General features: G+C 63.1%; 46 protein-coding genes and 2 pseudogenes (1 of these 48 cut by a window edge). 27 read left to right on the top strand and 21 right to left on the bottom strand.

Annotation, left to right across the window (positions count from 1 at the left end; all coding sequences use genetic code 11):
• From RA25_RS21080 to RA25_RS21060, 6 genes are all read left to right on the top strand, one after another.
• Positions 1-145, top strand: the 3' portion of a protein-coding gene (locus RA25_RS21080; RefSeq protein WP_039174832.1) for a hypothetical protein. It extends 728 nt beyond the left edge of the window; the window shows 145 of its 873 coding nt (coding positions 729-873); its start codon lies off the left edge, out of view; its stop codon occupies positions 143-145.
• 427 nt (positions 146-572) lie between these two features.
• Positions 573-947 (top strand): MerR family transcriptional regulator, encoded by a 375-nt coding sequence (locus RA25_RS22865; RefSeq protein ID WP_152610483.1) that lies wholly within the window; start codon positions 573-575, stop codon positions 945-947.
• Positions 948-1,079: 132 nt separating this feature from the next.
• Positions 1,080-2,816 carry a site-specific integrase gene (locus RA25_RS21075; protein WP_152610484.1) on the top strand — a complete coding sequence of 579 codons (1,737 nt, stop codon included), beginning with the start codon at positions 1,080-1,082 and terminating at the stop codon, positions 2,814-2,816.
• Positions 2,813-3,841, top strand: coding sequence for a hypothetical protein (locus RA25_RS21070; protein WP_039174830.1), 1,029 nt, complete (start codon positions 2,813-2,815; stop codon positions 3,839-3,841). Before RA25_RS21075 ends, RA25_RS21070 begins: the two co-directional genes overlap by 4 nt.
• A 214-nt stretch (positions 3,842-4,055) precedes the next feature.
• Complete coding sequence (locus RA25_RS21065; protein WP_039174829.1) at positions 4,056-4,742, top strand: sugar transferase; 687 nt, start codon at positions 4,056-4,058, stop codon at positions 4,740-4,742.
• A gap of 104 nt (positions 4,743-4,846) precedes the next feature.
• Positions 4,847-6,991, top strand: a complete 2,145-nt coding sequence (locus RA25_RS21060; protein ID WP_039174828.1) for a GumC family protein — start codon at positions 4,847-4,849, stop codon at positions 6,989-6,991.
• Positions 6,992-7,087: 96 nt separating this feature from the next.
• Here the strand turns inward: RA25_RS21060 and RA25_RS21055 are convergent, their stop codons facing one another.
• Positions 7,088-7,387 carry a hypothetical protein gene (locus RA25_RS21055; RefSeq protein ID WP_039174827.1) on the bottom strand — a complete coding sequence of 100 codons (300 nt, stop codon included), beginning with the start codon at positions 7,385-7,387 and terminating at the stop codon, positions 7,088-7,090.
• A 311-nt stretch (positions 7,388-7,698) separates the two neighbouring features.
• Between RA25_RS21055 and RA25_RS21050 the strand changes: the two genes are divergently transcribed.
• From RA25_RS21050 to RA25_RS21015, 8 genes are all read left to right on the top strand, one after another.
• Entirely contained in the window at positions 7,699-9,819 is a 2,121-nt protein-coding gene (locus RA25_RS21050; protein ID WP_082023126.1) for a YjbH domain-containing protein, read from the top strand.
• A complete protein-coding gene (locus tag RA25_RS21045; RefSeq protein ID WP_039174826.1) occupies positions 9,816-10,451 on the top strand; it encodes a YjbF family lipoprotein in 636 nt (211 codons plus the stop codon). Before RA25_RS21050 ends, RA25_RS21045 begins: the two co-directional genes overlap by 4 nt.
• Positions 10,452-10,476: 25 nt before the next feature.
• Positions 10,477-11,856 (top strand): polysaccharide biosynthesis/export family protein, encoded by a 1,380-nt coding sequence (locus tag RA25_RS21040; RefSeq protein WP_193747997.1) that lies wholly within the window; start codon positions 10,477-10,479, stop codon positions 11,854-11,856.
• A gap of 129 nt (positions 11,857-11,985) precedes the next feature.
• Entirely contained in the window at positions 11,986-13,119 is a 1,134-nt protein-coding gene (locus tag RA25_RS21035; protein ID WP_039174825.1) for a GumK N-terminal domain-containing glycosyltransferase, read from the top strand.
• A 55-nt stretch (positions 13,120-13,174) separates the two neighbouring features.
• Positions 13,175-14,434 carry an oligosaccharide repeat unit polymerase gene (locus RA25_RS21030; protein ID WP_039174824.1) on the top strand — a complete coding sequence of 420 codons (1,260 nt, stop codon included), beginning with the start codon at positions 13,175-13,177 and terminating at the stop codon, positions 14,432-14,434.
• Positions 14,435-14,591: 157 nt separating this feature from the next.
• Positions 14,592-15,767, top strand: a complete 1,176-nt coding sequence (locus RA25_RS21025; RefSeq protein ID WP_039174840.1) for a glycosyltransferase — start codon at positions 14,592-14,594, stop codon at positions 15,765-15,767.
• Positions 15,764-16,855 carry a glycosyltransferase family 4 protein gene (locus RA25_RS21020; RefSeq protein WP_039174823.1) on the top strand — a complete coding sequence of 364 codons (1,092 nt, stop codon included), beginning with the start codon at positions 15,764-15,766 and terminating at the stop codon, positions 16,853-16,855. Before RA25_RS21025 ends, RA25_RS21020 begins: the two co-directional genes overlap by 4 nt.
• A 58-nt stretch (positions 16,856-16,913) precedes the next feature.
• Complete coding sequence (locus tag RA25_RS21015; protein WP_039174822.1) at positions 16,914-17,906, top strand: sulfotransferase family protein; 993 nt, start codon at positions 16,914-16,916, stop codon at positions 17,904-17,906.
• A 12-nt stretch (positions 17,907-17,918) separates the two neighbouring features.
• On the opposite strand, the gene RA25_RS22255 is transcribed toward RA25_RS21015, so the two are convergent.
• From RA25_RS22255 to RA25_RS20980, 7 genes are all read right to left on the bottom strand, one after another.
• Positions 17,919-18,746, bottom strand: a complete 828-nt coding sequence (locus tag RA25_RS22255) for a sulfotransferase family protein (RefSeq protein WP_052254330.1) — start codon at positions 18,744-18,746, stop codon at positions 17,919-17,921.
• A gap of 21 nt (positions 18,747-18,767) precedes the next feature.
• On the bottom strand, positions 18,768-20,231 hold the full coding sequence (locus RA25_RS21005) for an oligosaccharide flippase family protein (RefSeq protein ID WP_039174821.1): 1,464 nt from the start codon (positions 20,229-20,231) through the stop codon (positions 18,768-18,770).
• 3 nt (positions 20,232-20,234) lie between these two features.
• Positions 20,235-21,299, bottom strand: a complete 1,065-nt coding sequence (locus tag RA25_RS21000; RefSeq protein WP_082023125.1) for an acyltransferase family protein — start codon at positions 21,297-21,299, stop codon at positions 20,235-20,237.
• 18 nt (positions 21,300-21,317) lie between these two features.
• Positions 21,318-22,055 carry a sulfotransferase family 2 domain-containing protein gene (locus tag RA25_RS20995; RefSeq protein ID WP_039174819.1) on the bottom strand — a complete coding sequence of 246 codons (738 nt, stop codon included), beginning with the start codon at positions 22,053-22,055 and terminating at the stop codon, positions 21,318-21,320.
• Entirely contained in the window at positions 22,052-23,101 is a 1,050-nt protein-coding gene (locus tag RA25_RS20990) for an SDR family NAD(P)-dependent oxidoreductase (RefSeq protein WP_039174818.1), read from the bottom strand. Before RA25_RS20990 ends, RA25_RS20995 begins: the two co-directional genes overlap by 4 nt.
• A 73-nt stretch (positions 23,102-23,174) precedes the next feature.
• Positions 23,175-24,359 carry a nucleotide sugar dehydrogenase gene (locus RA25_RS20985; protein WP_039174817.1) on the bottom strand — a complete coding sequence of 395 codons (1,185 nt, stop codon included), beginning with the start codon at positions 24,357-24,359 and terminating at the stop codon, positions 23,175-23,177.
• On the bottom strand, positions 24,346-25,791 hold the full coding sequence (locus RA25_RS20980) for a mannose-1-phosphate guanylyltransferase/mannose-6-phosphate isomerase (protein WP_039174816.1): 1,446 nt from the start codon (positions 25,789-25,791) through the stop codon (positions 24,346-24,348). The genes RA25_RS20985 and RA25_RS20980 overlap by 14 nt, the downstream gene beginning before the upstream one ends.
• A 383-nt stretch (positions 25,792-26,174) precedes the next feature.
• Here RA25_RS20980 and xrtE point away from each other — a divergent pair, with 383 nt between their 5' ends.
• Entirely contained in the window at positions 26,175-27,716 is a 1,542-nt protein-coding gene (xrtE, locus tag RA25_RS20975; protein WP_241477458.1) for an exosortase E/protease, VPEID-CTERM system, read from the top strand.
• Entirely contained in the window at positions 27,688-27,936 is a 249-nt protein-coding gene (locus tag RA25_RS23160) for a hypothetical protein (protein WP_206539715.1), read from the top strand. Before xrtE ends, RA25_RS23160 begins: the two co-directional genes overlap by 29 nt.
• Positions 27,937-28,316: 380 nt before the next feature.
• Here RA25_RS23160 and RA25_RS20970 read toward each other — a convergent pair whose 3' ends face one another.
• Positions 28,317-30,017, bottom strand: a complete 1,701-nt coding sequence (locus RA25_RS20970; protein ID WP_052254329.1) for a hypothetical protein — start codon at positions 30,015-30,017, stop codon at positions 28,317-28,319.
• A 615-nt stretch (positions 30,018-30,632) separates the two neighbouring features.
• Between RA25_RS20970 and RA25_RS22860 the strand changes: the two genes are divergently transcribed.
• From RA25_RS22860 to RA25_RS20960, 3 genes and pseudogenes are all read left to right on the top strand, one after another.
• The gene (locus RA25_RS22860) at positions 30,633-30,896 is read left to right on the top strand and encodes a hypothetical protein (protein WP_152612261.1); all 264 of its coding nucleotides are present in this window, start codon (positions 30,633-30,635) and stop codon (positions 30,894-30,896) included.
• Positions 30,897-31,026: 130 nt separating this feature from the next.
• A pseudogene (locus RA25_RS20965) lies at positions 31,027-31,556 on the top strand (IS5 family transposase); the annotation flags it as partial.
• A gap of 379 nt (positions 31,557-31,935) precedes the next feature.
• Positions 31,936-32,460 carry a hypothetical protein gene (locus RA25_RS20960; RefSeq protein ID WP_039174814.1) on the top strand — a complete coding sequence of 175 codons (525 nt, stop codon included), beginning with the start codon at positions 31,936-31,938 and terminating at the stop codon, positions 32,458-32,460.
• A gap of 203 nt (positions 32,461-32,663) precedes the next feature.
• On the opposite strand, the gene RA25_RS20955 is transcribed toward RA25_RS20960, so the two are convergent.
• From RA25_RS20955 to RA25_RS20930, 6 genes are all read right to left on the bottom strand, one after another.
• Entirely contained in the window at positions 32,664-32,891 is a 228-nt protein-coding gene (locus RA25_RS20955) for a hypothetical protein (RefSeq protein WP_039146712.1), read from the bottom strand.
• A gap of 174 nt (positions 32,892-33,065) precedes the next feature.
• Positions 33,066-33,752 (bottom strand): YjbF family lipoprotein, encoded by a 687-nt coding sequence (locus RA25_RS20950; protein ID WP_241477457.1) that lies wholly within the window; start codon positions 33,750-33,752, stop codon positions 33,066-33,068.
• Between the two features lie 2 nt (positions 33,753-33,754).
• Positions 33,755-35,968 carry a YjbH domain-containing protein gene (locus RA25_RS20945; protein ID WP_039146709.1) on the bottom strand — a complete coding sequence of 738 codons (2,214 nt, stop codon included), beginning with the start codon at positions 35,966-35,968 and terminating at the stop codon, positions 33,755-33,757.
• Positions 35,969-36,158: 190 nt separating this feature from the next.
• Positions 36,159-38,039: a polysaccharide biosynthesis protein gene (locus tag RA25_RS20940; RefSeq protein ID WP_039146707.1), complete on the bottom strand. Its 1,881-nt coding sequence runs from the start codon at positions 38,037-38,039 to the stop codon at positions 36,159-36,161.
• 279 nt (positions 38,040-38,318) lie between these two features.
• On the bottom strand, positions 38,319-38,930 hold the full coding sequence (locus RA25_RS20935; protein WP_039146704.1) for a sugar transferase: 612 nt from the start codon (positions 38,928-38,930) through the stop codon (positions 38,319-38,321).
• 18 nt (positions 38,931-38,948) lie between these two features.
• The gene (locus tag RA25_RS20930) at positions 38,949-39,803 is read right to left on the bottom strand and encodes an NAD-dependent epimerase/dehydratase family protein (protein ID WP_039146742.1); all 855 of its coding nucleotides are present in this window, start codon (positions 39,801-39,803) and stop codon (positions 38,949-38,951) included.
• A 147-nt stretch (positions 39,804-39,950) separates the two neighbouring features.
• Between RA25_RS20930 and RA25_RS20925 the strand changes: the two genes are divergently transcribed.
• Positions 39,951-41,069 (top strand): polysaccharide biosynthesis/export family protein, encoded by a 1,119-nt coding sequence (locus RA25_RS20925; protein WP_039146700.1) that lies wholly within the window; start codon positions 39,951-39,953, stop codon positions 41,067-41,069.
• 244 nt (positions 41,070-41,313) lie between these two features.
• On the opposite strand, the gene rfbA is transcribed toward RA25_RS20925, so the two are convergent.
• The 4 genes from rfbA to rfbC are packed head-to-tail and all read right to left on the bottom strand — an operon-like array spanning position 41,314 to position 44,721.
• Positions 41,314-42,186 (bottom strand): glucose-1-phosphate thymidylyltransferase RfbA, encoded by an 873-nt coding sequence (gene rfbA, locus RA25_RS20920; protein WP_039146697.1) that lies wholly within the window; start codon positions 42,184-42,186, stop codon positions 41,314-41,316.
• Positions 42,183-43,034, bottom strand: coding sequence for a dTDP-4-dehydrorhamnose reductase (gene rfbD, locus RA25_RS20915; protein ID WP_039146694.1), 852 nt, complete (start codon positions 43,032-43,034; stop codon positions 42,183-42,185). The genes rfbA and rfbD overlap by 4 nt, the downstream gene beginning before the upstream one ends.
• 47 nt (positions 43,035-43,081) lie before the next feature.
• Positions 43,082-44,134 (bottom strand): dTDP-glucose 4,6-dehydratase, encoded by a 1,053-nt coding sequence (rfbB, locus tag RA25_RS20910; RefSeq protein ID WP_039146692.1) that lies wholly within the window; start codon positions 44,132-44,134, stop codon positions 43,082-43,084.
• A 32-nt stretch (positions 44,135-44,166) separates the two neighbouring features.
• Positions 44,167-44,721, bottom strand: coding sequence for a dTDP-4-dehydrorhamnose 3,5-epimerase (rfbC, locus tag RA25_RS20905; protein WP_039146690.1), 555 nt, complete (start codon positions 44,719-44,721; stop codon positions 44,167-44,169).
• A 139-nt stretch (positions 44,722-44,860) separates the two neighbouring features.
• Between rfbC and RA25_RS20900 the strand changes: the two genes are divergently transcribed.
• Complete coding sequence (locus RA25_RS20900) at positions 44,861-46,102, top strand: glycosyltransferase family 4 protein (RefSeq protein WP_039146688.1); 1,242 nt, start codon at positions 44,861-44,863, stop codon at positions 46,100-46,102.
• A gap of 371 nt (positions 46,103-46,473) precedes the next feature.
• Here RA25_RS20900 and RA25_RS20895 read toward each other — a convergent pair whose 3' ends face one another.
• The gene (locus tag RA25_RS20895; protein WP_039146685.1) at positions 46,474-47,130 is read right to left on the bottom strand and encodes a helix-turn-helix transcriptional regulator; all 657 of its coding nucleotides are present in this window, start codon (positions 47,128-47,130) and stop codon (positions 46,474-46,476) included.
• A gap of 813 nt (positions 47,131-47,943) precedes the next feature.
• Between RA25_RS20895 and RA25_RS20890 the strand changes: the two genes are divergently transcribed.
• The 5 genes from RA25_RS20890 (at position 47,944) to RA25_RS20870 (ending at position 55,612) form a co-directional block, all read left to right on the top strand.
• Positions 47,944-48,912, top strand: coding sequence for a helix-turn-helix transcriptional regulator (locus tag RA25_RS20890; RefSeq protein ID WP_241477456.1), 969 nt, complete (start codon positions 47,944-47,946; stop codon positions 48,910-48,912).
• Positions 48,909-49,553, top strand: coding sequence for a hypothetical protein (locus tag RA25_RS20885; protein ID WP_039146683.1), 645 nt, complete (start codon positions 48,909-48,911; stop codon positions 49,551-49,553). Before RA25_RS20890 ends, RA25_RS20885 begins: the two co-directional genes overlap by 4 nt.
• 195 nt (positions 49,554-49,748) lie before the next feature.
• On the top strand, positions 49,749-52,268 hold the full coding sequence (locus RA25_RS20880; protein ID WP_039174813.1) for a calcium-binding protein: 2,520 nt from the start codon (positions 49,749-49,751) through the stop codon (positions 52,266-52,268).
• A 156-nt stretch (positions 52,269-52,424) separates the two neighbouring features.
• On the top strand, positions 52,425-54,194 hold the full coding sequence (locus RA25_RS20875) for a type I secretion system permease/ATPase (protein ID WP_052254328.1): 1,770 nt from the start codon (positions 52,425-52,427) through the stop codon (positions 54,192-54,194).
• On the top strand, positions 54,191-55,612 hold the full coding sequence (locus RA25_RS20870) for an HlyD family type I secretion periplasmic adaptor subunit (protein WP_039146674.1): 1,422 nt from the start codon (positions 54,191-54,193) through the stop codon (positions 55,610-55,612). The genes RA25_RS20875 and RA25_RS20870 overlap by 4 nt, the downstream gene beginning before the upstream one ends.
• Before the next feature lie 340 nt (positions 55,613-55,952).
• Here RA25_RS20870 and RA25_RS20865 read toward each other — a convergent pair whose 3' ends face one another.
• On the bottom strand, positions 55,953-56,975 hold the full coding sequence (locus RA25_RS20865; RefSeq protein ID WP_019294842.1) for a replication initiator protein A: 1,023 nt from the start codon (positions 56,973-56,975) through the stop codon (positions 55,953-55,955).
• A gap of 482 nt (positions 56,976-57,457) precedes the next feature.
• On the opposite strand from RA25_RS20865, the pseudogene RA25_RS23365 reads away from it, so the two are divergent.
• A pseudogene (locus tag RA25_RS23365) lies at positions 57,458-57,671 on the top strand (AAA family ATPase); the annotation flags it as partial.

Genomic DNA, 57,671 nt, shown 5'->3' with positions numbered 1-57,671 from the left:
CGCTTGGCGTAAAGGAACCAGGAAGCGCCCGGCCGGCATGGCGGTTGTGGAAACGATCCTGTTCAGATCAGGCGGTGAAGCTGAGAAATTTCTCTTCGCCGGAGGCACAGTTGCTGAGAAATTGCACCGCGTGATGGAAAGATAAACCGGTCCCTTTTCCGACCGGATACTTTGGCCTGACCAAGTATGCCTGCCATTCCTGCGTGAGCGGGACGCCCAGGCGCAGGGCAACCGTCTTGCTAAAGATGATGGCACACCGAAAAACTTGATTGTGCCTGTGGACAGCAGAATACCGCTTAGGTAGATTGTGCGGCGACACGGTGCTTAACTGCACCTCGGGCCCCGACGTATGAAAGAGCGGGTAGCCTTAAAGGTCATCGAAAAATGAGTATAAGCGGATCGAATTAGCCTCTTAGCAAATTCAAGGGTCCGGGCTTTGGGTCTCAGTCCTGAGTGGCCCTGCGAACTCAGCCTAGATGGCCTTTTCTGTCTGCTTTCAAGCCCAATTCAAGGCAGCATGGCACAAGCATCAGCTGGGTTTCGTACTCGAAACCAATCTATGCGGATGTCAAATGAGCTACGCTACCGTTTCCCAGATCGCGCGCCGCTGGCAGGTCGATCGCGCCACTGCGCGTGCTGCCTTGCAAGCTGCATCTATCACGCCGTCAGGCTTTCATGCTTCCCCCCGCTATTCTTGGGCAGAGGTTTTGCGAAAAATCGAAAAGCTGCCGACGGAGACCCTTACCGTAATCGATCCGGATGACCGCCTTCAGAGCGCCGGTGAACTGGCAGACCGTCTTGGTGTGACACCACAGACGGTTCGAAATTACGGCCGGATCGGAATTTTGCACAGCGTGAGGATCTCTCCCCGCACGATCCGGTACAGCTCCTTTCTTCTGCGAAAATCTGAAAGTGAGGAAAAAACCGGAGACCTCCGCCAAAAGTGAGGATCCCGCAAAAAGTGAGGCATACACTACATTAAGATGTTTTTCGAAATGTACTGTAGTGATCACCTCACTTTATTAATTTCATATAATATTCATTGACTTGATAAGTCGTGATAGAACAGGATGAATTCCATGGCATCTATGGCTGACGTGGCCCGCTGGGTCAAAACCGGCGCGTCCTTTTCCGAGAGCTTCAAGAAGAAGGTCTTGGGCTCCATCAACCGTGTTTCCAGGGTCCCGTATTACGGCGGCGCGCCTTTGGAACAGATCCCGGCTGACCCCGATGCGTTTGATGCCATCTGGGGGCGCGGCGCTATTCGCCAGCTGCCGTCCGGTTTCAAGAGCAAGGGGTCGTTCTCGACGTGGCGCTCCCAGACGCGCTCCGCGCTGTTGGCATTTGCCGGGGAGCCCTCCAGCGTATTGCCGGAACAGCAAGCCGACGCGTGGTCCCAGCTCCTGCTGGATCTCCAGCCGGCACATGCGGACGAACGGAAACTGATCGCCGTGAAGGTCTTGGCCGGCATCGCGCGCCAGGACGGGATCAGCCCTGCTGACATCACCCGTGAATGGGTGCAGGTGCAGGTGGACAACGCCACCACTTCCGGACGCTACCGGTCGATCCAGTCCGCCATGAAGCTGATCAAAGCGCACGAGGGTGCGGTGACGGTACCGCTGTCCTCCGCGTTCAGCGGCGCAGCGGTTCATAAATCCCGCGCCCAGTGCGTTCGCGCCGAACTGCCCGCGCTGCTGGCATCGGAGGTGGATGACTGGTGCCGCAACCGTCTGAAGGGAGAGCCCAAGGGCCACCGGCGCAAACGCCGGAGCGCCTGTTCTCCCTCGCGCGTGCAGCAGGCCGTTCGGGGTATGACCTATGTCTATACGGCCATGCTGACTGCTGGGCTAATCGACCCTGACAGGGATGTTTCGCTAGAGGACCTTTCGGACCCGGAACTGTTGGAAGAGGTGATCGAGCGCGAGCTGAACGGCGAGTTCTCTTGGAGAAAGCTGCAGCCAACCACCTTGTTCGAGTATGTGAACAACTGGAAGCTTTTCGTTCGCGGTTGCGGTTATGACGCTGAGGTTCTGACGGAGGTCATTGGTGACTTCGCCGAGTTCGAAAACGTCAAGGCCATGTCCAGCACCAGGCGCCAATGGTGCGAGGAATTTCTGCACAGCCGACAGAAGACGACTGCTTTTCTTGCATTGCCGAACACGCTGTTCCAGGCGGCCCAAAGGCAGATGCAGGAATATGAAACCGGCTCTCAATACCACAAGAACGCGGCCATCGCGCTGTCGATCGCGGCTTGTGCGGCGGCGATCTGGACCTCCCTGCCTTTGCGCATCTCGACGCTCCTGCGGCTGAGCTACGGGGATCAGGATGCTGATGTCCAGCTCCATGACGCCAAGCGTGGCCTTGTCATCACGACGCCCCCGGACATCGTGAAGAACGGCTACTCCCACCACTATATCACCCTCACCCGGAAGCAGGGAGGAGATCCCTGCGCGATCGTCGCCTGGTTTGTTTCAGAGGTCCGGCCCCGCCTGCTGGAAGCGCATGTCGGGGCCTCCCGCCGGATCCCCCGTTTGCTCTTTGGCGGGGTGTCCTATGCCCGCCTCAACACGATCTGGCAAAATGCTACTTTGGATGCCGGCGTGCCGATGACGCCGCACCAGGTTCGCCATGCTCTTGCAACCCTGCTCGCCAACCAGCCCGGCGCCGACTATGCGATCATCGCGGCGCTTCTCGGTGACACTGAAGCGACCGTCAGGAAGAACTACGTTTTCGTTGATCAGGCCCGGAAACACGAGGAAGGGCAAAAGCTGCTGGCGCAGCTGCAGGGCAATGTGCTGCGGCGGGGGAAAGCATGACCCATCGGCGCCGCACACTTCCTTTCGCCGAATTCCCGCGCCCTTTTCAGCTGGCGCTCCGGCGCATGGAGACGCCGCGCCGTGGCCGCAGGCGCTATTCGGCCAGCAGCCTTGCCGTGACGAGGAATGCGGCAGGGCAATATCTTGCCGTGGTGCAGCGTAAAGGGCTCGATCTCAGGCTCTCCCGCGAAGGGCTTTGCCTCTTTATCGAAGATCTGGATGCCCGGCCGCTCAAGAACACCACCCGCCTGACCTATGTCACCGGCATTCAGGCGATGGCGAAAGAGCTCAGGTACCCCGCCCTTGAACGGCGCCTCATCCTCGAAGACTGCGGGATCTACCGCGAAGACATGCAGCGAGAAGTGCCGGGAAAGGTACGGCAGCTTGCGGCGAAGCCGATCACCCTGCGGGATGTCGCGTTGGCGGCCGTCAAATGGCGCCGCATTGCCTATGAAACTCAATCTGTAAACAGGCGGCGGACCTACTTTCAGCGATCTGGCGTTCTGGCGTTGCTGTCAATGTTGCAAATGCGAATCAGCGACGTAAGCTGCCTTGTCGTTGGACGGCACGTCATCCGGGATGAATACGGTTGGTCGCTCCAGGTGGCGTCCGGCAAGACCGGCTACCGCCATCATGGCAAGCTCCACGATCATCTGACGCCCTATCTGGATGATCTCCTCATGTTCGGGGACAGCGATGCTGTTATGGCCAGCTATCTGGCACGCAGAGGCACCCCCCTGTTTTCGACAGAAACAAATGAGATTCTGTCTTCCCGGACGCTTGCATACGGCTTCAAGACCGCCACCGGCCATACTCCTCACATCGTTCGCACCCTTGTCCATGATGCCATGGCGCAACACGGCACTCATGGTGCAGAGCTGGCGCGTGTCCTGTGCGGGCAAACGAGCGCCCAGACCGCCAAGCACTACGAAGTGCATGCGGGCAGATATAGGGCGCAGAAGGCGCAGGAGCTTATCGCGGATATGCAGGCAGTGGCATTGAAAGGGGCCGACCGCGAGCACTAGCGGCGCAGTGCATGTTTTTTGGTCATAGGTAAGGCGCGCCTGGGGGCGGTCCAGCGCTGCAGATTATGGGTGGCTGTGGCATATATTAACCACGTCGCAGAAGTATGAAAAACGCTACTTAAATTTGTTGCAACTTGAGTGTATTGAACAGCTGCCCATCCCGTCTGACGGGTGGGTGTTGGTTTAGACGTTTAAAATTTACAGGTGTTTGACGATGCAGGATTTTGTAGTGGCAGCTTATGCCATCGAAGGCTCCGCCGACCGCCAGGCCCTAGATCAGGCCTCTGCGGGGTTTTATCCCAGCTTTGGCAAACGCGCTTTCGACATCGGCTTTGCCTTGCTGCTGCTGCCGGTTCTGGTGCCGGTCATCCTGGTCCTGTGGGCGATCGTGCGCTGCGACGGCAGCGCAGGCTTCTTTGGCCATACCCGGGTCGGCAGGGGCGGCAAGCCGTTCAAATGCTGGAAGCTGCGCAGCATGGTGGCGGATGCCGAATCCCGGCTGCAGGCGTATCTGGATGCCAATCCCGCCGCCGCTGCGGAATGGGCGCGTGACCACAAACTGACGAATGATCCGCGCATCAGCCGGCTGGGCCGCATCCTGCGCAAGACCAGCCTCGATGAGCTGCCGCAGCTCTGGAATGTGCTGAAGGGCGAGATGAGCTTTGTCGGCCCGCGCCCCATCGTCACTCAGGAACTGGAGAAATACGGCCGCAGTGTCCCGGCCTATCTGGCCCAGAAACCCGGCATCACCGGGCTGTGGCAGGTCTCCGGGCGCAATGAAATCAGCTATGACGAACGGGTGGTGCTGGATGTGGCCTATCTGGCCCGGCGCAGTTTCCGCACCGATCTGAAAATCATTGCCAGAACCGGTCTGGCGGTGCTTGGCACCACCGGCCGCTGAACCGCGGGGCCATGCCGCGGCCTTTCTTCCCGGCGCAGCTGCGTGTATGCGGGGGCTGAGGCGCGCCGCTGGCTCGCGCCTGTCATCACGGTATTCGGGTATTCATGAAACAATCGCCTTTGAACGAAGCTTCCTTTCCCGTGCAGCGCCCGGCGCCGCCGGGCACGCCGGACGACGATCTCCTCGATCTTGCCGCCCTGCTTGCCACCCTGTGGCGAGGTAAATGGATCATAGCTCTGGCCACGATGGCGGCCATCTTGATCGGCGGGGTCTATGCCTTTGTGGCTGCGGTGCCACTTTATACCTCCACTGCCGTGGTGATGCTGGAGACCAAGCAGGAAAGCGTGGTGGGTTTGCAAAGCGTCGTCAGCGGCTTGTCGGGTGACTATGCCGAGGTCAATTCCGAGCTGGAAGTGCTGCGGTCCCGGGGGCTGATGGGCAAGGTTGTCGATAAACTTGCTCTTGTGGAGGATCAGGAGTTCAACGGCACTTTGGTGGAGCCGTCCGGCCTGGGGGCCCTGGTCTGGACAGTGAAATCGGGAGTCAAATCGCTGTTGGGCCTGCAGCGTCCGGCTACGGAGGTGCCGCAGGAGCTTGTCGAACAGCTGATCCGGGACGGGGTGGTTTCCACCCTTTTGAGCAAGGTTTCGGTGCGTAATGTTCCCAATACTCTGGTGTTTCGGGTCACTGCGGAAACCGAATCCGCCCGCAAATCGGCGTTGATCGCTGATACTATCGTCGATCTCTATATCCTCAACCAGATTGAAGTGAAATTCGACGCCACCGAACAGGCGACAACCTGGCTGACCGCCCGGGTGGCGGAGCTGAAGGCGGAGCTGGAAACTGCCGAGGCCAAGGTCAATGAATTCGATGCTGGCACCACGCTGATCTCGCCGGAAGCGCTGCAGGCGCAGGAGGTACAGTTGAAGGACCTGCGCGAACGCATTTTCCTTGCCAAGGCTGCCGTGGACACCGCACAGGCGCGCTATGACGGGCTGCGCGGCGCAGAGACCCGCAAGGCGCAGGCGGAAGTCAGCCAGGACCGGCAATTGGAGCGCCTAATGGCGCAGGTCGGCAGTGACGCGGGAGATGCCGCGTTTGACACCGCCTTCCAACGCCTGCTGGCCCGCGCCGCGCTTGAAGCCCGCCGTGCAGGCCAGCAAGCTCAGGCGCTGGTGCAGTCGGAGGCCGAGCTGTCCGGCCAACTGGCCCGGCAGAGCGAGGATCTGATCACCCTGCAGCAGCTCAGCCGCGAAGCGGAAGCGGTGCGGCTGCTTTATGAGTATTTCCTGACCCGCCTCAAGGAGACCTCAGCCCAGGAGGGCATCCAGAAGGCAGACAGCCGCCTGCTGTCGCGAGCGGTGGTGCCGACCGGCGCTTCGGCTCCGAATAAGTCCCTGGTTATTGCGATGAGCGGAATTCTGGGGGTGCTTCTGGGGGTGAGCGCTATTTTAGTGCTGGAGGCGCGGCGCAACGGCTACCGCTCCGCTGGGGAACTGGAGCGCAAGACCGGCTATAGCGTGCTGGGGCAGATCCCGGTATTCCCGGCCAGCGAACGCCGCAAGGTGCTGGAGTATCTCGCCGAGAAACCCTCTTCCGCCACGGCGGAGGCGGTGCGCAACCTGCGCACCTCGCTGATGCTGTCCAATGTGGACCAGCCGCCGCAGGTGGTGGTGATGACCTCCTCGCTGCCCGGAGAAGGCAAGACCACCAATGCGCTGGCGCTGGCACAGAATTTTGTTGGCATCGGCAAGAAGGTGCTGCTGGTTGAAGGCGACATCCGGCGCCGGACCCTGACCGCGCAGCTGAAGGATGTGCCGCCGCAGGGCATTGTTTCGGTGCTGGCAGGCGATCTCCCGGCGGCACAGGCGATTTTCCAAGACCCGCTCCTGGGCTGTGATGTGCTGGCGGGGGAAAAGACCTCAGCCAATGCTGCTGACCTCTTTGCCTCGGAGCGGTTCAGGGATTTCCTGGCGGAGATGCGGCAGAGCTATGACGTGATCCTGATCGACACACCGCCGGTGCTGATCGTGTCTGACGCCCGGCTGATTGCGCGCAATGCGGATGCGGTGCTCTTGGCGGTGAAATGGGATGACACCGCGGAGCAGGATGTGGCGGAAACCCTGCGGCTGTTCCACACCGACAACCAGCGCCTGACCGGGATGGTGCTGGGCCAGATCAACACCCGCCGGATGAAGCAGTACGGTTACAGCTACGGTGACTACGGCTCGAAATACTACGTCAGCTGAGGCAGCACATCCGGGCCGGTACCCTGCAGAAACGGCGCGCCCCGGTGGGGACGCGCCGTTTTTTTGTTCCCAGCCGGGGCGCTGGCCCGGGCCGGATCAGTTGGTGCTGACGGTGCTGGTGGTGGAGGGGGTAGAGCTTCCGCCAGCAGCTGCTGCCAGCCCAGCCGCCGCGGCTGCGGCTCCTAGTGCCGGGGCAATCAGCGGTACAAAGCCGGTCACGCCTTCCGCTTCCGCCGCGGCGGCGGCATCACCGGCCTCTGCCAGTGCCACCAAGCATTCATCGCTGTTTGCGTTCTGGCTGTTTTCGCAATCGTCCTGCCCGGTTGCGGGGGCGGCTGTCTGGGCGCAGACGCCGGTTGCGGACAGGGCCAGCGCCAAGAGGGTGATCCTGATCATCGTTAATCTCCTAAACCTATTCGCGGCCAGCATATCATGCCGGTTGTGCCCTGAGAATGCTGCACTGCTGCAAAAGCTCCGTGAGCCTGCATTTTTCTGCTGGGCGCGCCCGAAAAACCCCGCCTGGCTCGCTATCCGTGCTGCTGGCGCCTGTACGGTGCCGGCAAGGGTTGCAGCAGGGTCCCGAACGCGCGAAGAGGCAGGCAGATTCGCCACAGAAGAGAGACAATTCGCGCCTTTTCACCCGGCGGCGGGACAGCCCGCCGGAAACCGGCTATGGGAGGGCGGGCAGAAGTGATTTTTAAAGCGTTATGAGACATCGGATACCCCAGGGACGGCATGTGCTTTCGGCAGCGCTGATGCTGGCGGCCCCTGCGCAGCTGGCAGCCCAGACCACCTCGAATTACGGCACGCCGGGGCTGATCGAGACGCCCACCGCTGAGATGTATCCCGATGGCACCCTAGCCTTTACCAGCGGCGTGCTGGACCGAACGCTGCGGGCCACCATGACTTTTCAGATGCTGCCCTGGGTGCATGGCAGCTTCCGCTATGCGGTAATCGAGGATTTTGACCGCGGTGGCGCCCTGAACCGTTACGACCGCAGTTTTGATCTCCACTTCCTGCTGCGAGAGGAGAGCCGCAGGTCCCCGGCCCTGGCTCTGGGCCTGCGCGACTTTGGCGGCACCGGGATTTATGCTTCGGAATATCTGGTCGCCACCAAGACCTTCCGGGAGCGGCTGAAGCTCTCCGGCGGCATTGGCTGGGGCCGGATGGCGGGGCGGGGCAGTTTCTCTAACCCGCTTGGGGTGCTGTCGGATCGATTTAAGACCCGCGAAGCTTCTGGAGCCGGCGGCATTGCAACCACCGGCCAGCTGGATTTCGGCAACTGGTTCCGCGGTGATGCGGCGCTGTTCGGCGGCGCCAGCTGGCGGTACAGTGACCGCCTGACCCTGCTCGCAGAATATTCGCCGGATCTGTACGCGCGAGAAAAGGCCAGCATCGGATTCGAGGTCAATTCGCCACTCAATTTCGGCGCCCAGTACCGGTTCAAGAACGGCGCGCAGCTGACTGCCTCCTATATGTACGGCACCACCTTGGGGCTCAACTACAGTTATTTCATCGACCCGCGCCAGAGCGTGGCACCGGGCGGGCAGGGGGCTGCACCGCCGCCCCTGCTGCCCGTTGACCAGGTGGCGCTGGCCAGCTGGAACCTGCCGGAAGAGCCCACCGCGTCCGCCCGCCGCCAGCAGGTGCTGGCACGCACTCTCGAACAGGAAGGGCTGCGGCTGGTCTATCTTGAGGAGGCAGGGGACAGCCTGCGCATCGGGGTGGAAAACAGCCGCTACGGCCAGTCCGCCCAGGCCATCGGCCGCACCGCCCGGGTGCTGGCCAACACCCAGCCGGCGCAGGTGCAGGGCTTTGACATTGCGTTGATGGCAGGCGGGGTGCCGCTCAGCTCCGTGCGGATTGCCCGCAATGATCTTTATGAGCTGGAGCATGACCCGGACGGGTCATGGCGGAGCTTTGCCCGGGCCGAGGTCTCCGACAGCATTTCCCTGATCAAGGGCGGCTTCACCGAGGCGGCCTATCCGCATTTCAGCTACCGCTTCGGCCCCTATCTGCAGGCGTCCTTCTTCGATCCAGATGCGCCGTTGCGCTATGAGATCGGCGCCCAGCTGGGGCTGGATTACACGGCTGCCCCGGGGCTGACCCTGTCAGCCGGGCTGCGCCAGCCCGCGGCCGGCAACCTGGACGACAGCCAGCGCCAGTCCAACTCGGTGATCCAGCGGGTGCGCTCTGACTGGGGGCTTTATGCGCAGCAGTCCGATCTGCGCATCGAGCATCTGACCGCGGAATATATCTGGCGGCCCGGCGAAAACCTCTATGCCCGCGCCACGCTGGGCTATCTGGAAAGCATGTATGGCGGCCTGTCGGGAGAGATCCTGTGGTTCCCGGCAAACAGCCGCCTGGCCCTGGGGGCGGAGCTGAACTATGTGCGCCAGCGCGATTTCGACGTGCTGTTCGGTTTCCAGGATTACTCAACTGCCACCGGCCATGTCTCCGCTTACTACGATCTGCCCGGGGAGTATCACGCCCAGGTGGACGCAGGCCGTTACCTGGCCGGCGATTACGGCGCCACGCTCACGCTGGACCGGGAATTTGCCAATGGCTTCAAGGTCGGCGCCTTTTTCACCCTGACCACGGTGAGCTTCGATGACTTCGGCGAGGGCTCCTTTGACAAGGGGATCCGGCTGGAGATCCCAGTGTCCTGGCTGACCGGCCGCCCGTCACGCGACCGGCTGGCCCAGGTGATCCGCCCGGTGCTGCGCGATGGCGGCGCCCGGCTCAACGTACGCAACCGGCTGTATGGCGTGACCCGCGAGGCGCGCGCGCAGCAGCTGGTCAAGGGCTGGGGGAGGTTCATGCGATGAAACGCCTGTGGCCCGTGCTGTCAGTCCTGCTGCTGTTCTCTTGCGGCGAGGCAAAAGACGACCTCGACCTGCTGCGCGGCGCGCTGCAGCCCGATGCGCCCCGGTTCCACCCGCGTGCCTCGGCGCTGGCTTCTGTCCGACCGATCCCGTCGCGGCTGGAGGTGGGTTTCCCGAGCCGCGACCTGAGCGGTGTCATGCTCTTGGAAACCGAGCGCGCGGGCGTGCAGACCTGGCTCACCGCCGATGGCGCCACCATCACGCTCCAGCAGGGGTTCCTGACCTCGGCCAAGGGATTTGGCTCCGGGCTGGCGGGGTCGGATGTGCGCCAGAGCGCGGATCTGGTGCTGGCGGCGCGGGATGGTACCGCTGAGCGGTTCCACAGCTTTCTCAACGGCAACGACCAGATCGAGCTGCACGCCTACAAATGCCAGGTGGCAAGCCTGGGCGGCGAGGATATCTTCCTGCGCGGCGAACCGGTTTCCACCCGGAAGATCGAAGAGCGCTGCCACGGGCTGGCGGAAGGCTTCATAAATACCTATTGGGTCCGGCAGGGGATGGTTGTGCAATCCTCGCAGTGGACCGGCAGCTTCCTTGGCAACCTTTTCATGAAACGGGTGCTGGATGAGAATTGAAGTTAAGTTGATTGGAGGACGCATCGTGCGCCGCATTTCCCTTGCCCTCAGCGCCCTGGCCCTGGCCGGACTGGCTTCCGGCTGCTCCACCATCTACCGCAGCCCCTCGGTGAAGGCAGGGGTGACAGATTCGGGCAAGGTGCGGGTGGTGGCGATGACGCCGGAAACCGTGCTGGTTGCCAACCGCGCCGCCTATGACCCCAAAACCCTGCCGACAGTGTTCCAGATATCCGCAGGCTCCGGCGCCGGCGCCAGCCCGCGCGGGCTGGGCCGGCTGCCCGATGCGCCCTCCACCCAGGACGGCAGCCGACAGGCGCTGCGGCTGGACCCGCCGCCCAGCATCGACCCCGGCCCCTATACGATCGGCACCGGCGACGTGCTGATGCTCTCCACCCCCTCGACCCAAGGCACGGTGGCAGAGCTGTCGGGGCTGCTGGCGGCGCAGAACAGCCGCAACGGCTACACGGTGCAGGATGACGGCTCGATCAATATCCCCGACGTGGGCCGGGTGCGCATTGCTGGCCTCACCGTGGACGAGGCCGAGGCGCTCTTGTTCCAGCGTCTGGTGGAAAGCCAGATCGACCCGACCTTCAGCTTGGAGGTCTCCGAATTCAACTCCCGCCGGGTTTCGATCGGCGGCGCCGTCGGCCAGCCGGGCGTCTACCCGATCACCTTGACACCGCTCACCTTGGGCGAGGCGCTGGCCGCCGCAGGCTCGGTCTCGGTGGGGGATATCGACACCAGCTCAGTGCGGATCTACCGCGATGGTGCCATGTACCAGATCCCGCTGGAGGATCTCTATGCCCGCTCCGAGCTGCAGCGCTTGAACCTCTTGGCGGATGACTCGGTGTTTGTGGACAGCGATTACGACCTGAGCCGCGCCGAGCGCTATTTCGCTCAGCAGATCCAGCTGCAGCAGACCACGCTGGCAGGCCGCAAGGCGGCCATCGACGAGCTGACCGCCGCCCTCACCCTGCGCCGCGCTGACCTCAATGAGCGGCGCGAGAACTTCGCCCAGGCGCTGGAGCTGGACGCGGTGGAACGGGATTATGTCTACCTCAGCGGCGAGGTCCGCACCCAGGGCCGCTACACGCTGCCGTTTGAGCGCAAGGCGACGCTGGCGGATGCGCTGTTCGACACCGGCGGCGGCATCGCCAAGGAGACCGGCGACGCCTCCGAGGTCTATGTGTTGCGCGCCTCCGACGATGTGCGCGAGTTCGGCGCGGTAACGGCCTGGCACCTGGACATCCGCAACGCCGCGCATCTGCCGCTGGCCGCCCGCTTCGAGCTGCGCCCGGATGACATCGTGTTCGTGGCCGAGAACCCAGTAACTCGCTGGGGCCGCACGATTGATCAGATCACGCCGTCGCTGATTAACGGATCGATTGGTGCGGTGGCCGATTAAGGACCGGCTATGAAGCCGGCCTAGGTGCCGCTTAAGACGCCTGGGCTTTTTGGGAATTTTCGAGTTAAGGGCGGTTTCTATAATGGCCGACAGACATTGCTTCTTCCATTCGGCACCGGAGACTGCTGCATGAGAAAACCGCGCGCAGTCATTTTGACAGGCCATTTTCCGGTTCAGAAGCGGCAGGGAAACATTCTATGGTTGAGCGACAACCTGCGGGCAAACGGCTGGCATGTCAGCATGATCACGGTTGGCTACAGCTGGGTGTCCAAGCTGCGCGGCGACCGCCGTTTTGAGCAGTTGGAGGGCGGCGCCCCGGTTGCGGGGGAAACGAGGCATGACGATAGTCTCACCTCATTTTTTGCCTTCTCGCCGCTGCATCCCTTCAGCGTCCGGAAGCCGCTTTTGGACGCGCTTCTGCACCCGCTGCATCAGAGTTTCCCGTGGTACTGGTCCGGCAAGCTGCCTCGCTATCTCGATGGAGCGGACCTTGTGGTTCTGGAAAGCGGTCCACCGGTGATGCTGGCACCGCAAGTGCGGCGCGCAGCACCTGACGCGGCTTTCGTGTACCGGGTGAGTGACGATATCCATGTGCATGGTGTGCCACGGTTTCTGGCCCGCGCGGAGATGGCTCATGCGCCTCTGTTTGACCGCATCAGCGTCGCCAGCCGGTTTCTGGCCCGACGCTTTGCGCATCTGGACAGCTTGCGCATTGATCCTATGGGGGTCGCCAAAAGCTTTCTGGACGGCGATCTGCCCGACCCGTTTGCAGCTGACCGGTCCGGCAGATACCAAGCGGTCTGCGCCGGAACCACGCAATTTGATGCGGACAGCATAAACATGATGGCGGCGCTGCGCCCGGATTGGACCTTCCATGTGCTTGGAAGGCTGAAGACTGTGCTGCCGGATGCTCCGCCCAACCTGATCCTGCACGGGGAGGTTCCATTCAGCACCGCTGCAGCCTATGTCAAGTACGCCGATGCCGGCCTGGCGCCCTATCTGGACAAGCCCGGCGCCGAATACCAAACAGAGCAGTCAAACCGAATGCTAATGTACCGCTATTTCGGTTTGCCTATGATCGGCCCGCACCGCATCTGCGATCCGGAGGTGCCGCGCTTAGTAGGCTATGCTCCCGGGTCCCGCGACAGTATGGCCGCCGCTCTGGGCCAGCTTGGCGGGATGCGGCGCGGCCCCTCCGATCCGGCCGTGCAGGACTGGTCTGTTCTGTATGAGCGTATCGTCTCGACGCCAAAGCCCGCCTGACGCCGTGCGGGGGCTGTGCAGTGGCAACTGCAAACGTAGGAGCAAGGTTTAGTACATGGCTCATTTCACGCTCCGCCTCATCTCGCCCGCGCCTCTGGTGGCCTGGATCTGGGCGGTTACCTTCATGGTCGGGATGCTGCCGGTGGCCTTTCCCGACAGCATGGAACTGGCACTATACTTCATCCGCCGTCAAAATACTGTTTCCGGAAATATCGCCGACGCTATCACTCCGCTTGGCTTGCTCTGGCTCCTGCTCATGATGATGGTTTTCATTATGGGCAGCACGCTGGCCGCACGTTCCCTGCCGCGCGCGCCCAAGGCCTTGGATCTGCGTAGAGACCTGGACCATGCGGCCCGGGTCACCTTCACCATTAACTTGGCAATCGTCGCCATTGTTCTGCTTTGGGTTCTGCTGACAGCGCGGCAGATGGGGGGCTTCCAGGCGCTGATCCTCATGGTGCAGCTCGATGTTCTGGAGGCCCGCGAGCAGCTTTTGGGCAACAAGTTGTTCTCAGGGATGCGGCTGCTTTACGGCGCCTTGCCTTGCACTGGAACCTTAGCTGCGGCGCTGATGGCCGCCAATTCCAAAAACGGCGGAATGTCGGGAAAGGCCAGAAGGCTCTGCCTGTTCACCTTGCTGCTGGACTTGGCCTTGCTGATGGTCCTGCCGATCGTGATGTCGCAGCGCTTGCTGCTGGTTCTGCTGATCATAGGAGCCTATATCTCGACCTGCATGGTACATCGGCGGCTGGTCGGCCTGCAGTATTTACCGATTGGGATTGGCCTGTTCCTCGCAACTTGGACGCTGCGCGAGTCGCTTTCCAACGCCACTATTAACGCAAGCGCCATCACCATTGGCCTGCAGAAACTGGTTTTCTACTTCACCAACGACCTGATGAACTCCTTCTTGCCGCTGAACCAAGGACCGGGTTCCGAGCATGCCTACGGATTCTTTTCCTTCCGCTTCCTGATATTTTTCACGCAGACTGAGGGGTTTTTTCAAACCCTGCTGGCCGAAAAGCTGCAGCAGATCAACATGGTACGAGGCGGCGGCACTTGGTCGATTTTCACAATGCCCTATGTGGATTTTGGAGCGATAGGCGCAGCCATTTATGTTGCCGCTCTGGGGGCGCTCAGCCGCTATGTATACCACAGAGGGATGGAAAGTTTGTTCTGGGCGGCCGCTTACAGTCATTTCGCCGCTGCTTTTGTCCTATCCACTCATACGAACTATTTTGCCCATGCTAATTTTACCGCCATACTTATTTTCACTTGGGTCATCGCTCATCAGACAAAGCGAAAGGCAACGCGGTAGCCTCGCGCGCCGGTTTACATCTGCAAGGTTCAGGTAATGCCTTGGCTGTTTCAATACACGGGCCACCACACGGGGCTTCAAGCTCATGAGATTTGCGCAGCGGCCGAAACATGTCTAGTGCATAACTTAATTTCATTCTCAGCTCGTCAGGGATGTCATGCATATTGTTCACATCTTAACCCGCCTGCTCCGCGCAGGCTCTGAGGAAAATACAATTTCAACCTGTCTTTGGCAGATCCGCAATGGGCACCAAGTCACAATTGTTCACGGCCCCCGACCTGACCCTTATTGGCAAAAAAAATACGGCAACTGTATTGAGTTTATCGAAATGCCGGAGTTGCTGCATCCGATCCGGCCTCTGCGGGATTTGCGCGCCGTGCGGCAGATGAAGGCGCTGCTGTGCCGCCTGCAGCCGGATGTTATCCACACCCATCAGAGCAAGGCCGGCATTATCGGCCGCTTGGCCACCTCAGCCACCCCCAACGCGCTGGTTGTGCATGGCATCCACATCATACCGTTCGACGGAGTGGGTCTTTTCAAGCGCGCAATTTATATTGCCAGCGAGAAGATGGCTGCGCGGCGCACGGATCTGTTCATTGCCGTCTCTCGAAGCGTGGGCCAGGCCTACGTGGAGGCAGGGATCTGTAACAGTGTCGAAGCCGTCTACTCGGGCATGGATCTGTCACCGTTCAGATGTCCGGACCTGCCGCAGGACTGGCCACAGCTACTCGGCACCGCACCGGATGCGCAGAGCCGCCCACCGGTGGTGCTGATGCTGGCCGCCTTCGAGCCGCGAAAGCGGCATCAGGAATTCCTGCGCGCCTTTGCCGAGGTGTGCTCGGAAATCCCGGGAACCAGGTTGCTCCTTGCCGGAAAGGGTCCGCATGAGGCCGCGGTGCGCGCCACGGCTGCGGAGCTGGGGATAAAAGAGCATGTGGTTTTCTGCGGGTTCCGCAGCGACCCCCAGGCGCTGGCCGCTCTGGCCGACCTCTGTATCCTGACCTCGAAACGCGAGGGGCTGCCACGGGTGGTTGTACAGTACATAGCGGCTGGCCGCCCGGTGATTGTTGCCGATCTGCCAGGGATCGGGGAAATTGTGAAGGACGGTGTCAACGGTCTGATCTCCGACCCCGAGGACATTTCGGACACCGCGGCCAAGATGCGCGATCTGCTTCTGCATCGGGCAGCCCTGCAGCGGCTGGCGCAAGGCGCCCGCGAAACTGATGTCTCGGACTGGGACTTGGACCGGTTGGGCGCCCGCACGACTGCGTTGTATGAGCAGGCGATCGCGGCAAAGGGCGTGACAGCGCCTGTAGCGGAGGCCGCCAGATGAGCCGCCGCAGCCTGCACGTGAACGGCCGCTTCCTGGCGCAGCCCCCCTCGGGCGTGCAGCGCTATGCCCGCGAGCTGCTGGGGGCGCTGGATCGGAAGCTGGCGCAGACCCCTGAACTCGCCGCCCGGCTTGGGCCGGTTCCGGTGTGGTATCCGGCCGGGGAGAAGCTGGTTGCGGCGCCGGACTGGAAGGTTTTGAAGCCAGCGCCACTGGCGGGCGGGACCGGCCATGCTTGGGAGCAGATCACCCTGGGCTGCCGCACCCGCAAAGGCACGCTCATCAGTCTCTGCGGCTCCGGCCCGCTGCTGTGCCGAGATCAGATCCTGGTGATCCATGACGCCAATATCTGGACCTTCCCCGAAGCTTTCACCAAAAGCTACCGGCTCTTTCACAAGACCATGCGACCGCTGCTGGCCCGGCGGGTGCGGCAGCTCGCCACCGTCAGCCGCTTTTCGGCTGGCGAGCTGGGCCGATGCGTAGGGGTGCCAGCCGATCGGTTTGATGTCATCTACAACAGCGCCGAACATATGCTGACGGCGGCCGACGACGCGGAAACGCTGTCGCGCCACGGGCTGGAGGCGGGAGGGTATCTGTTTGCCGCCGGCAACCAGAGCCCCAACAAGAACATCGCCCGGCTGATCGATGCCCTCGCGCTGCTGGAGAACATATCTCTGCCTCTGGTGGTGGCGGGCGGATTCACCGCCGGTGTCTCGCAGGCGGATATCGCCGCCTCGTCGCGGATCCGGCTGCTGGGCAGGGTTTCAGACGCTGAACTGCAGAGCCTTTACAGCAACGCCAAGGCTTTCCTATGGCCTTCTCTCTATGAAGGGTTCGGCATTCCACCGCTGGAGGCGATGACGCTGGGCACCGCGGTTCTGTCCTCCAACAGCACCGCCATGCCCGAGGTTCTAGGTGATGCGGTGGCTTACTTCGACCCCGAAGACCCCGAGGATATCGCCCGCAGCCTGCGCAGTTTCCTAGCCCGCAGCCCCGCAGAACAGAGGGCTTTGGCTGAGGCCGGAAAGACGCAGGCCGAGCGGTACTCCTGGGCCGCCAGCGCCGACCGGCTGTTGGAGCATATCCTTTGATCCAATCTGTTTCCATCTGACGGATTCGCGGCATCCGGACTTGTAACGAGAGAGCAAAATGACCGGCGATATTCCCAAGGGCACTTGCCAAGATCCGCTTCTGGTCGTGGGCTGCCAGCGCTCCGGCACCACGCTGCTGCGCACCATCCTGAACGCCCATTCCCGGCTGACTGTGGGGTATGAATGTGATTTCTTCCAGGTTCTGGCTGGGACCTATGGGCAGACCCGGGACATCCGCGCGCACCTGGATCAGTTCCTGGCGGATTTGATGGCGGTCAACCGGTTCGAGTTCTGGGAACTCAAACCGGCCGATATCCGCGCGGTGTTCGAAACCGCCGAAGGGCCCATTGGCTTCGCCGAAGCTATCCGGCTGATCTGTGCGGCTTACCGGTGCAAGCACAAGCCAGGCGCCAGCCTGACCGGGGTCAAGAACCCCAATTCAATCGAGCATTTGCCTTCCTATTGGACACTGTTCCCGCAAGGCCGGGTCGTGCATATCATCCGCGACCCGCGGGCAGTGCTGGCTTCGGAAAAGAAGAAATTTATCAAGCGGGACGGGGGCTTCAATAGCTTCCTCAACACGATCCGGGTGGCGCGGCGCTGGAACAAAGCAGTGCGCGCGCAGGCGCGGTTCGACGCGGACAGCCGCTTGCTGGCAGTCCGTTATCACGATCTGATCTCAGATACTGAAGACAGCCTGCGGGCGCTGTGCGAGGGGCTGGAACTGCCGTTTGATCCGCAGATGCTAGACTACTACAAAAGCGCCGCCACCCCGGACAAGGAGATGTGGCAGCACGCGCTGACTAAGGCTCCGCCAAGCCCAGAGCGGCTTTCGGCCTGGCAAAGCGAACTGACCGGCACCGAGATTTCCAGCATCAATTTCCTGTGCCGGGCACATCTGGTGCAGTATTCGGACGGGCAGCGCACCGGATACAAGCTGCTGGAAGTGCTGCCCGGCCTGGCAGCCGGCTGGGCGCAGTGGGGGCTGATAGGTATCCCCAGCAAAATTGCGCATCTGGCGCGGCAGGCGCTGCGCAGAAGGGCAGCCTGAGCGGCGAGCGGTTCAGAAGTCCAGACTGCGCATTCCCGGCCAGAGCTGTAAGACTGCCGGCTGCAGGGCGGCAATGCTGCGGTAGGTGCCTTCGTAAAACCGAGCGCAATCCCGCAGCGCATCGGCATCCATGTCGTAGGATTTCCGCGCCACATTGGATTTCTTTCCCAAGCGCTCAGCCTGGCAAGGCAAACCGAGGAATGCCGACAGCGGTTCTAGCGCGCCTCCGCTAAAGATCTCCTCATAGAGGAAGGAGGCAAAATCCTCTGCCCCGAATGCCGCCTGCGCGCGTTCAATAGTTACTTCGTACTGCGTGCGGTAGCGGCAACTCTCAGAAGTAAAGAAGGCGCGGAAGGCAGCGCCGGTCTCCTTGGCCTCATCAACGCCCATCCGGACTTCCCCCGGTCGGGCGCGGACCTTGTTGTGGCCGAAAGCCGACACACAGCGGGCCACCGGATCGCGCATCAGGAAGACGCATTTCACCGGCACGCCGCGTCGTGCGAACCCCTCCTGAATTTTTTCCAGGGTGGATTGGGACAGGCCGCTATAGGACGGCGTGATGTCCACCGCGGTGCCGCCGGTTTCCAGCAGCCGGGCGAAATAGTCGAAGTAGTATTCATCCGAACGCTCCATCCGCCACAGGTGGTAGCGGGACAGGTTGAGCACTTGGCTGAGCCGGCGTCTCCTGGGGAAAAACTCCGGGATTTCCTTGTGGTCCCAGACATGAAGCTCCTTGGGCTTGATGGCTCCCCGCTTGAACCGGCTGTCGGCGATGATGTAGTCATAAAGCCATGTTGTGCCGCACTTCTGGCCGCCTATGCCAAGGATGAATTGCTTCATGCCGGGTAACCTCTTTTTCGTTTAATCACGCCGCTTCCGGCGCAGGGCGCCCGCGGTTTCCTGCCAAGCCGCCGGCGCCACCAGCGGCAGCAGAGCGGCGTAGAGCATCCAGGTTCCAATGATTGCCGGCAGCACAAGCCATCCATCCGCCTCCGCCTGGATGACAAGCCAAGCCAGCGGCGAAACTGCCAAAAGACCAGCCAGGTAGGGTTGCGCTACGGCGGCAAACATCTGCCGCGGCGAAATGTCGAACACAGGGTGCAGCCGGATATAATAAAACAGCAGTGCGGAATAGGCTGCGGCCACCAGGCTGGCAGCCACCGCCCAGGTGCCAAGCAGCAGCGCAGGCCCAAGCAGCAGCCCGGCAGTGCCCAGGGTCCACAGCGCGCGCTGAAATGCAAGCTCGGCACGCCCGGCAGCAGTCGCCGCCTGGGTCAGGATGGTAACGCTAGAGATATTTATTCCCATCAGGCACAGGATCTGCAGCAGCGGAACGCTGGACGGCGCATTCTGGGTACCAACAACCAAAGTCAAAGCAGGGCCTGAAATGATCAGCGTGCCAAGGTAGAAAGGGGCAGAAATCACTCCGGTCATCCGCAGTCCGCGTAAAACCGGCTCGCCGGAAAGCGTGCCGGTTTCCCGCGCTTTGGCAAACAGAGGCAGCACCAAAAACCGGATGGGGGCCAAGCAGAGGGCATCGAGAATCTGATAGACCCTCTGTGCGATTTGGAACGCGCCGGAGGCCTCTAGCCCGATAACCAGGCCAATAGTGAATTGCATAAGGGGCAAAGTGGTGCCAGCCACCAGCATGCGGCCGGTAATGGCGCCTGCCTGCGGCAGTTGTCGCCGGATTTCCGACAGGTCCGGCCCGCCGGAGGGACGCCAGCCCGCCTTGATGATGGACACCGCGCTCGACAGAAGCGCGTTGACGATGGCAAATCCTGCGAGAGCCCAGGCACCAGCCCCCGCAAGTGCAAGCAGAACTGCTGCCGCCGCAGCCGTAAGCTGCACGAACAGCGTACGCAGGGCCAGCACCTTGATCTGCAGGTTCTTTTGCAGCAATCCCTCGGGGACGCTGGCCAGGCCGAAGGAGACCGGCACCAGCAGCAGGGCCAGCATCATCTGTGGCACCGGCTGGCTGCTGCCGTGCCATTGGGCCAACGCCGCTGCAATCAGCACAACCACTGCAATCACTCCGGCGCTGGCCATCAGAGCGATCCAGAACAATGCAGTGAAAGCGCGCTGTGCGACGGCGTTGCCTGCTGTCGAGGGCTGTCGAAGGCTCACGACAACAGCGTGGGCAATGCCGGTCTTGTAGATGCCTTGGGTCCAACGGATCGGTGCGTAGGCCATTCCGAAGGCGCCGATCTGCTCAATGGTCAGGAAGCGCGCCATGGCCAGAAAAACCACCGCATTGCCGCCAAAGCGGGAAAACTGCAGCAACACCGACCAGAGAGCCTGACCCTTCACCTTGCTACCAGACATGGCTCAGGCCGGTGCTGCCAGAGACCGGCGCGTGCTCCACCGCAGCATCGGTTTCTCGATCCAGAAGTAGACAAGGAACGAGGCTGCCAAGGCACTCGCAGAAGCGGCTGCAACGAAGATCCAGCCGCCCAGAACCCCTGCGGGCAGCAGCGGCAGGATAACAAATGTAAGGGCACGCAGAACAAAACGGTGGGACAGGTAGAGTGCGTAGGAAGCATCCCCCAGCAGCATACCGAGACGCGACAGTCTATTCTGCGTGGTGTCTTGCTTCCAGAGAAAGAGCATCGCGCCTGTCATCAGAGCGGCGGGCAGGCCGCTGGAAACGGTCCGGTGCAGCCCCTCAAATGTATTGAGTGCAGTCATCAGTCCAAGACCGAGCGCCAGCAGACAGAGCGCCAGTCCGTTGCGCCCGGATGCACCTTTCCAATGGTGGGCGTAGAAATGGCCCAGCAGCACCCCGAAGCAAAACTCCAGGATCAGCGGGTTGGTCCAGATTTTGAGGGGGGATGCAGAGAAGCCCGCCACCCGGCCAGCCAGCGTGAGAACGGCCATGGCAGCAATCAGCAGCAGCGGACCGCTCTTGCGCGGCAGCAGGAACACCAGCCCGAACAGTGCATAGAAATAGATCTCGTAATTCAACGTCCAGCCGAGCGAAAGCACCGGGGCGATCCGCCCGTCATAGCGCTCATAGGGGATGAAAAGATAGGAGGCTGCCACCTGTCCCCAGTCCAGCACCGTATCCTTGGCACCACCCGGCATCATCAGAAGCACCGCCAGCATCAGCGTGGTAAAGAACCAATAGAGCGGGACCACTCGCAGGAAGCGATTGCGCAGAAACTGCACCATACCGCCTGCGCGGCCGAAGTATTTCTGCCCCGAGATCATGATGATACAACCGGAAATCACAAAGAAGATGTCGACGCCCCGGGTCCATGGAATGAGATTGGCTGGCAAGTCGGTCTTGAAGTAGTGCTCCGCCTCGGCGATGACATGGCCGATCAGCACCATCCCCGATGCCAATGCACGCATGTATTGCACGCCAGCGAGTTTAGATCCGGAATGCGGCATGGGGCTTCCTTTACTGTCTTACACGCTGGACGGCAGCTTTTGGGCGAAGTTGTAAAGGGCGATATCCGGCGCGCAGATCTGTTCGATCCGCGCCCGCAGTTCAGCAGGGATCTCTTTGGCAGACGACGGCTTTCTGCCCGGCCGTTTATTGCGCTCCCAGCTGAGCAAAGGACGGCCGGTCAGCTTGCGCAAAGCCGTGCGGTAGGCACCGGCCCGATCGAGATTGCCGATCACACTGAAGCGGGACAGATTCTGGCGGGCCAGTTCCATGTCCGCCGCCAGATCTTGGGTAACATGCTGGTAGGTACTGGCAAAGTAGAGCAAGTAGGTCGAGCCATAACGCATAGCGGCTTCGGTCTCCAGAAACGCCTCAAGACTTTTGGCATGCCCGGGATCCGGATGGTTGCGCTTAACATAGGCGTAATGCGACAGGAACCGGGCTACCGGATCGCGCAGCATGGTGACCACCTTGCGCTCAGGATCAATTTCCTGATGCACCCTGGCGTTGTAATATACATGCGCCGAGACGCATTTCACCTTGCGGGCCATAAGGCCCGCAAGCATGATCTGACGTATTTCCTGGTTACGCAGGTCCCGCTCGGTTTCGCCAACAGCGGGATAAAGCGCGTTCCGGACCTGATTTGTTTGCCGCAGGCTGATGGTGGCCTGAGAATGAAAATAGGCCAGCCGTACAGCAGAACCCAAACTAGTGCCGCCGCATTTCGGCACATGGATATAGAGCAGCCGGGTGGTCATTCGGCGGTGCCCTTACCGGAGAGGTTGCCGTAGTAGGTGCGGTACCAGCTGACAAACTGCGCCACGCCCTCGGCCACTTCGGTCTCCGGGGTGTAACCGGTCAGTCGCTGCAGCAGCGAGGCGTTGGCCCAGGTGGCAGGCACGTCGCCTGCCTGAATCGGCATCAGGTTCTGCGCGGCCTTCAGGCCGGTGGCAGCCTCGATTGCCTCGATGAAGGCGGTCAGTTGGACGCTGCCGGAGTTACCGATATTGACCACCCGCCAGGGTGCCACAGGCGACAGGCTGTCGCCTTCGGGCACCACGCCGTCCTTGGGGCGCTCGGGCACCGCCTTCAGCAGCAGCCGGATCGCCTCGACTAGGTCCGTGACATAGGTGAAGTCCCGTTTCATGTCGCCGTAGTTGTAAACGTCAATGGGCCTTCCCTCGAGGATCGCCTTGGTGAACTTGAACAGCGCCATGTCGGGCCGCCCCCAGGGACCGTAGACGGTGAAGAAGCGAAACATGGTGGTCGGCAGGTTGTAAAGATGGGCATAGGAATGCGCCATCGATTCATTGGCCTTCTTGGTCGCCGCGTAGAAGGACATCTGGTGATCGGCCTTCTGGGTCTCCTGGTAGGGCATCTCGGTATTGGCACCATACGCCGAGGAGGTGGAGGCCAGCAGCATGTGCTGCGGCGGATGCGCGCGAGCGGCTTCCAGCAACTCAAAGGTGCCGCCGATGTTGCTTTCAAGGTAAGAGCGCGGGTTGTCGATTGAATAGCGAACCCCGGCCTGGGCAGCGAGGTGGATTACGTAGTCCGGACTATGCTCGGAAAACAGCTGCATGAGCCGCTCGCGGTCCTCAATGTTGCCATTAATGACAGTAAAGTCAGGATGCTGCATCAGCATGTCCTGGCGTGCCCGCTTGAGTTTCACATCATAGTAATCCGACAGGTTGTCGATGCCGACGACCCGCATGCCATCCTGCAGCAGGCGCTGGCAGAGGTGGAATCCAATGAACCCTGAAGAGCCGGTGACAAGTGCGGTTTGCTGATGTATTTCGCTCATAGTTTGCCCTTCAGGTCCTGAATAACTGCTCGGATTGCTTCGGTGTCGGGAAGCAAAGGCAAGTCCAGGTGCCTCAATCCGCCCCGAACAGATCGCGGGTGAAAATTTTCTCAGCCACATCACGGATCTCTTCGTTCACACGGTTGGCGACAATCAGATCCGCCTCCGCCTTGAAGGCCTCTAGGTCACGAACCACCCGGGAATGGAAGAAATGCTCTTCTTTCAGCACCGGTTCATAGACGATCACCTCGACCCCTTTGGCCTTCAGCCGCTTCATGATGCCTTGAATCGAGGACTGACGGAAATTGTCGCTGCCTGCCTTCATCACCAGCCGGTGGATCCCGACCACCCGCGGCCCCTTCATCAGGATCTGGTCAGCGAGGAAATCCTTGCGGGTGCGGTTAGCGTCCACGATGGCGCGGATCAGGTTCTGCGGCACGTGGTTGTAATTGGCCAGTAGCTGCTTGGTATCCTTGGGCAGGCAGTAGCCGCCATAGCCGAAGGAGGGGTTATTGTAATGACCGCCGACCCGCGGGTCCAGGCTGACACCTTCGATGATCTGCCGGGGGTCCATGCCGCCGGCCATGGCGTAGCTGTCCAGCTCATTGAAGAAAGCCACCCGCATCGCGAGATACGTGTTTGCAAACAGCTTGATCGCTTCCGCCTCATCCGGATCTGTGAACAGCATCGGCACATCGGCTTCCTCGGACCCCTCCAGCAGCAGGCCGGCAAACACATGCGCCCGCTCTGACTGCTCTCCGACGATGATCCGGCTGGGGTGCAGGTTATCATAAAGCGCCTGGCCTTCGCGCAGGAACTCGGGCGAGAAGATTACCTGATCCGTCTCCAGCTCTGCCCGGATACGGCGCACATAGCCCACCGGGATCGTTGATTTGATCACGATGGCAGCAGCCCGGTTCACCTTGATGACCTGGCGGATCACGGCCTCCACCGAGGAGGTATCGAAACAGTTCGACCTGGGGTCGTAATTCGTGGGTGTGGCCACAATCACGTAATCGGCATCGCGGTACGCTGAAGCCGCATCCAGGGTGGCCGTAAGATCCAGCTGGCGGCTGCCGAGAAAAGCCTCCAGTTCCGGGTCTGCGATGGGACTCTGGCGGACATTGACCATTCTGACCCGGTCTTCCGAAACATCAACAGCCGTGACTGCGTGGTTCTGCGCCAGAAGGACAGCATTGGAAAGACCGACATACCCGAGGCCTGCGACGGCTACTTTTTTTCTCTCACCCCCGCGCATAGACGTCCTCGTAGCGCACGATGTCATCCTCGCCCACATAAGCGCCGGTCTGCACCTCAATCAGCACCATCGGCACCTTGCCGGGGTTTTCCATCCGGTGGACGGCGCCCAGCGGCACATAGATGCTCTCGTTCTCGGTTACCAGTTTTTCCACCCCGTCCACAGTGACCTTGGCCGTGCCCTCGACCACGATCCAATGCTCGGAGCGGTGAACGTGGCTTTGCAAGCTGAGCGCGGCGCCGGGATGCACCAGGATCCGCTTCACCTGGAACCGCTCGCCCACCGCCAAGCTCTCGAACCAGCCCCAAGGGCGGTGGTCCTTGGGGAACTGGGTGGCTTGGGGCGCGTGTTTGGCCTTGAGTGCCGCCACCGCCAGTTTCACATCCTGGGCGCGGGATTTGTCGGCGACCAGCACCGCGTCATTCATCGCCACCGCCATGATGTTCTCAAGCCCGATGCCGACCAGTTCCAGCCGCTCGCTGTCCGCGCGCAACAGCGTGTCGCGGCAGCCGATCGCGGTGGCGCCGCCGCTGGTCACAACGCCCTGAGCATCCGGGGGGCTTTCGCGCCAGACCGCATCCCAGCCGCCCAGATCGGACCAAGCGGCATCAAACGGCACCACCGAAAGATTGTCCGCCTTTTCCATCACCGCATAGTCGATCGAGATATCATCGGCGCCGCTCCAGGGTTCCGGCGCCAGGCGCAGGAAGCCGAGGTCAGGTTTGGCCTGATCCAGCGCAGCCTGCACCGGTGCAATGAGGGCCGACGCATGAGCCTGGAAGGCGGCGATCATATCGGCGGCGCGGAACAGGAAGATGCCCGCGTTCCATTTGAAACTGCCCGCCGCCAGCATTTCGGCGGCGCGGGCGGCATCGGGTTTTTCGACGAACTGCTTGAGCGGCACCGCGGCGCCGTCCGGCGCGCGCCCGGTCTCTGGCGCGGCGGCAAGCTCGAGATAGCCATAGGCGGTTTCGGCGTGGGTTGGCGTGATGCCGAAAGTGACCAACTGACCCTCCGCCACCGCCTCAAGGCCCTTGGCCACGGCGGCGTGGAAGGCGGCGGTGTCCGGCACCACATGGTCCGAGGGGGCTACCAAGAGCACCGCATCGGGGTCCGCGGCCTGCGCGCGCAAGGCGGCGGCCAGCACCGCGGGCGCGGTGTTGCGGCCCTCCGGCTCGATCAGGATGGCACCAGGGTCGATGCCGATGGCCTGCAGCTGCTCAGTGACGATGAAGCGGAAATCGGCGTTGGTCAGCACCACCGGCGCGGCAAAGCGCAGGCTGCCCGTCTGCCCGGCCAGCCGTCGGGCCGAGGCTTGGAACAGGGTCTCCTCGCCCATCAGGGGCACGAACTGCTTGGGGTAGCTCTTGCGCGACAGCGGCCACAAACGGGTTCCGGAGCCTCCGCACAGGAGGACGGGGGTAATCAACATGATTAAATACTCAGTCAAAGTTCGCTTGCCTCCGGTCCTAGTGAATGCCTGCCGCACTGACAAGTCTCAGGGGCGAGGTGCAGTAAAAAATTCATCATACGGTTTAAAAAGTGTGCTGGGATGCAATCTCCAGAAGGGCGCGGGTTCAGGAGTTGCTGCAAGCTGATTTCTGCTAGGAGGGTGCGCTTAAAAATGGAAGCCAACGGTTCCTGAGATAGCAACGGACTATTCGGTAGGCCTCGGAAAATTAGGGCCAAGCCGCGTACTCTACACAAAAGGCTCCTGTTTAGCTTATGGTGCCGGGAAAAAGCAGGCAGAGGCGTTCGATGCGGGCTATTCTTTCAAGACCGCTCCTTCCCCGGCTGGCGGTCTTTGCGATCATCATGCTGGCGGAAGTTTATGCCATCCGGTCTGTCTTTCAGTACCGGGAGGTGTTCTCCTGCGCTGAAACCGCGGCGCCGGGCTTGTGTTTCTGGATGACCTCCCTGCCGGTGCGTGCGGTCTATGTTAGCCTGGCTCTGGTGTTTGCGGCGGCGCTGAAGCCATCCCTATGGCGGGCAGCCCTGTCCGGTGCCGCCGCCTCAGCTGTCCGCCCGCAAGCTGCCCTGCTGCATTTTGCAGGCCTGGCGCTGCTCTTTGCGCCGCTCTGGCGGGTGCCCTTTGCGGAGTTGGAGGCGCAGTTTCTATTGGTGGCACCTGTCTTTCTGCTCGGCGCTTTTTGTACCGCCCTGGGGGCGCTGCTGTGGCTGATGCCGCTCCGGGCCTGGCGGCAGGGGTTGTTCGCAAGCGGCCTGTTCCTACCGGCCACCCTGGCGGCCTTCTTTGCGCTGCCGGATATCGTTGATGCAACCGGGTTCCTCTGGGGCGACAATCATCTCCTGACCCGGCTCACCTTTACGGCTGTTGGCCATGTCCTGTCAGTTTTTCACGCAGATGTCAGAAGCCTGCCGGAAGATCGTATTTTTGCCCTGAATGATTTTGCTGTCCGGGTTGGCGATCCATGCTCCGGGATTGAGGGCTTGGCGCTGATTACGCTCTTCATGAGTGGCTATGCGCTTCTCTCCATCGGCAGCCTGCGCCTGAAACCCTATTGGCTGCTGCTGTTCCCCGCAGCCCTTCTGCTGAGCTGGCTCTTCAATGTCCTCCGCATCTCGGTGCTGGTCTGGCTCGGCGCCTTTGTCTCGCCGGAGCTGGCGGTGGAGGGCTTTCATTCCTACGCCGGCTGGCTGGTGTTTTCCCTTCTGGCGATTGCCATCCTGATTGCCGCCCACAACATGGCGCTGTTTCAAAAAACGGCCGCGGCGAAGGCCCCGGGGGCCGCCTCGTCCCTGGCCGCGGATCCGCTGTTTGCCCGCATCGTGCCCTTCATCCTCTTCATGATCAGCGGCACGCTGACACCTCTGTTCTGGGAGGTCCCCTCCGATGGCTACCCGCTGCGGGCGGCATTGATGCTGCTGGGGCTGACGCTGTTCTGGCCCGCGCTGAAGGTGTTCAACTGGCGCGCCGGGCCGCTGGACTGGCTGGCGGGTGCCGCGGTGGCAGTGCTGTGGCTGTGGACGGCGCCGGAGAGCGGCGGCAGCAGTACCGCCGCGGCGCCGGATCTGTTCTGGATTGCCTGCCGCCTGCTGGGCACGGTGCTCCTGGTGCCGGTGATCGAAGAACTGTTCTTCCGCGCCTATGTGCTGGAGCGCATCGCCGACGCACCCGGCGCGCCCGCCTGGCGGCGCCTGGCCGGGCTGGCGGTCAGCAGCCTGCTGTTTGCCGCGCTGCACGACCGCTGGCTGGCGGGGGCAGGGGCGGGGATCATCTTCGGGTTGCTGTATCTGCGGACCCGCCGCCCCGGCGGCGCGGTGCAGGCGCATATGCTGGCTAATGCCCTAATTGCCACCGCCGCCATTGCCGCCATGGATTTCGGCCTGCTCTGATCCCGCCTGGCCGGTGCCGGCAAAACTCGGCACGCAGCAAGCCGCCGAAGCGTGTTTTTATATGACCGGCCACATCACCATTTATACCTATGAAAACAAATATAAAATGTGGATGGCCGAGTGGCTGGCTTCTCCTGAAGTCGCTGACCTCAGTAAAATTTCTAGCGCAGACAGAGGTAATATGCCAGCCCGTACGGCGGTCCACACTTTCTCCAAATAGTCCCCGCTTGCTTAGCCTGCAGGGGTGATACAGAACATTGTTGTTTGGCTCTTTACCGCGCCGTGAAGGAACTCAGCGTGGCGTGTGCTCTGCTGCGCGCGCAAAGGTCTCAGGACAATTTCCCGAATAGCGGACACCTATGAATTTGAACCGGCCCTGGTTCATGCTGCGAGCGACGTTGGCGCAGCGGCCTGCAGATAGCGACCCTTGCAAAGTCACGGTTACATTATTGAGTAAACTGATGCTGTTGGTCCGGAGCTGCCCTGTGGAACTTCGAGGCTCAAGCCGGGTAAATGAGAACTGGAAGCAACATACAAACGTGACAGGACCAGGTTCTCTGCAAAGGCTGATTGAGAACCAGCAAAGCATTCGCTGGCTATTTAGAGCATGAGCATCAGTATCGGGACTATCGCGAGAGCCCCTAGGAGAGCTCCAAATCCCCCATCGTCACCGTCTTCTTCCGATTCTTCTGTAGGATCGGGTGCGTCATCTTCATCGACGTCTGGGATTATGGGATCATCGGAATCGTCTGGCGCATCATCCAGTCTGGCCCAATACTCCTCCATGGCAGGCGACCACTGTGGGCGATCGATAACCACTCTCATAATTTCAAATCCATCCAGGTCAGCGCGAAGGTGTCCTTCAACGTAGATCTCAGTTTCAACTTCGCTTTCTGACGGCGTGTCCAAGAAAGCATCTGCGTGTCTGCTACCAGGATTGTCACCATCTTCCACACCTAAGCAGGAGACAGAGATCTCATCACCGGACGTAAGCAATCCGTTCAAGTCCAAAATCGTGGAGGAAACCTCATCTGTTTTTGAAGCGACGAACAAAACAAGTTTCTCAGGTGAGGCAAATGCATGAAGGTCGACTTGTTCAAGCGACAATTCGTTCTGGTCACTTTCTGACCCAAATAGGTCAAGTGGACGAGTTCCAGGAAGTGCCTCCTCCATAAGCCGGAACATCTCACCAGCCGGTGTAAGTTCTTCATGCTCAAAGCCATGACTGAGAGTATTTCTTGTGTTCTGGAGAAGCGGCCAGACGTGAGCGGTATCCACATCGTGCTCGGAGAACTCCTCCATAATGTTTAGGATCTCATGCGCCTGTTTCAGACCGTAGTCGTTTTCTTCATCAAGACTGTCAGTAGATTTTTGGTTCCATTCTGTGACGTACTTTTTCAAATCTGGATCCCGCTCTTCCCAGCCCCGCTGAATTTTTTTCAGAGAGAAATCACGATGAACGGGGAGTTCGGGACCTCGGGAATAAATGTGGGCAACGACGCCATCTATCGACGCGAACTCTGTGTCGCTGAACTCGTTTCGAAGTAGCTCGTCATTTACCGCCGCCCAATTGACATCACCGGAACCGTTCAGGAACCTTTCACCGAGCTCCACTTCATAATCTTGGGCCAGTTGCTGCAGCATCTCTTGAGGTGTTTCCAGATCAGAATACTGGTCATCCAGCTTGGCGTGATTGAAGTTTGTTGCGGATTGCACAACAATTTCAATGTCCTGCGCCTGGGGGAATTCCCCCTCAATGGAGGCTAATGCTTCATCTACGACAACGCTCATCTCGCTTGCTAGTCTTCCGTACTCCACAGAGGACATCTGCCCCCCGTCCCAGTATTCATTGCCGATTTCGAATGCTTTGATTTCGGCAACGCCATGAACTCCGGTTGCAACGTCCTGAATAAACTTGGTGAGTTCACCGTGATCGAAATCAGGATATCTGTCCCCATTGACGTCTGTGCGCTCAGATAAAAAATTTCGCGTTGGAAGAACAATTGTAACTGAGTGGCCAGCCTTCCCGGAAAACGCCAAAAATTCGGATAAAGGTACGAGTTCTTCCATTTCATCTTCAGCGTCATCGTAGCCGATCACCCGGTTTGGATCGTTGATGTCAAATAGTCGCTCTGTGATAGCCCCGCCAGGATAACGCAGTGTTTCTACCCCCAACTCGGCAGAGAGTTCATCGAAGGTTCCATTTTCACCAAGGCGATCTCTCATAAAGAGGAAATTTCCGCCAAACTGATCTGGTCCGAATGCGTTCCAGTATTCTTGGTTAACCGACACACTGATCATAACAACACCTCTCAGCCACAGCTTTCATCTTGAGCAGGCCGAGATAACAAATTGGAAACAATAAATTTTTACAAATTACAAATTCACTAAAACTCAGCTTGAAATCAGGGCAGCTGGCTAGAAATTCCCCTCAGAAATGACGGATTCGGTTACTGTTGAAGGTTTTAGGGGCGCGGCGAATGGCCTGGCGTTTCTATTTTGAAAACAATGGTGCTTCTCTTTGTCTAGGCTTTATGGCGCGAATGCCGAGAGGGGTCCCCGTCACTGAGCCAGCATGACACGTCCGTCTGAGGGAGGGGAGCTGCGGGCGTCAACTCCTTTTGCAGAAGAAAGCCATGCTCAGGGGAAGCTTCCGCTGAAAACCCAAAAACTTTCGTAAAATGAATCGGAGGTTTACCAGTGCTTAAGGCTTTAGCAGAAATGCTTGTTGTGTGGTTGGGTTTGGTTAGCCAATAAGAAGTAGGCGCGAAAAATAAGAGGTCATCACTTCCTTCTCTGACCGAGCATCGGCAGTAACAATTTATTGCTGTGCCAAAAACACTGGAAGATTACAGGCGTTGTATGCTGCCACAAAATTGGCGCCAAATTTGGAAGTAGTCTTACTGGAGTAATCACATGCCAAAAGAGAATGATTGTAGCACAACAAATGTGTTCCAGATTATCGATGGGGCGCCAATGCCAAGGATGCAGCTCCCGAAGGCACCTTTGCAAAACGTTCCTACAGCACGCGAACTAGTTCAGCGGGAACATCTTTCAAGGCTCAATCCATCACCAAATGCCGATCTGTTTGAAGCGATTTTCGACCAAATGGACGACGACACGTTTTGGGAGATAATCAACTTGATAGAGGGATGTGGCTTCTGTTTCTATCACGATTAAAGCGGAAAGAGGCCTGTGCGAGAAGATCTCAAAGAAGCAAAACCTATTTCCGATCGCAGCTAATTTTTGAAGTTGCACAAAATTGGTACTGGGGATTCATGTCATGGATCCAGCATGATAGCTGAAAGGCATGAGCATTTGGGTCCCTACGAAGTACAAGACCACGAACTGGTCGTCCTGCAATGATGCGCTGAAGCGGCGCGGATCGCTGACAATCTGGTTCGATCCTGAGATGACCTGGACACCACCACCAAGCGGCAGAGCGGTCGACAACAGCGCTTTAGCGATGCGGCGATCCAGTCCTGTCTGGCCATGAAGGTGCTGTTTGGATTACCGCTGAGGCAAACGACCGGCTTCGTCGCGAGCCTATTGCGTCTGATCGGGTTGGATTTGGTCTGTTCCGGACTTCAGCACGCTGTGCCGTCGTCAGAAGGCGCGGAACGTGAACCTCCAGTATCGTGGTTCCCTCGGTCCATTGAACCTCCTGATCGATAGCACCGGCATCAAAGCCGAGGGCGAAGGTGAATGGAATGCCGGCAAGCATGGTGGTCCCAAACGCCGTATTTGCGCAAGATGCACTTTCGGATCGACGAGGGAACACTGGAAGTGCGGTCTGACGAGATCACCAGCAGCAACGTCGGAGATGCTCCCATGTTGCCGATCAAATCCCACCAGAACAGCAGAACAATGTAATCGCCGGACGTAATCTCCCAAAACCGTCGTTTGAAAACCCCCGCCGTTAGCGGCAGGGGCAATTCCGAACCTCAAATAGTCTGAATTGGCGCTGCCGCGGGACACAGACGGGCATTCGGCTCAGCCCTCTCGAAGGGATCGGCCAGAAAGGCCCAATTCGGCCCTTTAGGCCTCATAGGCAGGTCCACACTCCAGGCGGCCTGTGGGCGCAGATCCTTAAAATTTTCCTAACATGAGACCTAAAGTGTTGATAATGTACTAATTTTTGCCACATCTCCAGCCCGGTCAGTGCGCAACGCTTTCTTAATCAGTCTCCAACGCCCGTTAACGCTTTGGAGGCCTGACCATGCTGGCACAGAACATCGCATCTTCCGCCGCCGCCCTAATTGGCCGCCGCCGCTCCGTCCGCCGTACCCTGTTTCACTCCGGCGCAAAAGCCGCCGCCGTGCTGGGCCTGGCGCTGATGGCGCTGCAGCCCTCTGCCGCCGCCGCCCAGCAGACCTATGTGGTCGGCAGCGACCGCGGCGGTTATCTGCATGACCGGCTGATCGAGCTGAAGAACCTGCAGCAAAACGGCGTCCGGGTCGAGATCCGCGGCAAGGTCTGCTATTCCACCTGCACCATGTTCCTCGGGCTGCCGGGCGCCTGCGTCGACCCGGCCACCACTTTCGGCTTCCACGGCCCCTCGCGCGGCGGACGTCGCCTGACGCAGGAGAAATTCGACTACTTCAGCCGGGTGATGGCCGGGTATTATCCGGCACCGCTGAAGAGCTGGTTCATGGCAGAAGGCCGCAACCGGATTTCCGGGGTCCACAAAATCAGCGGCCGCGAGATCATCCGCATGGGCGTGCCCGCCTGCCGCAACGCCTGAGCAGGCCGCGCTTTTCCGCTGCCGGCAGGGCAGTGTTCCCTGCGCCGGCCGGGCAAGCGATTCCCACCTGCAACTATCGCCTGTAATCCGTATTATGAAAAATAACTGAATGCGGCCTGCGGGGCGGACAAAAAAACGGGCCTCGCTTGAGGCCCGTTTTCCAAAGATTGCGGCGCCGCCGGTGCCGGCGGCAGGCCGTCAGATCAGTTGGTGGTGGTGGTGGTGGTGGTGCTGACGGAATCGTCGTCGTTGGCAATGATGCCGACGACCAGCAGGGCACCAGCCACGGCTGCAGCGGTGCCAGCGGTCACGCCGGTGCCGAGCAGGCCGGTGTTTTCGCCGCCGGTCGGTGCCGGAGCGGTTTCCTGAGCGGAAACGGCAGTTGCCGACGCCAGGGCTGCCAGGGTCAGAGCGGACAGAAGATTTTTCATTTTCAAACTCCTTTGGAGAACTGTGATAGGTGCGTTGAGGCGACCTTATGGGAGGCGGATGGTTATTTCAACGTATGGAATAGCGGCAAAACTGTTGAAATCCCGTTTGCATTGAAGATTTTTTCCGCCCGTTGCCGCAATGCCGCGGGAACAGGGCAGAAAACCGGCGCAGCCTCACCGCTGCAGATGGCGGATTCGGATATATCCGATCTCCGGACCGGCCCATTGCCGCGATTGCCAGACCCGGATGCGCCCCGGGCGGGAATCAACCCAGTAGTCATTGACCACCGCCCCGCCGGCGCCTTCGCAGCGCTCCTGCAGGTGGCGGGCCGGATGGGTGATCTCGACAATTTCCACCGGTTCCGGGCCGAGGTCGTGCAGGCTGCAGGCCATGTTCAGCACCCGCTGGCTGTTGCCATCGGCGCGCACGGTATAGCGGCGCGCGCCGCCGCGCGCCGGGCCGCCCTTGCCGTCTGCGGCCGGCACCTGCGCCGACAGCAGCCCGCCGCCCAGGCCGCGGGTGGCAATCAGCATGCCCTGGCGCAGCGCAACGGAGGCATTGTCCCGGCTGCGCCAGACCTCGATTTCGCCGGCATGGCTGTCGCGGCGGCGCAGCCCCGGGGTCAGGTAGGCGGTGACCGCGCGATTCTCGATGGTGAGCTCGATATGGGGCAGGGTCTCGTTGTCCAGAAGCGCCCGGGTCAGCTTGGGCAGCGGCGGCGGGCTGCGGCGGCGTTTGAACTGCTCTGCCACCGCCTGCACAACTTCCAGCTCGGCCTGGGTCTTTTCCGGCCCCTGGCTGCAGCCCGCCAGCAGCAGCGCAGCGGCCAGGGCGGCGGCGGCCATCCGGATCATGCTCATGCTCATTCCCAGAACCTCGCGCGCTGGTCTTCCAGGCTCTTGCGGTGGGCCTCGCGCACCGGACCGTAGAGCCGGTCCGGCACCGCCACCCGCTGGCCGCCGTCGCGCTGGGTCGGGCGGATGGTCAGGCCGAATCCCGACCGCGACGGTTTGCCCAGCATCCAGTCGACCGGAATGCGGAAGCGGAAGCCCTTGTCAAAGGAGCCCTCGCCGAAATCCTCGGCGGAAACATTTGTCAGGGTAAAGAAGGCGCCGACCAGGAAGCCATTGTCGAACTCCCGGTTCAGGCTGAAGGTGCCGCCGTAGTCGCCGGCCAGGTAGCGGCCCGCATCCAGCTGCAGCAGATAGCCCTTGCCCAGCTCCGCATAGGCCGAGGCATGGCCGGTGAAGGTGCGGTAATCGCGGAACGAAAACCGCTGGTCGAAATCGCGCTGCACCACATAGTTGGCCTCCAGCCCGAAGCCGATGCGGCTGTTCACCGGTTTCCACAGCACCTCGCCCGAAATGCCGCCGTACATCGTCTCAAACAGGCCGGCGGTGGCGCGGGCATAAAGGTTGCGGCCCGGTTTCCACAGGCGGCTCACATAGAGGTTTTCCAGGGTGGTGCCGAACTGGGCGTATTCGCTCTGGTCGGTGCGCACATGCGGCAGCACCGAGTTGGAGGCGCGGCCGTTCTTCACATTGCCGGCCAGCCGCTGGCGGATGGTGCCGGCAATGCGCCAGCCGGGCGCGGGCGCATAAGAGGCGGTAAAATCGAGGCCTGCATCAATCCGGAACGGCTTTTCAGGATCGAAATAGGCGGGCTCGGTATAGGGGCTGATGGAGCTGGCAAACGCCGGGTACAGCTCGCTGGAGAACAGCGCATCCGCGGGCAGCGGCCCGGCGTCCTGCACCCCGGCGGCGGCAAACAGCGCGTCCGCGGCTTCCGGGTCGAACTCCAGCGCCTCCAGGTCGGAACGGCGGATCTCGATCACAGACAGGCCGAGGCCGCGGCGCACCGGCACCAGCCGGAAGCTCTCCACCGAGGGCGGCAGGGCCTGGGCCAGGGCGCGGGCGGCGCGGCCCGCTGCCTGGCTCTGCGAGCGGTAGCGGATGTTGCGGTAGCGCAGCTCGGCGCTGGTGCCGGTGAGGGTGATCGCCTCCAGCACCAGCCCGTCCGCCTTCAGCGCCTCGGCGGCGCGGTCGCGGACGGTGCGGGACTTGGTTTCGCTGGCGGCCCAGTCCTGGCTCCAGTGCGCCTCTTCGGTGGCCCATTGGCTGCGCGGGTTGACAGGGTGCGGCGCCGGCACCGCCATCAGGGTGGGCGGATGCTTCGGATTGAGCTGGATCTGCGCGGTCAGGCCGATCTCGGAGCCATAGAGGTAATAGGCGCCCAGACGCACCCGGTCGGAATACTGGTATTCCACCCCGAAGTTGGCGGCCGATTTATGCTCGAACACATCCGATCTGCGGGTTTCGGTCACATAGGCGTCAGTGGAATATTCCGCTTTCAGGCTCCAGCGCTCATCCGGCTGCCATTCAAAGCCGGCAAAAGGCGCGACGGGGCCGCGGAACCACTGATCGGTGGCCAGCTTGCCGCCGGTGCTGCCGCCGACAAAGCCGGGGCGGGTGCCGGTTGAGCCGATGCCGCCGTTGCTGCCGAGCCGCCCCCAGCCCAGGCCCGCCGAGATCTTCAGCCGACCGGGACCGCGGCCCCAGCCCAGGGCGGCGGCCTGAAACCGCTTGGTGGCAACAAAATACTCTGCGGCATAGATGCCGGTGCCGGCAAAATCCTGAAGCCCCATGGTGACCTCGGGCAGCCAGCCGCGCTCTTGCCAGAGCCGGGCGCGCACATCGAAGCCGCGGTCGTAATAGGTGCTGAAGCCGAACAGGTTCAGGTCCTGGATGCCGTTGTAGCGGAACGAGGCGCTGAGCCAGGGCAGCGCCTGGAAGGTGATGTTGTAGCGCGAAGTGCCCGCGAACCAGGAATAGGTGACCGCATACTGGCCGTCGGGCAGCATTTCGGCGCTTGGCATGTCGATGAGGCCGGGGCTGCCGTAGAAGTTGAGGCTGGGCGGCGGCAGCGGTTTCAGCCGCGGCGCCGCGGCTTCCGTGCCCGGGGCCGCCTGCGGATCGTCACGGGTGATCTGCGGCACCTCCGCCTGTCCCGGAGCGGCAGCCAGGCACAGCAGCGCCAACGCTCCGGTGCTGTGCAGAAGGGTCTTGATCGGGGTCACGGGGAAACCTGCCTTATGGAACTGCCTGCCGCCGGTCTTCGCGGTCCCGGCCTGTTGTCTGTGGCCCGCTTAGACCATGGGGCGGGCGGCGGATCAATTGCCGGCAGCGCCGGGGCCGCGGTTTTGCCGCCATTGCTGCCCCCGGGCCGCACTCCGGCCCGCCTGCCCGGCCGCAGAGGCCGGCGCGTTGTCAGGAACTCTTGCGCTCCGGGGCCGGCGCCTGGCAATAGCCTTCGACCCAGTGCCGCACCACCTGCAGCGCCGCCGCCTCGTCGCCCGCCGCCACCGCCTGGCGCAGGCTGCGCAGGAAGCCCGCGACCTCGATCTCCGACAGCACGGTTTCGCGGGCGCAGAAGATCTTCTGGTGGCGGGTGTGGATCAGCTCCTCGCTGAGGGTCAGCTCTTCTTCCATTTTCTCGCCGGGGCGCAGCCCGATGATCTCGATGGCGATGTCGCCCTCGGGATGCTCTGCATCGCGCACCGTGTGGCCTGCGCTTTCGATCACCTGGCGGGCCAGCTGCAGGATCGGCACCGGCGCGCCCATATCCAGCACGAAGACCTCGCCGCCCTTGGCCATATCGCCCGCCTGCAGGACCAGCTGCACCGCCTCGCTGATGGTCATGAAGAAGCGCTTCACATTCGGGTCGGTCACGGTGACCGGGCCGCCGCGGCTGATCTGCTCCTGGAACAGCGGCACCACCGAGCCGGAGGAGCCCAGCACATTGCCGAAACGCACCATGGTGAACACGGTGCGGCTGCCGAAGCGGGTGGCCAGGTCCTGCACAATGAGCTCTGCCATCCGCTTGGAGGCGCCCATCACATTGGTGGGGTTCACCGCCTTGTCGGAGGAAATCAGGATGAAGCGCTCGACGCCTGCGCGCGCCGCGGCGCGGGCCAGGGTCTGGGTGCCGAATACGTTGTTGGCCAGCCCCGGCAGCGGGTTGGCTTCGACCAGCGGCACATGTTTATAGGCGGCCGCATGCAGCACCACCTGCACCTCATGGGCATTCAGAACCATCCGCACCTGGCGCGGATCGGTGACCGAGCCAAGGACCGGCACCAGCTCGATGCCGGCTTCCTCGGCCAGCGGCCCCAGTTCCTGATGCACGGTGTAAAGCGCCAGCTCGCTGAGCTCGAACAGCACCAGCTTGGACGGGCGGCAGGCCAGCACCTGGCGGCACAGTTCCGAGCCGATCGAGCCGCCGGCGCCGGAGACCAGCACCGCCTTGCCCTGGTAGGAGCCGGCCGCTTCCTGCAGCGGCACATCGCGCGCGGCCCGGCCCAGGAAGGCCTGCGGCGCCACCGGGGTCAACTTGTCGACCAGCGCCTCCTCCCCGATCAGCTGGGCAAAGGAGGGCAGCGCCTGCACCTCCAGCCCCAGTTTCTGCAGCCGCTGGGTGATCTGCGCCTGGCGCGGCTGGCTCTGCGAGGGCATCGCCAGCAGCACCCGGCGGATCTGGCGCGCCTGCACGATCTCGGCAATCCGCGACGGCGCGAACACCGGCAGCCCGACCAGCGTCAGCCCCTGCAGCGAGGAGTTGTCATCGGCAAAGGCGACCGGGTCGATGCCGCTGTGCGCCTTCAGCGCCTGCGCCAGCTGGGTGCCGGTATTGCCGGCGCCGTAGATCAGCACCCGGCAGCGCGGCTTGGCGCGGCGGTAGACGGCCAGCACCAGCTGCAGCATCGCGGCGCGGGTGACCACCATGAACAGGAAATAGCAGATCGCAAACACCACATGGGTGCCGGGGCCCAGCACCGGCCCGAAGATGGCGGTGAGCGCCGCCAGCACCAGCGCGGTGCCGGCAGCCAGCAGTGCGCTTTGCGCCGCGGCGTGGCGCTCATAGGCGTTGAGCTGCACATAGGGCAGCCCCAGCCACAGGGTCAGCGCCGCGGCGGCGGCCATCACATAGGGCAGCAGCGGCGACAGCTGCGCCAGGGTGGCCAGCGCCGGCTCCGGCAGCGGCTGCACCTCAAGGGTGAACAGCAGCGCCAGCGGCAACAGCGCCAGGTCCACCGCCAGGAAGACGTAGGATTTCTGCCTGCGCGACAGCGCGCTGATCAGATTGTACATGCCTGTTTGCCCTTGAATGCCTGCATTCCTGCCCTGCTCTATATCCGTTTGCCTGTTCCGGAAGCGCCCTGCTGCCGGATAGCAGAAAAAAGTAAATCAAACACGGCCCAGATGCGCTGAAATCCGGTGCGCGGCCCATAAAACACAGTTTCTATCATAGCCGACTTCCCCTGTTCCGCAAAACGGCCGACGGCGGAAACCCGCCGGACAGCGCCCGCCGCCTAGACAGCTTGCCCCGGCCAGGCGGCGCAGGCTATGCGGGAATCACTAAAACTGTGTCTACCCCCGGCGGAATATGTTGCCAATGGTCTGGAACACGATGTCGAAATCGAAGCACATGCTTTGATGGCGCTGGTAGATCAGATCCAGCCGCGCCTTCATCGGCACGCAGAGGCGGGAATAGACCGCATGGGTTTCTTCGGCGCTTTTGCAGCGCGCCAGCAGCGCCGCCTCATGCTTGTGATAGGTGATCGAGGCGAGCCCGGTGACCCCGGGACGCGATTTCAGCACCTCTGCGTAAAGCGCAGGGTCCGCCTCCACATACTGCCTGAGCGGCGGGCGCGGCCCGACAAAGGAAATGTCGCCCTTGAGGATGTTCCACAGCTGCGGAAACTCATCCAGCCGCTTGCCGCGCAGCCAGGCGCCGGTGCGGGTGATGCGGGCCGATTTGTCGCCGCCAGACACCCCGGTGTCGGTGTCCACCACCGTCATCGTCCTGAGCTTCCAGAGGCGGAAGGGCTGGTCCACCCCCTTCATCCGCTCCCCCGCATAGAACAGCGGCCGCCCCTCCTTCCACAGCAGCCAGCCCATCAAGAGCAGCAGGACGGGGCCCAGCACCGCGATCAGCAGGCTGGCAAAGAACAGGTCGAACAGCCGTTTGCGCCAGGTCATATCGTGTCTTCCATCAGGTTAGTCATCCGCCATATCAGGCTCTAATGCGGCCCATTCTGCCGCCATGGCGCCCGCATCCGCTGCAGGCAGCGGGGCGGGCAGCAGCGCCTGCAGGCGGGCCGCATCCAGCGCCACCTCCGGGATTGCCGCGGGCGGCGCCGGGCGGGTGGCAAACTCACGCCCCGCCGCCTGCAAGAGCGCGCCCATCTCCACTGCTCCGGGCTGCGCGACATTCAGCACCGGCGGCAGATCCGGCGCTCTCAGCAGCGCGCCCAGCACCTGCGCCAGGCAGCGCACCCCGATGTAGCTGCGCCGCGGGGTGGCGCCATCGGCGAACCGGTCCAGGGTGAACCCCGGGCGCCAGCCGCCCAAGGCCGCATCAAAGCCCGCAATATTGCCGATCCGCAGGGAACAGACCGGCACCGCCAGTTTCGCCCCCAGCGCCGAGGCGCGCGCCTCCATCTCTGCCTTGGCTGCGCCGTAAGGATTGGCGGGCTGGAGGGCTGCGTCCTCAGCCAGCAGGCCGGAGCCCGCGCCGTAAACCGCCGCTGAGGAAGCCAAGAGCACCCGGGCGCCCGCAGCGGCGCCGGCCTGCACCGCCGCTTCGCCCAGATGGATATGGTCCGCTATCTCCCCTGCTCCGCGTCCGGGTACTGGCCCCGCCAGGCAGAGAATCGTTTCCGCGCCTGCTGCGGCGCGCGCCAGCGCCGCCGGCTCTGCCAGCGGATCAAAGATGTGCCAGTCACCGGTGCTGCGCCCGGCCGGGATCCGGCGCGCCTGCAGCTGCAGATCCAGGCCTTCGGGCAGGCACAGCTGCAGCAGCCGCCCGATGCGCCCTGTTGCGCCCAGAACCAATACGGCGTGTTTCGCCATCGCTGCTGCCCGTTCCTGTTGAACCCTCTCGCCCAGCCCAGTATCCTTTGCCCGGACAAAAATCAAAGCGGTTCCCCCGGGCATGGGCCAGACATTGGCAAGACATGGGTCAGGGGGCGCCCCGAGCGCTTCAAGGGCAGGCTCCCGATGCTGAAACTACTTCCCTGGCTGGCCGCTGCCAGCCTTTGCCTTCTGCCCGCGGCCTGTTCCCGCCTGCCCGGCGGCGCCCCCGCCAGCGAGGAGATTCTGAAGGAATCAGGCGAGGCGGATGCCAATTTCGCGCTCTACAAGGTGAACCGGGCGCTGCTGCCGACGGTGGCGGCCTGGCCGCCCACCGGCAAGCAGGAACGGCTCTCCTGGCTGCACGCCCGCCAGGGCGCCCGCACCCAGATCATCCAGCCCGGCGACCTGCTGACCCTCAGCATCTGGGACAGCAACGACAATTCGCTGCTCACCTCGCTTGAAGAGAAGATGGTGCAGCTGCAGGACATGAAGGTCGCCGCCAACGGCACCATCTTCATGCCCTATGTGGGCGATGTGAACGTGAACGGGCTGACCCCGGACCTGGCGCGCCGCAAGCTTCAGGAGGCGCTGGAGCCTGTTGTTCCGTCCGCCCAGGTGCAGCTGGCGATGGCCGAGGGGCGCGGCAACTCGGTTGACCTGGTCTCCGGCGTTGCCCAGCCCGGCACCTATCCGATGCCCGACCGCAACTATACGGTGATGGGGCTGATCTCCGCGGGCGGCGGCATCAGCGCCACCCTCAACAACCCGCAGATCCGGCTGGTGCGCGGCCAGAGCATCTATGGCACCTCGGTCGACACCCTGCTGAACAACCCGCGCCTGGATACGCTCCTGCGCGGCGGCGACCGGGTGTTTGTCGAGGAGGACGAGCGCTATTTCCTCTCCTTCGGCGCCACCGGCGAAGAAGACCTGCACATCTTCTCCAAGGATGAGATGTCGGCGATGGACGCGATGTCCGTGGCAGGCGGCTTTCAGGACGGCAAGGCCGATCCCAAGGGCCTGCTGATCCTGCGCGAATACCCGGCATCCGCCATTGCGCCCGGCGTGCGCGGGCCGCGCCAGCAGCGGGTGGTGTTCTCGCTCGACCTCACCTCCGCCGACGGGCTGTTTTCGGCGCGCCAGTTCCAGATCAACCCGGGCGACCTGGTGATGGCCACCGAATCGCCGGTCAACGACGTGCTGACCGTCTCCAACATCTTCGGCAACTTCTTCGGCGTCTTCAGCCGCGCCGGCGTGATCGAGTAAACTGCCGCTGAGGGGAAACTCCCGCGCCTTGCCCGCGGCATCAAAGATGCCGCGGCAGAAGCCTTGGGCCCGGCGCCGCTGGCGCGGCGCTGTTTTCTTGCTGAGAAGCGCTTCAGGTGCGGCCTGCACCTGAAGACGCCTTGTTCATGGGACCGGCGGCCAGCGCCGCCTCAAGGGCAAGCCGCGCAGATGCGCGGAGGCTGACGCCTCCCTTGACCCGGCGCCGGCCTGAAAGGCAGGCCCGCTACTTCAGCAGCCCTTCCAGATAGGCGCCATAGGCGTTCTTGGCGAATTTCTCCGCCCGTGCCTTCAACTGGGCGTCATCAATCCAGCCCTGCTCATAGGCGATCTCTTCCGGGCAGCCGGTCTGCAGGCCCTGGCGCTCCTGCAGGGTGCGCACGAAATTGCCCGCATCCAGCAGCGAGCCATGGGTGCCGGTGTCCAGCCAGGCATAGCCGCGGCCCATGGTTTCGACCCGCAAATCCCCTTCATTCAGGTAGCTTTGCAAGAGATCGGTGATCTCCAGCTCGCCGCGGGGGCTGGGCTTGACCTGACGCGCCCGCTCCGGCGCGGTTCCATCCAGGAAATACAAGCCCGTCACCGCATAGTTCGAGGGCGGAACGGGGGGCTTCTCGATGATCTCGCGCGCCTTGCCGTCCCCGTCAAAGGCCACCACGCCGTAACGCTCCGGATCGGCCACGTGATAGCCGAAGACGGTGCCGCCCGCGGCCTGACCGTCTGCGGCGGCCAGGAGTTTCGGCAGGCCATGGCCAAAGAAGATGTTGTCGCCCAAGACCAGCGCCGAGGGCGCGCCCGCCAGGAAGTCTTCTGCCAGGATAAAGGCCTGCGCCAGCCCGTCGGGCGAGGGCTGCACCACGTAAGTGAGCTCAACTCCCCACTGGCTGCCGTCGCCCAAGAGGCGGATGAACTGCTCCTGGTCCTGCGGCGTGGTGATGACGCAAATCTCGCGGATGCCCGCCAGCATCAGCACCGACAGCGGATAGTAGATCATCGGCTTGTCATAGAGCGGCAAGAGCTGCTTGGAGACCGCCATGGTGATCGGATAGAGCCGGGTGCCGGAGCCGCCTGCCAGGATAATGCCTTTGCGTGCTGTCATGAGAGCTCTCCCAAATCCTTCAGAATATCATCCAGCCCCCGCCGCCAGTCCGGCTGCGGGATGCCAAAAACAGTGTCTAATGCGGCGCAATCAAGCCGTGAGTTCAGGGGCCGCGCCGCCGGCGTGGGATAGGCAGTGGTGGGGATGTCCTCCACGCCGCAATCTACCCTCGCACGGGCAAAGATCTCGCGCGCGAACCCGGCCCAGCTGGTCTGCGGCTGGCCCGCAAAATGATAGGTGCCGGATTTGCCCGGATCCGCCGTCAGCTGCCGCGCCATCGCAAGGCAGGCCGCGGCAATATCCCGTGCCGGCGTCGGCGCGCCAATCTGGTCGGCGACGATGGTCAGCCGCTCGCGCTCCTTGCCCAGACGCAGCATGGTCTTGACGAAGTTATTGCCGTGGGCCGAGACCACCCAGGAGGTGCGCAGCACCGCATAAGGTCCGCCCGCCGCGCGCACCATCTCCTCGCCCTTGAGCTTGGAGCGGCCATAGGCATTCAAAGGCGCGGTGGCATCCCCCGTCTGCCAGGGCGCATCCCCGCTGCCGTCAAAGACGTAGTCGGTGGAAACGGTGACAAAGGGAATGCCCATGTCCGCGCAGGCCGCCGCCATCGCGCCGGGGGCGCCGCCGTTGATCACGGTTGCCAGCGCTTCTTCTTCTTCCGCCTTGTCCACGGCGGTGTAGGCGGCGGCATTGATCACCGCCTGCGGCTGCGCCTGCCGGATCGCCGCTGCACAGGCCGCCGGATCAGACAGATCCGCCTGATCCCGGCCCAGGCAGGTGACGCCGTCATAGGCTGCCAGTTCCTGCGCCAGCTGGCCGGTCTTGCCGAAAATAAGGATGGTCATGCTTCAGTCCTTTTCCGGAACAGAGGAAGGCGCCGGCCCGGCCGCGCTCACTTCCCCGTTCCCAGCCGCTGGCCGACGCCGTCGCGGTCCTGCAGGGCGCGCCACCAGGCCTCGTTGTCGAGATACCACTGCACGGTTTTCTCCAGCCCTTCCTCCACCGTCACCGAAGGCCGCCAGCCCAGCTCTTCGCGGATGCGGGTGGGATCAATGGCATAGCGCGCATCATGGCCCGGGCGGTCACTGACAAAGGTGATCTGGTCCTTGTAGGACTTGCCGTCTGCGCGCGGGCGCTTCTGATCCAGGATGTCACACAGCGTATGGACCAGCTCCAGGTTCGACCGCTCATTCTCGCCGCCGATATTGTAGGACCGTCCCAAGGCGCCCTTTTGCACCACCAGGAGCAGCGCATCGGCGTGGTCTTCGACATAGAGCCAGTCGCGCACGTTGGAGCCGTCGCCGTAGATCGGCAGCGGATTGCCCGCCAGCGCATTCAGGATCACCACCGGGATCAGCTTTTCCGGGAAATGGTATGGCCCGTAGTTGTTGGAGCAGTTGGTCAGCACCACCGGCAGCCCGTAGGTCTCCGCCCAGGCCCGGACCAGATGGTCGCTGGCGGCCTTGCTGGCCGAATAGGGCGAGCGCGGATCGTAAGATGTCTCTTCGGTGAACTGCACCGACGGATCCGCGGGCAGGCTGCCGTAGACCTCATCCGTTGAAATATGGTGGAAGCGGAAACCCTCCGGCTTGCCCGCCTGGATCCAATACTTCCGGGCTGCTTCCAGCATGTTGAAGGTGCCGGTGATATTGGTCTCGATGAAATCGCCCGGCCCGTCGATCGAGCGGTCCACATGGCTCTCGGCCGCCAGATGCATCACCGCGTCGGGTTTATGGGTCTCAAACACGTGGTCCAATGCGGCGCGGTCGCGGATGTCGCATTGCTCAAAGGCATAGTCCGGGCTCTGCGCCGCCTCCGCCACATTCTCCAGGCAGGCGGCATAGGTCAGCGCATCGAGGTTCACCACCTGATGGCCGCGGGCGATGGCCAGCCGCACCACGGCGGACCCGATAAAGCCGGCGCCGCCGGTCACCAGTAGTTTCATGCCGCACCTCCGGTTGCGCGCAGTTTCATCTCTTATCCTTCCCAGACAAAGGGGCTGGCGAAATCCGCAAGCGCCGGCGCTGCGGCGTCTTTCTCGGACAGCACCGGGGTGCCTTCGAATTCCCAATCAATGCCGCAGCTGTCCCAGGCCACCGCGCCGTCGCAGTCGGGCGCGTAGTAATCGGTGCATTTATAGATCACCTCGGTATCGGGCACCCGGGTGATGAAGCCGTGCAGGAAGCCCTTGGGCACCAAGAGCTGTTTGCCGTTTTCCGCGCTCAGCTCGATGCCGAACCATTCCCCGTAAGACGGCGAGCCCTTGCGGATGTCCACCGCCACGTCAAACAGCGCGCCGCGGCCGCAGCGCACCAGCTTGTCCTGGGCCGCGGGCGGCGCCTGGAAATGCAGGCCCCGCAACGTGCCGGGCTCGCGCGACAGCGAATGATTGTCCTGCACGAAATCCAGATCGATCCCAGCCTCCTGCATCCGCCGCCGGTTCCAGCTTTCGCTGAAAAACCCGCGCGCATCGCCGAACCGGGCCGGTGTCAGCACCTTCAGCCCCGGCAGCCCCGTTTCCTCAACCTGCATTCCGTCCTCACGTCATCGCATTCATGCCTTTGCCACTCCTAGCCCCGCGCTGGCGGCAGGGCAACAGCCGCGGCAGATCCCTGCCCGCGCCCGCCTCCCGCGCTTGCATCCCCGCCGCCGCCCCGGCAAGCATAAGCCCATGAAAATCCTGTTTGTGCATCAGAACATGCCCGGCCAGTACCGCGAGCTGGCCCCCTGGCTGGCCGCCCAGGGCGGCCATGAAATCGTCTTTCTGACCCAGCGCGGGGGCGTGCAGCTCCCGGGCATCAAAACCGTGGTCTACAAGCCCTTCCGCACCCCGGAAAAAGACGCCTTCGGCCTCTCCAAGGACTGGGAGGCGGCGGCCGGCGCGGGCCTTGGCGCGGCGCTGGCGGCGCGGCAGCTGCGGGATGCGGGCTTCACCCCCGACATCATCATCGGCCACACCGGCTGGGGCGAGCTGATGTTCATCAAGGACCCCTACCCCGATGTGCCGGTGATCGGCTTCTTCGAGTATTTCTACCAGACAACCGGCGGGCTGGTCGGGTTCGACCCGGAAAACCCGGCCAACGACCAGGCCTATTTCTTCGCCGAGGCGCGCAACTCCGTGCCTTACGCCAGCATTGAGCAGGTGGACCTGGGCCATGTGCCCACCATCTGGCAGCGCGACCGTTTTCCGGCCAGCTTCCATGACCGCATGTATCTCTGCCATGACGGCATCCGCACCGACCGGCTGGGCCCCGATCCGGCGGCCTCGGTCAGCCTCGGGCGGCTGGACAAACCCCTCACCCGCGATGATGAGGTGGTCACTTACATTGCCCGCAACATGGAGCGCGCCCGCGGCTTCCACATCATGATGCGCGCCCTGCCCCGGATCCAGGCGCAGCGCCCGAATGCGCGCATCCTGATGATCGGCGGCAACGAGACCTCTTATGGCGCCGAAAGCAAGCACCCCGGCGGGTTGCGCGGCGAGATGGAGGAGGAACTGGGCGATAGCGTCGACTGGAGCCGGGTGCATTTCCTCGGCAAGGTGCCGTATGACGACCTCACCCGGATCATCCAGATCAGCCGCTGCCACATCTATCTGACGATGCCCTTCGTGCTCAGCTGGTCGCTCCTGGAATCGATGGCGATGCAGGCCACCGTGGTGGCGGCGGATGTCGCCCCGGTGCGCGAGGCGATCACCCATGGCGAAACTGGGCTGCTGGTCGATTTCTTCAGCCCTGAGGCGCTGGCGGACCAGGTGGCAGACGTGCTGGCCAATCCTGGCGCCTACGCCCATATCGGCCCCGCCGCCCGCGCCCATGTGGTGGAAAAGTATGATTTCCTGACCCGCTGCCTGCCGGAGCATATCGCCCAGATCAATGCGCTCGTGCCGGAGGCACGGAGAATAAAGGTCTAGCCGGAGGCACGGAGGATAAAAGTCTAGCCGGAGGCGCGGCGGATCAGGCTCTGTTCAGGCCGTTTCCGCCTGTTCCGGGTCAAGACCGGCGCAGCCGCCGCGCAGCGGCTTGGCCTTGAGGCGGAACGGGCGTGTCCCAAAATGGGCAAGGCGTCTTGAGAGGCAGACCTGCCGCTCAAGCGCTTCTCAGCAAACAAACGCCGCGCGCGGCACCCGAGGTTTTTCAGAAAAGCCTAGGCAGAAGGTTTCAAAAACTTTTGCCCACCGGCCGGATGCGGCGGGCCCCGGCCCCGCCCGCATCCGGCAAGCGGCGCCGCCGGCCATGGGCCGGGGCGCCTGTTGCATGTCTGGCGCTGCCGCCCGCAGCCCGCTCAGTGGCGCGGCGCCTGCGGCGGCAGCTGCTCGGAGGCCCAAAGCGCCGCCTGGGTGCGGTTCTTGGCGCCGATCTTGCGGAAGCAGGTGCGCAGATGCACTTTCACCGTGGCTTCGCAGATCCCCAGTTCATTGGCGATGCTCTTGTTGGTGGCGCCTTCCGTGAGCTTGGCCAGGATCAGCTGCTCGCGGTCCGACAGCCCGTGCCGCACGTCCTGGCGGGCCGGTGCCGCCGCCTGCGGCTCCGCCCCGTTCAGCATTTCCGGCACCGGCCCTGCCGCCGCTGCGGCGGACAGCACGATGCGGTAGCCGTCCTGCACCACCTGCAGCGCCGCAATCAGCGCGCCGGCCGATTTGCGCTCCGGGATCACCGCCTCGGCATACTGGCTCAGCTGCATCTGGGCCGAAGCCGGGCAGCCGTCGCCGGTGATCAGGATCAGCGGCACTGCGCCGTTGCGGGCGCGGAAGGCCTGCAGCTCCGCCTGCAGCTCAGCGCCGGCGGCATGGCTGTAGCACAGCACCATATCCTGTGCGCTCAGCGGCGGCAGCTCCGCCAGGGCGCCGCAGCAGCGCCCGGTCTCATAGTCGTTTGCTTCACAGATGGTCAGAAACATGTCCCTGAGAAGCCTGCTTTCCCCCACAACGTGAACAGGCATCCAAAACTCCTTTACTCGTAACATGCCGGAAATTGCCTCCGGCCCGTCCCCCTGGAGCGTGCTGTTTCGGCTGGCCCACCCCCGCAGACCGCCGGATTTTGCAATGCGCCGGCACACCCCGGAACACAACTCACCTGCTTGCCGCCGCCTGGGCCCCGGCAGCGCCCGCGCGCCGCCGTTTCCGGATCGTGATAAATACAGAACACACCCGGAAAAAACGTCCCGGGCCAGGCAGCGCACGCCGGCATTCAAACACTTCAGATGCGCATTGCTGTGGATAAACCGTAGCGAATCCAGCCTTTATTGTTAAGAAACTTCCCCTCCCGGAGCAGTGCTTTTTGGCAGCGGCGGGGCAGGCTCCGGGGCCTGCCCCGCCCTACTGGCCTGTTTTTTCACGCGATCTGCCCCCGGCGCCCTACCCCCTTGGCATTGTCCCCAAAGCGGAAACGCAGTGTTTCCGATTGGGTTTCTACAATTTTAAGACATTCGAATCTTTCATCATAACAACCCTAGGTTTCAGCGATTCGCCGCTTCCGGGCCCGGCAGCTACCCCCATGGTGGTATTTTGCCCGGGCGCCCAGCCAAAGGCCGCAGCGCTGCCCGGCCTTTGGCGTACCCCCTATGCCCGGTTTGACCCTGACGCCAGAGTGCTACCCTCAAGACATTCATTATGTCATGCCGGGGGGCAACATGGTTATGTTGAGTGCGTCCGTTTCGCAAACGGGCAGGTTGTTTTTCACGCGGTCTCTCCAGAGGCAAACCTCATCCCTGACACATCTGGCCCTGGTCCAGCCCGGTCACCGGCGCGCCCCGGTGCTGACCAGCGATCCCAGCCTGGGCGGCGCCTGTTCCAGCGCCGCCGCGGCGGTGCTGCGCCGCCAGCTGCAGCCCGGCAGCGCCACCGCTTTCCGCCCCCGCCAGCCCGGCGGGGCAGCGGCCCGGATGCTGGCCGCGCAGCTGGCCGCGGCAGAACAGCCGCAGCTGAGCGCCCTGGCGGCGGAACTGGCGGCTGGGCGCGGCTGGGCCATGTTCACCTGCAGCTTCGAGGACGGCAGCGAGGACCTGATCGCGCTGCGCCTCGAAGGCGGCCCGCATGATGCCCATTGCGGCGACATCCTGCAGGCGATCTGGCCGGTGCTGCGCGAGGACAGCCTGCGCGAGCTGGCTGGCGAAACCCAGGCGGCGGTGACCAGCGCGCTGCTGTGGACCGTCTCCAAGAAGACCGACAGCGCGGTGCTGGTGCTCGATGCCGAGGGCGCACTGCTGCACTGCAATGAATCGGGCCGCGACATGCTGGATGGCGGCGACCTGCTGAGCGACCAGTCCGGCCGCCTCAGCTGCGCCCGCCCCGGCGAGACCGCGGGCTTTTATGCCGCCGTCGCCGAATGCGCCCGCTCGCGCCGCGGCAGTGCCCGCGGCCCGCAGGAGCTGATCCTGTTCCTGGAGGACCGCAAGAGCGGCATGCGGCTGCCGGTGTCGCTGACCCGCTACCGCTGCGCCGGCTCCGGCCAGCCGCTGGTGGTGGCGATCCTGCCGCGCCAGCCCGACCGCCGCCGCATCGAGATGCTGGCCCAGAAAATGGGGCTGTCGCCGGCCGAAGCGCGGGTGGCGGCGCTCATTCAGCTCGGGCTCTCCAACCGCGAGGCGGCGCATATCGCCGGCCTCAAGGTGCAGACCTTCAACACCTATGCCAAGCGGGTGCTGGCCAAGATGCAGGCCCCCGGCCGGGCTGAAATGGCGCAGCGGCTGACCTGGCAGGCCTCGCTGGGGAGAGCGTCATGAACAAGATGGCACAGGACACCCCGTTCCAGGGCCCGCCCGCGCCGGCTGCCCCGCAGGCCCAGGCAACTCAGGCTCAGGCAGCTCAGCCCCAAACCGCGCAGGCCCAGGCCGCAGCGGCCCGGATGGAGCAGCCCGCACAGGACAAACCCCAGGGCAATTCCCAGGACAAGCCGGTGCAGCCGCCGCGGCTGAGCAACGCGGTGCTGGCGCAGATCTCCGCCGCGCTGCGCCAGGGCGGCGAGCCGCTGGCGGCCCAGGCCGACCTGGTGGCGCTGCACAAGCGCATCGCCGAGATGTTCACCACCCTCAATGAGGGGCTGGGCGAGCGCCACGCGCAGAAGGCCGCGGCCGACCGCGCCGCGCTGACCGCCCGCATCGACCAGCTGGAAACCGCGGTGAACCGGATGGAGGGGGCGCTCAGGATCGAATTCGAACCGGTGCTGAAGGCCGCGGTGGCCGAGGCGCTGGCGCAGGCCGCGCCGCCGCCGCGCCGCCGCCGCGGGCTGGCTGCGGCCGCGCTCCTGCTGGGCGCCGCCGGCCTGGCGGCCGGGGTTTATTGGCACGCCCCCCTGCAGGAAATGGCCCAGGCCGCTGCCGCGGCTGCCGAAAGCCGCACCGGCTGGCAGCTGCCCGGCCTTTAATCGGCATTTTGTCCCCATTTGGGGGCATCCGCTGCGGCGCGGATGCGCTGCAATACTCCCAGAAGGCATGATCTCGCCTTTATGCGCCAGCGGCCCCCCGGGGAATTCCTTCCAGGGCCGCGGCACCGGCGGGGGCGCGGCCCCGGGCATCCGCCCGCAGCCCAGCCCTGCATTTTAACGAGGAGGAAGTTTACCATGGGTATTGAAGACCAGAATCCTGAGTGGGAAGTCTGTGATCCGGAGTGCAGGATCGAGTTCTCCAAGGACAAGAATGATCCGAACTACAACAACGGCGCCACAGAACAGGGCGACGGCGGCGGCAACGTCATCAACCTGAACGACCACTATGCGGCAGACAACGCCCGCGGCGGGGCCGGCGATGACGCGATCTACGGCAACGAGCGCAACAACAAGCTCGATGGCGAAGAAGGCCAGGATTACATCGAAGGCCAGGACGGCGACGACAAGATCAAGGGCGGCACCGGCAACGACAAGCTGTTCGGCGGCGACGGCGACGGCAAGGGCCGTTACGAGAAGGTGGTGGCCTATTACGAGACCAAGATCGACTACGACACCTGGGAAGAATATCAGGTGCCGGTCTACAAGACGATCTATATCGACGACGGCGATGACTGGATCGACGGCGAGGAAGGCTGCGATTACATCGACGGCGAAACCGGCAATGACACCCTGCTGGGCGGCCTGGACGCCGACACCGTGTTCGGCGGCGACGGCGATGACCACATCTTTGGCGACGATGCCGACGGCGACTACAGCATGCGCGGCGGCAGCGACGACAAATGGGGCTATGACGGCTACGGCAAAGGCCGGCCGGAAGGCGACGGCGATGCCGGCGACTACCTCTACGGCAACGACGGCAACGACTGCATGGATGGCGAAGGCGGCGACGACGTCATGTGGGGCGACGACGGCCAGTTCGACCTCTACGGTATGCAGGACTACGACCATTCCAACAACAACGACACCATGTACGGCCGCGACGGCAATGACCGGATGAACGGCCAGCAGGGCGACGACCGGATGTCCGGCGGCCGCGGCGACGACCTGGTGATCGGCGGCTCCGGCAACGACGAGATGTTCGGCGACGAGCGTCAGGGCCAGGGCGACGATCTTGATTTCGGCGCCGACAGCGGCACCGGCAACAAGGGCGAAGATCCCGACGGCGACGACTGCATGCTGGGCGGCACCGGTGACGACACCATGGACGGCCAGGGCGGCAACGACACCATGTTCGGTGAGGAAGACAACGACCTGATGCAGGGCGGCCGCGGCGACGACCTGATGGGCGGCGGCGCAGGCGACGATGACGTCAACGGCGGCGCCGGCAAGGACACCATGCGCGGCGGCACCGGCAATGACGTGCTGGAAGGCGGCGCCCAGGGCGACCTGATCTTCGGCGACCGGGCCGACAACCTTGGCAGCGACCACTACAAGGCGCCTTATGTCGACTGGAGCTGCTGCGACGACGAAGAGCCTTCGCAGACGGCCGAAGGGCCCCATGGCGGCGGCCACAACATGAAGCCGGTCGACTCCCCGGACTGCTATGATCCGGTCGACAACGGCGAGAAGGTCGAAGGCCACGACGTGATCCGCGGCGGCTCCGGCAACGACACCATCTTCGGTGAAGGCGGCAATGACGTCATCTACGGCCAGACCGGCAATGATGTGGTCAGCGGCGGCGACGGCAACGACCTCATCAAAGGCGGCCTCGGCAACGACAAGCTGTCCGGCGATGACGGCGACGACTGGCTGTTTGGTGAAGACGGCCACGACCTGCTGAAAGGCGGCTCCGGCAACGACACCATCAAGGGCGGCGATGATGCCGACAAGGCCTTTGGCGGCACCGGCAACGACAAGATCTTCGGTCAGGAAGGCAATGACACGCTGCACGGCGATGACGGCCACGACTATATCAGCGGCGGCAATGGCCGTGACGTGATCTTCGGCGACGACGGTGACGACAAGCTGATGGGCGGCCGCAGCCAGGACTTCCTCGATGGCGGCAAAGGCGAAGACACGCTGAAAGGCGGCAAGGCCGGCGACGTGCTCAAGGGCGGTTACAACGACGACAAGCTCTATGGCAACACCGGCCAGGACTGCCTCTATGGCGAAGAGGGCTACGACACCCTCTACGGCGGCTTCGGCCATGACTTCCTGGATGGCGGTTCCGGCAACGACAAGCTGTTCGGCAACGCCGGCAACGACTGGCTGAAAGGCGGCACCGGCGACGACTGGCTGACCGGCGGCACCGGCAAGGACGTCTTCATCATCGATCTGAAGTGGGACGGCTACAGCTTCACGTCGAACGATGGCCATGACACCATTCATGACTTCGACATCGACGAGGATCATGACGTGCTGCTGTTCCGTGTCCACGGCGACATCTCGGCGCAGGACGCCTTCGAGAAGCTCAATGGCGGACCGGACGGTGTTGGCGGCCACGCACAGGTCTCCGAATCCGGCGGCGATACCCAGATCAAAGTGGGCGGCGCCTGGGTCACCATCAAGGACCTGCAGGGCAACGAAGCGCCGTTCTCCTCGCTGGGCCATGACACCAACCCATGGGGCGGTGTCGGCATCAACGCGGTCTCCAGCGGCGACGCGGGCAGCTATGAAGCGATCCGTGTGGTCACAGCTGACGACTTCGATGACAGCTACGACAACATCTGGGGCCACCTCAACTACGGTGCCTGAGCTATAGGAACGGCGGGCCCGGGGTTTTGACCCCGGGCCCGTCCAGCCCTGGTTCAGGACAGCGATTTGGTCCCCGGCCAAGGATTGCATCCTTGGACCAGGGCGCTGACCTCCAGATTTTACAACTTCACTTCGTGCAGCCGGGGGGCAACGACAATGAAGACAAAACGGGTATTCGACGGACAAAGGGGTGTGCTGGCAGCCATCTTCACCGCCAGCATCTTTGTGAACCTCCTGATCCTGACAGCGCCACTCTACATGCTGCAACTGTTTGCCCGGGTCATGGCCTCGGGCAGCATTCCAACCCTGATTGCTCTCACCACCGGCGCGTGCATCGCGCTGGTGTTCTTTTTTATTTTCGACATGCTGCGCCAGCGCCTGGTGGCGCGGCTCGGCTCCCGCCTCGAGGCCCGGCTCAGCCCGGTGGTGCTGGAAGGCATGATCAACGGCGAACTGCCGCCGGCCCTGCGCAAGGCGGAACCGGTCCGCGACATCCAGGAGCTCAGGAGCTTTGTCACCAGCCCGGTGTTCCTGGCGCTGCTGGACGCGCCCTGGTCGGTGATATTCCTGGCGCTGATCTTCATGTTCAGCCCGGTGCTGGGGATGGTGGCGCTGGCGGGCATCGCGGTGCTGTTCAGCCTGGCGCTGCTCAACGAGATGCTGGCCCGCAAGCCGATGGATGAAGCCGGCAAGCAGGCCACCGAGACCAATGCCGCGGTTTCCGAGATGATGCAGAACGCAGGCCTGATCCGCGCCATGGGCAAGACCGGCCCGCTGATCGGGCGCTGGCAGCTCAAGGCGTTTTCGGCGCTGCTGTTCAACACGCTGGCCACCGACCGGGTGGCGCTGATCACCTCGCTGGCCAAGGCCGCGCGCATGGGGCTGCAGATCGCGGTGCTGGGCGTCGGCGTGGTGCTGGTGATCAACAACCAGCTGACCCCGGGGCTGATGATTGCCTCCTCGATCCTGCTGGGCCGCGCCGCGGCGCCGGTGGAACAGTCGATCGCCGGCTGGCGCGGCTTTCTCAAGGCGCGCAGCGCGCAAGGGCGGCTCAACACCCTCTTGGCCCATCTCGGCGCCGCGCCGGAGCGGCTCACCCTGCCGGAGCCGGAAGGCCGGCTGGCGGTGGAGAACGCCACCGTGGTGCTGCACGGCCGCCCGGACCCGCTGCTGATGGACATCTCCTTTGAGCTGAAGCCCGGCCAGTCGCTGGGGCTCATTGGCCCCTCCGGGGCCGGCAAGACCACCCTGGCCCATGCGCTGGCAGGGCTGCAGCCCTTGGTGCGCGGCCATATCCGCATCGACGATGCCGCGCTTTCGGACTGGGATCCGGCGCAGATCGGCCAGCATGTCGGCTTCCTGCCGCAGCGGGTCGAGCTGTTCCAGGGCACGGTGGCTGAAAACATCGCGCTGATGGACCCGGACGCCAAACCCTCCGATGTGGTGGCGGCGGCCAAGCTGGCGCAGGTGCATGAGATGATCCTGGCGCTGCCCGGCGGCTACAACGCCGAGGTCGGCCCGCGCGGCGAGTTCCTGTCCGCAGGCCAGCGCCAGCGCATCGGCCTGGCGCGCGCCTTCTTCGGCGACCGCAAGCTGATCATCCTGGATGAGCCCAATGCCAATCTCGACCCCGAGGGCGAAGAGGCGCTGGCCTGCGCCATCGAGGAAGCCTGCGCCCGCGGCGCTGCGGTGGTGGCCGTGACCCACCGGCTCAGCCTGCTGCGCCGGGTCAGCCATGCGGCGCTGCTGCAGGACGGCCGCCTGGCCCGCTTCGGCGAGGCCCGCCAGGTGATCGAGGCGGCGGCGCAGCCGATGGCGGCCGCCCCGGCGCATCCCGACGACCCCAAGATCGCCCCGTTCCGCCACCGCAAGGGCCCGGCGGACCAGGACAACCGGATCCCTCCGGCTGAAGGAGAAAGCGCATGAGCCTGGTCAAGCAAGAGACCCGCACCCCGGCCCGCAGCAGCACAAGCCCGGACGGGCTGCAGAACGGCTTCCGCGACCTGATGCCGGCAGGGACCGGCCAGGACATCCCGCTGCCCAAGCACCCGCCCACCCGGGTGCGCCAGCTGGTGCTGTGGCTGGTGGTCTGCGGCTTCGGGTTGTTCGGCGGGCTGGTGTTCTGGGCCTCCAAGGCGGAGCTGACCAGCGCGGTGGTGGCCGGCGGCAGCTTCAACGTGGCCGGCGACCGGCTGGCGGTGCAGCATTTCGAAGGCGGCATCCTGCGCGAGCTGAATGTGAATGAAGGCGACCGCGTCCGCGAAGGCCAGGTGATCGCCCGGCTCGACGGCCGCCGGATCCAGGCGCAGCTGTCGATCCTGAACAGCCAGCTGGCCAGCGCCCTGGCGCAGCAGGCGCGGCTGGAGGCTGATCTGGCAGGGGCCGATACCCTGCAGCCCGGCGCCGAGCTGGACCGGCTGATCACCGCGGCGCCGGAACTGGCACGGCTGGTGGCAGTGCAGCAGGACCTGCTGGCCTCCAACCAGTCGCTGCATCAGGGCCAGATCGAAATCATCCAGGGCCGCATCACCCAGCTGGGCGACCAGCTCAAGGGCCGCGATGCCCGCATCCGCGCCACCGAGGAGCAGCTGGATCTGGTGCAGACGGAACTGGCGGATCTGACCGGCCTGTTCGAAAAGGGCCTGGTGCCGAAAACCCGCATCAGCCAGCGGCAGATGCAGCAAAGCGACCTCCTGGGCACCCTCGGCGCGCTGGAAAGCGACCGCGGCAATGTGCTGGAGCAGATCGGCGAGATGGAAGAGCGGCTGCTGCAGACCGGCCGCGACCGGGTGGCGCGGATCGCCGCCCAGAGCCTGGAGGTGCAGGAAGAGGTGCTGGACTTGCGCCAGCGGCTGGATGCCACCCGCGATGTGGAGGAGCGGCTGACCATCCGCGCGCCGCGCAGCGGCCGGGTGGTCGGGCTTGAGATCAACACCCTGGGCCAGGTGGTCGATCCCGGCCGCACCCTCTTGGAGCTGATGCCCGAGGATGCAGGCCTCCTGGTGGAAACCCGGGTTGCAGTGGCGGACATCGACGAGGTGTCGATGGGCAGCCAGGCGCGGGTGTCGCTGACCGCCTACAGCTTCCGTTCCACCCCGCCTGTGCAGGGCGAAGTGGTGATGGTCGCGGCCGGCACCACCACCGACCGGGCCACCGGCGAGACCTACTACCCGGTGCATATCCGCATCAAGGACGCGGAACTGGCGGCCCTGCCCAATGTGAAGACCCTGCCCGGCATGCCGGCCCAGGCAATGATCGAAACCGGCCGCCAGACCCTGGCCAACTATCTGATCAGCCCGGTGCTCGCCAGCATGTCGCAGGCGCTGAAGGAAGGCGATACCTGAGGCGGGAACCGCACAGACACCCGCCGCCCCCCGACCGGGCGGCGGCAGGAAAGGCAGCGGCCCAGGGGGGAGGGCCGCCCGCCTGACCGGGCCCGCTCCGGCCATGTGCCGGAGCGGGCCTGATCCGTTCTGCGCCCGGCGCTGCAGCAAAACCCGCGGCCCGCAAATAGGTCCGGACCGGACCAAATGTTTCGCGCGCGAAACATTTGGTCAACCCTGCTGACCCTTTTCTGAGAGGAGACAGCCCGCCTTTCCAGGCAAAGGCAGCGCCCAGCAGTCCCCGGCAAAATGAGTATTTATGGAAAGATGAAACCCCGGTGGCCCGAAAGCCAGCCGCCGCCTATTCCGCGGCGCGTTTCCTGACCCACCCCAGAAACGCCGCATCGGGCATCCTGAGCCGCGGGCTGCCGGACCGCACCCACATGGCGCGCCATTCCGCCTCCAGCGCATAGGCATCGGCACCCGGGATCAGCGCGCGCGCCTCCTCCAGCGTCTGCGGCTTCAGGCTGGGCGCATTGAGCACCGCCTCGGTCACTGCCGTCTTCTGGCTGAAGCGGATGATATCACCCTCCAGCTCCTCCAGCGCGTAATCGGGCAAGGGCTGCGCTTCGATCATGTCGCGGATCATCTTGCGGAACACCCGGCGCGGGCTGGCGGAGCCGGATTTCTTCAGCAAGGTCTCCACCGAGACCTGCCAGCTGTTCTGCCGCCCGCAATGCTTGCGCGCCAGCTCGTAGATCCGCCGCTCCAGCGGTTTCCTCAGCCGGAAGTAATCGCGGGAAAGCGTCAGCACCGATTTCGACAGCACCGCGCGGTACAGCCAGTCCGAAAGCGTCACCGCGACGCTGACCATCTTGCCCGCGCCCTTCTTGCCGGCCGGCGCCTTGCGCACGATCTCCCATTTCTCAATGAGGCCGAAACCGGTGGTGACCTCCTTGCCGCCGGTGACGATATTGGTGGTGATGCGGGTGCCTGCGAGGCGCTCGAACGCCTCGCGCAGGCGCCGGTAGGCATCGCCGGAGGTTTCGCGGTTGCAGGCCACCAGCAGGTCATGCGCCTTCAGATGCAGCACCCGGCTGACCTGGCGCCCGGCATTCAGCGCCGCCATCAGCTGGCTGATGCAGAAGATCAGGATGTCCTTGTCATGGATCGTCGCCAGCCCCTTGACCGAAGGGGTCACGGTGATCTCGGCGCCGTTATGCTGGTAGTTCAGAATGCGCCGGTCCGGCCGTGTGCCCAAACTGAACAGCGGATGCTCCATCGACGCCAGGTCGTTCTTGGGGATCGCCCCGAAGATATCGCAGAGGAAAAAGTCCCCCTGCCCCTCTGGCGGAATCCCTTCCGCTGTCAGCTCTGCTGCCATCTGCCTGCCCGTATCTGCTCTGCACGCCGCCGGAATTCTGCCGATCCCGTGCGACTCGTTTATCGTGGTTTTGATTACACTCACCCTAGGGTTATCCACATGCCCCCGCAACGGGGGTTCGGAATCGTCTGATCGGGGGTTCGGAGTCATTTCAACGGGGTTTCAGAGTCATCCCTCCCCCGGAATCTGCCCCGATCCCCCATGAAAAAAGGGCTTTGCGCGAGTCACACTTCCCCTGTAACTAATAAATAACCCATATTTAACAGGGCAGAATTTTTTGCACGCCCTGAAACACCCCCGCTTTCCCCTGCCGCAACCGCTGGATTTGCTTAGAAAAACCAAGGGGGATGCGCATTTTTCTTCCATGTGCCGTGTTTTTGGGTATTCTGGTAAAAAGGCAGCACATAGGGGCTGCAGAGCAGAACCATAAGCACTTCACATGAGTTGGGCCGCAGAGGTCCAAGGACAGCAGGCAGATCCTCATGGCCAGAGATATCCACAAGGCAGGCAGCAGCCTCCCCCCCTATTTCAGCATCGACCCGGACGCCGCATTGGCAGAGCTTGATGCCCCCACCAGCACCGCGGGTTTTGCCGAGATTGCAAGCGCCTGTGCGCAAGGCCGCGCCGACCTCGCCAGCCGGGGCCTCAATGAGGAGGGCCGCAAGGAGCTGCGCCTGTTCTCCACCTGGGAGATCA

This window comes from Leisingera sp. ANG-S5 (genome assembly GCF_000813925.1).
Classification (GTDB): Bacteria; Pseudomonadota; Alphaproteobacteria; order Rhodobacterales; family Rhodobacteraceae; genus Leisingera.
The sequence above is the reverse complement of the archived record's forward strand: the minus strand, read 5'-3'. Positions and strand labels throughout refer to the sequence as shown.

Excerpts from the sequence above, each read along its gene's own strand:
- RA25_RS20985 (WP_039174817.1), bottom strand. The coding sequence starts at position 24,359 with ATGCGCGGGGGTGAGAGAAAAAAAGTAGCCGTCGCAGGCCTCGGGTAT.
- RA25_RS21055 (WP_039174827.1), bottom strand. The coding sequence starts at position 7,387 with ATGATCAGGATCACCCTCTTGGCGCTGGCCCTGTCCGCAACCGGCGTC.
- RA25_RS20925 (WP_039146700.1), top strand. The coding sequence starts at position 39,951 with ATGCTGAAACTACTTCCCTGGCTGGCCGCTGCCAGCCTTTGCCTTCTG.
- RA25_RS22255 (WP_052254330.1), bottom strand. The coding sequence starts at position 18,746 with ATGAAGCAATTCATCCTTGGCATAGGCGGCCAGAAGTGCGGCACAACA.
- RA25_RS20990 (WP_039174818.1), bottom strand. The coding sequence starts at position 23,101 with ATGAGCGAAATACATCAGCAAACCGCACTTGTCACCGGCTCTTCAGGG.
- xrtE (WP_241477458.1), top strand. The coding sequence starts at position 26,175 with ATGCTGGCGGAAGTTTATGCCATCCGGTCTGTCTTTCAGTACCGGGAG.
- RA25_RS20995 (WP_039174819.1), bottom strand. The coding sequence starts at position 22,055 with ATGACCACCCGGCTGCTCTATATCCATGTGCCGAAATGCGGCGGCACT.
- RA25_RS20935 (WP_039146704.1), bottom strand. The coding sequence starts at position 38,930 with ATGACCTGGCGCAAACGGCTGTTCGACCTGTTCTTTGCCAGCCTGCTG.
- RA25_RS22860 (WP_152612261.1), top strand. The coding sequence starts at position 30,633 with ATGCCAAAAGAGAATGATTGTAGCACAACAAATGTGTTCCAGATTATC.
- RA25_RS20950 (WP_241477457.1), bottom strand. The coding sequence starts at position 33,752 with ATGAGCATGATCCGGATGGCCGCCGCCGCCCTGGCCGCTGCGCTGCTG.
- RA25_RS21035 (WP_039174825.1), top strand. The coding sequence starts at position 11,986 with ATGAGAAAACCGCGCGCAGTCATTTTGACAGGCCATTTTCCGGTTCAG.
- RA25_RS20980 (WP_039174816.1), bottom strand. The coding sequence starts at position 25,791 with ATGTTGATTACCCCCGTCCTCCTGTGCGGAGGCTCCGGAACCCGTTTG.
- RA25_RS21025 (WP_039174840.1), top strand. The coding sequence starts at position 14,592 with ATGCATATTGTTCACATCTTAACCCGCCTGCTCCGCGCAGGCTCTGAG.
- RA25_RS21005 (WP_039174821.1), bottom strand. The coding sequence starts at position 20,231 with ATGTCTGGTAGCAAGGTGAAGGGTCAGGCTCTCTGGTCGGTGTTGCTG.
- rfbC (WP_039146690.1), bottom strand. The coding sequence starts at position 44,721 with ATGCAGGTTGAGGAAACGGGGCTGCCGGGGCTGAAGGTGCTGACACCG.
- RA25_RS20955 (WP_039146712.1), bottom strand. The coding sequence starts at position 32,891 with ATGAAAAATCTTCTGTCCGCTCTGACCCTGGCAGCCCTGGCGTCGGCA.
- RA25_RS20875 (WP_052254328.1), top strand. The coding sequence starts at position 52,425 with ATGAAGACAAAACGGGTATTCGACGGACAAAGGGGTGTGCTGGCAGCC.
- rfbD (WP_039146694.1), bottom strand. The coding sequence starts at position 43,034 with ATGACCATCCTTATTTTCGGCAAGACCGGCCAGCTGGCGCAGGAACTG.
- RA25_RS20970 (WP_052254329.1), bottom strand. The coding sequence starts at position 30,017 with ATGATCAGTGTGTCGGTTAACCAAGAATACTGGAACGCATTCGGACCA.
- RA25_RS20865 (WP_019294842.1), bottom strand. The coding sequence starts at position 56,975 with ATGGCAGCAGAGCTGACAGCGGAAGGGATTCCGCCAGAGGGGCAGGGG.
- RA25_RS20960 (WP_039174814.1), top strand. The coding sequence starts at position 31,936 with ATGCTGGCACAGAACATCGCATCTTCCGCCGCCGCCCTAATTGGCCGC.
- RA25_RS20900 (WP_039146688.1), top strand. The coding sequence starts at position 44,861 with ATGAAAATCCTGTTTGTGCATCAGAACATGCCCGGCCAGTACCGCGAG.
- RA25_RS21070 (WP_039174830.1), top strand. The coding sequence starts at position 2,813 with ATGACCCATCGGCGCCGCACACTTCCTTTCGCCGAATTCCCGCGCCCT.
- RA25_RS21075 (WP_152610484.1), top strand. The coding sequence starts at position 1,080 with ATGGCATCTATGGCTGACGTGGCCCGCTGGGTCAAAACCGGCGCGTCC.
- RA25_RS21020 (WP_039174823.1), top strand. The coding sequence starts at position 15,764 with ATGAGCCGCCGCAGCCTGCACGTGAACGGCCGCTTCCTGGCGCAGCCC.
- RA25_RS20880 (WP_039174813.1), top strand. The coding sequence starts at position 49,749 with ATGGGTATTGAAGACCAGAATCCTGAGTGGGAAGTCTGTGATCCGGAG.
- RA25_RS21000 (WP_082023125.1), bottom strand. The coding sequence starts at position 21,299 with ATGCCGCATTCCGGATCTAAACTCGCTGGCGTGCAATACATGCGTGCA.
- RA25_RS20930 (WP_039146742.1), bottom strand. The coding sequence starts at position 39,803 with ATGGCGAAACACGCCGTATTGGTTCTGGGCGCAACAGGGCGCATCGGG.
- rfbA (WP_039146697.1), bottom strand. The coding sequence starts at position 42,186 with ATGACAGCACGCAAAGGCATTATCCTGGCAGGCGGCTCCGGCACCCGG.
- RA25_RS21030 (WP_039174824.1), top strand. The coding sequence starts at position 13,175 with ATGGCTCATTTCACGCTCCGCCTCATCTCGCCCGCGCCTCTGGTGGCC.
- RA25_RS21060 (WP_039174828.1), top strand. The coding sequence starts at position 4,847 with ATGAAACAATCGCCTTTGAACGAAGCTTCCTTTCCCGTGCAGCGCCCG.
- RA25_RS20885 (WP_039146683.1), top strand. The coding sequence starts at position 48,909 with ATGAACAAGATGGCACAGGACACCCCGTTCCAGGGCCCGCCCGCGCCG.
- RA25_RS21015 (WP_039174822.1), top strand. The coding sequence starts at position 16,914 with ATGACCGGCGATATTCCCAAGGGCACTTGCCAAGATCCGCTTCTGGTC.
- rfbB (WP_039146692.1), bottom strand. The coding sequence starts at position 44,134 with ATGAAACTACTGGTGACCGGCGGCGCCGGCTTTATCGGGTCCGCCGTG.
- RA25_RS22865 (WP_152610483.1), top strand. The coding sequence starts at position 573 with ATGAGCTACGCTACCGTTTCCCAGATCGCGCGCCGCTGGCAGGTCGAT.
- RA25_RS20870 (WP_039146674.1), top strand. The coding sequence starts at position 54,191 with ATGAGCCTGGTCAAGCAAGAGACCCGCACCCCGGCCCGCAGCAGCACA.
- RA25_RS21065 (WP_039174829.1), top strand. The coding sequence starts at position 4,056 with ATGCAGGATTTTGTAGTGGCAGCTTATGCCATCGAAGGCTCCGCCGAC.
- RA25_RS21045 (WP_039174826.1), top strand. The coding sequence starts at position 9,816 with ATGAAACGCCTGTGGCCCGTGCTGTCAGTCCTGCTGCTGTTCTCTTGC.
- RA25_RS20940 (WP_039146707.1), bottom strand. The coding sequence starts at position 38,039 with ATGTACAATCTGATCAGCGCGCTGTCGCGCAGGCAGAAATCCTACGTC.
- RA25_RS21050 (WP_082023126.1), top strand. The coding sequence starts at position 7,699 with ATGAGACATCGGATACCCCAGGGACGGCATGTGCTTTCGGCAGCGCTG.
- RA25_RS20895 (WP_039146685.1), bottom strand. The coding sequence starts at position 47,130 with ATGCCTGTTCACGTTGTGGGGGAAAGCAGGCTTCTCAGGGACATGTTT.